Raw genomic sequence first — 56,959 nt, forward strand, 5'->3', positions numbered from 1 at the left:
CCCCACGGGCGGCAAGCGCCCGTGGGGTTTTTTTCTTGTCCTGGGAGGGAAAGCACGCACGGGCGTCAGTGCGAGTGCCCCCCATGGCCTTCGCGCTGCTTGAGGCTGTCGACGATGTTGACGGTCACGCCGTTGGGCAACACCATGTCCGAGGGCTTCATGCCCGGCCTGCAGTCTCCCAGGCGGCGCCCGCTGAACTGCGTCACGCCGGCGTTGCCGTGGGGAACGGGCTGAGAATAGGACACCTCGAACTGCCCTTGGTAGGACTCCTGGAAGTCGCCCGACAGCTGGATGCGCGCGGTGACCCGGTTGTCGTGCACGAAACACACCGTCTGGACGTCGAACCGGGTGCCGTTCTCTCCCTTCTTCACGCGTGTTTCATGGCAATGCTCCTGCCCCGGAACCACGGCAAGCAGGGTCACCGCGTCCACCTGGGGCGTCGTGCACTGCAGCACCTTCTGCTGGCGCATCACCGACTGGCCGGCAGCGGTGATGGAGACCTCCCACAGGCCCGGCTTGCGCGCCGGCAGGGTGTCGGCCTGGGCCAGCGGCAGGCCCAGCGAGAGGGACAAAGAGGCGGCTACAACGAGAGGTTTCATGGATTCAGGGGGTAACGGTGGAGCGCCAGGCTCCGCGGGGGGCCTGGCGCATCCGGGTTGCCGTATCTGTCTATCTGTCAGCGCATCAGCGGCCCAGCCGGCGGCGGTGCATCCACACCATGGCGGCGAGCAGGGCCGACAGGAGGACCATGCCCCACTCCGACAGCGTGGGAATGGCATTGGCGTCCACCGGGGCGGGTGCGAACCGGAACACGGCCGTGCAGTCCGCCGCCACGGACGGGATGGTGTAGGCGGTGAAGTTCGCGTTGAAGCTGCCGCCACCGCAGGTGCTGGAGGCATCCCATGCAGCGCGCATGCCCTTGGCAGGCGACAGCACGATCACCGCGTTCGTCCCCGGCATGACGGACTGCGTCGCAGGGCTGACGGTTCCGCCGCCGGAAAGGACGGAGGCCGCCACCACCGGGTTCGGCACGAAGGCAAATACCGCGGAGCAGTTGGCCGCCACGCCGGGGACGGTGTACACCGTGCTGTCGGCATTGAAGCTGCCGCCCGTGCAGGTGCTGGAGCCATGCAGCGTCGCATGCAAACCCGCGGCGGGAGACAGCGTGACCACCGCGCTGGCGCCGGGTGGCACGGACTGCGCACCGGGACTGACGGTACCGCTGCCAGAAAGCACGGAGGCCGTCACCACCGGGTTCGGAACGAAGGCGAACGACACGGAACAGGCTGCCGCCACGCCCGGGACGGTGAACACCGTGCTGTCGGCATTGAAGCTGCCGCCCGTGCAGGTGCTGCCTGCCGCCAGGGTGGCGCGCTGGCCGGCGCCTGGCGTGAGCGTGACGACGGCCGTGCCCCCCACTGCCACCGATTGCGACGCAGGCGTGACGCTGCCGCTTCCGGATGCCACGGAAGCCGTCACCGCCACGGGCGCCAGGAAACCGAAGTTCACCGTGCAGTCGGCAGGCACCGGGGCAATGGTGTAGGTGGTGCCGGACCAGGTGCCTGCGGGGCAGGAGCCCGTGGGCGGGGCGCTGGTGTAGCCGGTGGTCGGCGTCACCACGTAGGACACGGAGCCCCCGTTCAGCACCGTCTTCGGCGCATTCGGCGTGATGGCGCCGCCGGTGCCCACCGACGGCGTGACCGTGGCCACGCCGGAGTTCACGAAGCTGAAGTTGACCACGCAGTTTTGGGCAATCGCGTTGGTCGTGTAGGTGCTGCCCACCAGCGCGCCGCCAGTCTGTGCGCCGCCGGCGGCGCAGTTGTCGGTGATGACCGGTGCGTAGCCCGCATTCGGCATGACCATGAACGAGGTGGTGCCGCCCGGTGCGACAGGCTGCGTCACGGCAGGGGTCACGGAGCCGTTGGCGCCCACCACGGGCGTCACATCCAGGGGGATGGTGAAGCTCGCGGTCACGGTCTTGGAAGCATCCATGGACACGGTGCAGCTGGTGGCCGCGCCCGAGCAGCCGCCGCCGCTCCAGCCCGTGAAGATGGAGCCGGCCGGCGCCGTGGCGTAGAGGATGACCTCGGCGCCGCCAGGCTGGTCGGAGGCGCAGCTGGCTCCGCAGGAGATGCCCAAGGGCACCGAAGTGACCGTGCCCGTGCCGATCGTGTGAACCTGCAGGTTGAACAGCCCCGCCCCCACGGGATCGGAGTCGGTGGCCGTGTTGTTGGAGCTTTCACGGTCCCGCACGCCAGCCGGTGCCGTCACCGTGGCCGTGTGCCGGATCGTGCCTGCGCCGCTGGCGGACGGGTCGGCCTGGGCCGCGATGGTGTAGGTGAGCGTTCCACCGACCGGCACCGGGTCCGGCAGGGTCTGGCTCACGGGCCCCGTGCCCGAGGCCAGCGGGCACACGGCCCCGCCCGATGCCGCGCAGGTCCATGCGATGCCGGTCAGCGATGCCGGGGCCAGTTCCTGGACCATGGCGCCAGCCGGCACCGCGGTCGGGCCGAGGTTGGTCACCGTCATGGCGTAGGTGAGGGCCTGCCCCCAGATCACGGCGTTCTGTCCGTCGGACAGTGCCACGCTCAGGTCGACCAGGGGGTCCGTGGTGATCTGGCTCTGGACCAGCGGCCCGAGCAACGGCGATATCGCATCGCCCACGATGGAATAGTTGCCGTGGTTGATGGGGCCGGTGGTGAGCGCCGGCGCCACGAACGACAGCTGGAGCGTGCCGCTGCTGCCCGGGTTCAGGGTTCCCAGGGGGCAGGAGATGCTATCGATCTCGTTGCCCGCGGTGCCGGACACACTGGTCGTGCACGCGGCGGGCACGGAGCCCGGATCGATGCGCAGATTCCTGGGTGTTCCCGGCGTGTTGTCTTGCGGGGACACGATGGTCACCACGGTGCTCGTGAGGGGTACGTCACCCTGGTTCGAGTACGAATAGGTGTAGTCCACGCTGCCGTTGGCAGCCGCGTACTCCGGCGCATCGGCCTTGATGCCGGGGCCCGGCAGGTTGGTCAGGCCGGCCCCCGAATCCACGTAGATGTGGCCCGAGTGCCCGCTCTGGCTGCAGCCCGCCGCGATCACGGTGACCTTGACCTGATCGCCCACATCCAGCACGCCCTCTCCGGGCGCGATATCGATGGTCTGCCAGTTGGTGTACTGGAAGCCCCCCACGGTCTGCCAGGGCACGCCGGACTGGCCCGAAAAGTTGAACGTGTAGAACAGCTGCTTGTTCTTGGTGACGTTGTACACCTCGACAAAGAAGTAGGGCTGCTCGTGCCCGGAGTGTCCGGGGTTCTGCAGCACCGGGGCGATGGCGAAACGCACGTGCGCCTTGCCGTCCGCCGGGTCCACGTCGGCCAGCGTCATCACGGCCGTCTGGTCGATGGCGGCGGCGCGGTTCTGGGCGCCCAGGTAGTTGATGCGCGCGCTCTTGGCCCCATAGAGCGGGAAACGCACTTGCCCACTGACGTTGATGTCGGAGTCATTGCCCACGGCATCGGTCGGCGCGGGCGTGGAGGTGGTGTTGGGCGTCAGCCCCAGATCACTCTCCGAGCCGGGCGGGAAGTTGGCCAGCGCAATGCCGGCACCGGGCACACGCAGGTGCCGGATGTTCCAGCTGTCCAGGTCGCTCTCGAAGCCGCCATTCACGAACGCCGCGTGCGCGGAGCCTGCGGCGGCGAGCAGGGCGAGCCCCCCCAGCCACAGCAGCGCCAGGCGGCGCAGGAAGCGGGACATGCTGCCGCGCAGCCCGCCCAGGAAAATCTCAGTGGTCAATTTGCCGTCTCCTCTTGAATCAGATCTCTGTCGTCGAAACCTGCGGGCCGAGTTCGGCCCAGGCTGCGCCCTGCCGGGACGGCATGCGCAACCATGAAATGGGTGGGGTGGTGGTGGACCGAGGCTCGGGGCACCCGGTCAGCGGGCTTGCGCCAGGGTGGTCAGCTCATGGTGCGAACACGAGCCCTTTTCCAAAGACCGCCCTGACCGGCAGGGCCAGGCCAGTGTCGTCCAGCGTCTTGCGGCGCAGCCGGGTCAGTGCCGATTCGATGCGGTGAAAGTCATCGTCGAGATTGCGTCCGCCCACGGCCTGCGCGAGCGCCTGCTTGCTCACGACCACGCCGGGGTTCTCCAGCAGGCAGGACAGCAGCTCCAGCTCCCGCGTGGTCAGCGAGACGACCTGCTGGTTGGGGGCCCGCAGTGCGCCGCCCACGGTGTCCAGTTGCCACGGCACCGCCGCCAGCGCATCCCCGCCGCCCTGCAGCCGCTTGTTGCGCAGCTGCGAACGGATGCCGGCCACCAGCTCCTGCATGTCGACGGGCTTGACGAAATACTGCAGCGCGCCAGCCTCCAGCCCTTCGATCCGGCTGTCCAGGTCTGCGCGCGCCGTCATCAGCACGGTGGGCACCCCTTGCGCCGCCAGGCGGGTGAGCAGGCTCAGTCCATCCTCGCCAGGCAGGCCGATATCCACGACCACGAGATCGGCGCGCGCGCGCAGCAGGCGCACGTAGAAATCCTCCGCCGACTCGGCCCCCCAGGACTGCAGGCCCGAGCGCGCCAGATAGCTGCATACATTGCTGCGGATGTCCTCGTCGTCTTCGACGACTGCGATGGTGGGTTCAGCGGACATTGAGACGGTCAATTGGGGTGCGAAACAGTTTGATACGTACTATTGTGTCAGTGCCTTTTGCACCGAGCCATGCACGAATACTCACGAATACTCACAAGCCCCAGGCGCCGCACGGCGGTGCCGTGGCACGCCAGGGCGCTTGCCGCGTGCCTTCTCCTGTTTTTCTCCTGCGTGCTGGCGCGCGCGGGCGAGCTGCCGCCGGATTTCCGCTTCCAGCTGGGATGGGACATCCCCATGGACCGGATCGACGATCCGCTCGGCCGGATGGGGCCGGGCGATGCGGCCGCAGCACCCGTCGGCGAAGGGTCGCCGCGGCTGCACCATTCGTTGAATGCGGGCTACCTCGGCCATCCGGTGTGGCTGCGTTTCCAGGTGCCGTCCCTGCCCCCGGATGCCGAACCCGGGGCACTGTGGCTGCTGGCGCAGCCCACCTATCTCGACACGGTCACGCTCTACCAGCGCAGCGCCACGGGGGACTGGTCGGCGCAGGAGAGCGGCGACCATGTGCCGGCCCCCCGGAAAGCCGGCGTCCGCCAGCACCTGTTTCGCCTGGCACCCGGTGCCATGGCGCTCATCCGCATCCAGACCAGCAGCGCCATGCAGTTCCAGGGCAGCGTGCTCGGCGCGCAGGCGCTGGGCGCCAGCCTGGCGGATGCGGAACGCGGCATGGGCCTGCACTTTGGCGCCGTGGCGGCCTTGCTGCTGGGCATCTGGGCCGCGGCGGCCATCTTTCGCACCCGCGCGCTCTTTGCCCTCGCCGTTCTGGGCTCCGTCAGCGTGATCCACATCTTCAACGTGCGCGGCTACTCCAGCCTCTGGGTTCCTGCGCCATGGACGCTGTGGGCCAGCCATTCGGTCGGGATCGGTGCATTTGCCCTGGCGGCCACGCTGGCCTGGCAGATCAGGGAGCAGCTGGCGAACACCGGCCGCCACCGCCGCACCGGCAGGTGGCTGATGGCGCTCGCCGCCCTGAACCTGGCGGGCATGGCCAGCGTTCCGCTGGGCTTCTACGGGTCCGTGGCATGGGTCAACCTGCTGTCCCTGCTGGCCAGCGACGTGATCGCCATCGTCCTGTGCGTGCTCGCCCTGCGCACGCGCGAGCGGCGGGCCCTGCACGCGCTGCTGCTCTCGGCCTATGGCCTGCACGCGATGGCCGGAGTGCCCATCGCCATCATCATGACCGGCGCGCTGCACTGGAACATCGACGCGACGGCACTGTGGCAATGGGAGGTGATCCTCTTTACCGCGATGATCGCGTGCGCCGTCTTCGTGGGCATGGTCCTGCGCTACCGCGACATCCAGCGCACCAAGGACCTGGCCATCGAACGGCTGGCCCAGTCCGAGCAGTCGCTCGAAGAGCGCATCGGACAGCGCACGGCGGAGCTGTCGCAGGCGCAGGACGCCCTGGGCCAGGCCCTGGAAAACGAACGCGCCCTGCGGCTGGAGCAGCGGCAGTTCTTCCACATGATCAGCCACGAGTTCCGGACCCCGCTCGCGGTGGTGGACAGCGCTGCCGCGGAACAGCAGGCCTTCCCCTCCGCGGATATCAACGCGCAGAAGGACCGGGCAGCGCAGATACGGCGCGCCTGCCGGCGCCTCGCCTCGCTGGTGGACAGCTGCCTGATCAGCGAACGGATGGACACGGCGGGTTTCTCTCTCCAGGCGTCGCCGGTCAACACGGCCGACCTTCTGGAGCATGCGGCGCAGCTGGTCCACTGGTCTCCACGCCATCACCTTCGCCTCTTCACCGACCTCGCTCCGCCGGAGTGGGTCTGCGACGGGACACTGGTGCGCATCGCGCTGTCCAACCTCGTGGACAACGCGGTGAAGTACGCATCCGCAGGGGAAATCTTCATTGCGGCGCGCAAGGGCGAATCCGGGCTGCTGGAGATTTCCGTGGCGGACGAAGGCTCGGGCATGTCGCTGGAGGTCATGAACCGCATCTTCCAGCGCTTCGAACGCGGAGACCGCACCGACCAAAGCAAGGGTTTCGGCCTGGGCCTGTGGGTGACCCGCCGCATCGCACGGCTGCACGGGGGCGACATCACCGTGGAATCGCGGCTGGGCGAGGGGACCTGCTTCACGCTGACCCTGGCCACACAGCCCATGGCCTCCGGCAGCGCCCACCACCAGCGGCAGGTCCGGGCCCGGGGCGAATCATCCTGGGCAACCTGACCCCCGCAGGCGAGCCGCGCCCGGGCGGCCCCCGCAAAGACCTGGAGCTGGTTCTCAGGCCAGCAGGCGCGAGGACTTGGGCACGTGCGCCATCAGGAACTCCATCTGGTCGGCCAGGATCCGCCGGTTGCGCAGGATGAAGTCCTCCCACAGGCTGGGCACGTAGGGCGCGTACAGCAGTGGCATATGCGCCTGTTCGGGGGTGCGCGGCCCCTTGCGGTGGTTGCAGGGACGGCAGGCCGTGACCACGTTCATCCAGTGGTCCTGCCCGTTGCGCGCGAAGGGCACGATGTGCTCGCGCGTGAGGTTGTCTTCGTGGAAATGCCCGCCGCAGTAGGCGCACACATTGCGGTCGCGGATGAAGAGCTTGCTGTTGGTCAGGCCGGGCTTGAGGTCGAACGGGTTGATCGTGGGCACGCCCTTGGTGCCGATGATGCTGTTGACGGCAATCACCGACTGTTCACCCGTCACGGCGTTGTGCCCGCCGCGGAACCGGGCGATCTGGCCGCCGGATTCCCAGCGCACCTCACCGGCGGCGTAATGAATCACCGCCTGCTCGAGCGAAATCCACGATTGGGGCAGCCCTTGGGCCGACAGCTTCAAGACCTTCAAAACACGCCTCCTGGAACGGTAAGTACACAAGGATTCGGAACGCTGATGTCTCGCGGGCAGCCCCGTACCGGGCCGTCCGTGGGTCACAATATACTCCGTTTTCATGACAAATTGGCGTCTTGCGCTTGATGCACCTGCGCATGCTGCTATCAAAAAGATAACAAACCGATGAAGATCTTTCGCGGATTCCACCATCCTGGCATCGCCCGCTCGTGCGCGCTGACCATCGGTAATTTCGATGGCGTGCACCGGGGCCACCAGGCCATGCTCGCCCTGCTCAACAGCGAGGCCGCCCACCGGCAAGTGGACAGCTGCGTGCTGACCTTCGAGCCCCATCCGCGCGACTACTTTGCCGGGGCGCTGCACAAGCCCGAGCTGGCGCCCGCGCGCGTCGGCACGCTGCGCGACAAGCTCACGGAGCTGGCGCGCTGCGGCGTGCAGCAGACGGTGGTGCTGCCTTTCGACGCGGCGCTGGCCGCGCAGTCGCCCGAGGCCTTCATCGACCAGGTGCTGGTGCAGGGGCTGGGCGCCCGCTACGTGCTGGTGGGCGATGACTTCCGGTTCGGGCGCCAGCGCGCGGGCGACTACGCCATGCTGGACGCGGCCGGCCAGGCCCGAGGCTTTGACGTGGCGCGCATGAACAGCTACGAGGTGCACGGTTTGCGCGTCTCCAGCTCCGCCGTGCGGCAAGCGCTGGCCCAGGGCGACATGGACGCGGCCGCGCGCCTGCTGGGACGGCCCTACACCATCTCGGGCCACGTGGTGCACGGCCGCAAGCTCGGGCGCGAGCTGGGCGCCACGGACGAGGGCGCGGGCGACGGCTTTCGCACGCTGAACCTGCGCTTTGCCCACTGGAAGCCCGCCGCCAGCGGCATCTTCGCCGTGCTGGTGCACGGCCTGGGGCGCGAGGGCGATGCCCCGCTGCAGGGCGTGGCCAACCTGGGCGTGCGCCCTTCGCTCGACCCCGACGACGTCAACGGCGGGCGGGTGCTGCTGGAGACACATTGCCTGCAATGGCCCGCCGAGCTGGGGGCCGAAGGGGCGTACGGTAAAATCGTGCGCGTGGAACTGCTGCACAAACTGCACGACGAGCTCAAGTACGACGGTCTGGCTGCCCTGACGGCGGGCATCGCCAAGGACTGTGCGGATGCGCGCGCCTACTTCGCGTCGGCCCAGGCACCCAATCACACCGAGACCCGGCGCCAGACCACGCGCGACCGAATTTGAGGGGGCTGCCTGCGCAGCGCCTGCCCGGCAGGCCCGACACCTCTTCACGCCTCCTCTTTTCCCGTTTTCTCCGGGCCTGCCCCGGAATGCCCCGTTTTAAGGCTCCCTCATGTCCGACAACGCCAGTACCACCGAATCCACCGCCACGGACTACCGCAGCACCCTGAACCTGCCCGACACCCCCTTCCCCATGCGCGGCGACCTGCCCAAGCGCGAGCCGGGCTGGGTGAAGGAATGGGAAGACAAGGGCCTGTACAAGCGCCTGCGCGACGCACGCTGCGGTTCGCCCAAGTTCATCCTGCACGACGGCCCACCCTACGCCAACGGCCAGATCCACATGGGCCACGCGGTCAACAAGATCCTGAAGGACATGATCACCAAGGCGCGCCAGCTCGAAGGCTTCGACGCGCTGTACGTGCCCGGCTGGGACTGCCACGGCCTGCCGATCGAGAATGCCATCGAGAAGAAACACGGCCGCAACCTGAGCCGCGACGACATGCAGGCCAAGAGCCGTGCGTTTGCCACCGAGCAGATCGCGCAGCAGATGGTGGACTTCAAGCGCCTGGGTGTGCTGGGCGAATGGGACAACCCCTACAAGACCATGAATCCCGCCAACGAGGCGGGCGAAATCCGCGCGTTCAAGCGTGTGATGGAGCGTGGTTTCGTGTACCGGGGCCTCAAGCCCGTGTACTGGTGTTTTGACTGCGGTTCGTCGCTGGCCGAGTTCGAGATCGAATATCAGGACAAGAAGAGCACCACGCTGGACGTGGCGTTCAAGGCGCACGAGCCCGCCAGGCTGGCGGCTGCCTTCGGCCTGCCCGCGCTGGCGAAGGACGCCTTCGTGGTGATCTGGACCACCACCTCTTGGACCATCCCCGCCAACCAGGCGCTGAACCTGAACCCCGAGATCAGCTACGCGCTGGTGGACACCGGCGAACGCATCCTGCTGGTGGCCGAGCCGCTGGTGGCCTCGTGCCTGGAGCGCTATGGCCTCACAGGCAGCGTGCTGGCCACCACCCTGGGCAAGAATCTCGGCGGGCTGGAGTTCGAGCACCCGCTGTACGACGTGAAGAGCGAGGACGGCAGCCAAGGCTACCAGCGCCTGTCGCCCGTGTACCTGGCCGACTACGCCACGGCCGACGATGGCACCGGTATCGTGCACTCCTCGCCCGCCTACGGGCTGGAGGATTTCAACTCCTGCGTGTCCCACGGCCTGGCGCTGGACGACATCCTGAACCCCGTGCAGGGCAACGGTACCTATGCGCCGGACTTCCCGCTGTTCGGCGGCCAGCACATCTGGAAGGCCGTGCCCGTCATCATCGAAGCACTGCGCGATGCCGGCCGCCTGATGGCCACCAAGGAGATCACGCACAGCTACCCCCACTGCTGGCGCCACAAGACGCCGGTGATCTACCGCGCGGCCGCGCAATGGTTCATCCGCATGGACGAAGGCGAAGGCGTCTTCACCCAGCCCGGCATGAAGCCCGCCAAGACGCTGCGCCAGATCGCGCTGGACGCCATCGAACACACCAGCTTCTACCCCGAGAACGGCAAGACCCGCCTGCACGACATGATCGCCGGGCGGCCCGACTGGTGCATCTCGCGCCAGCGCAGCTGGGGTGTGCCCATCCCGTTCTTCCTGCACAAGGATTCGGGCGAACTGCACCCGCGCACCATGGAAATCATGGACCAGGCGGCCGACATCGTGGAAAAGGGCGGCATCGAGGCCTGGAGCCGCGTAACGCCCGAGGAAATCCTGGGCGCCGAGGACGCGGCCTGCTACACCAAGAGCACCGACATCCTGGAGGTGTGGTTCGACTCGGGCTCCACGTTCAGCCATGTGCTGCGCGGCACGCACCCCGACGTGCACCACGACACGGGCCCCGAGGCCGACCTGTACCTGGAAGGCCACGACCAACACCGCGGCTGGTTCCACAGCTCCCTGCTCTTGGCATCGGCGCTGGAAGGCCGCGCGCCCTACCGGGGCCTGCTGACCCACGGCTTCACCGTGGACAGCCAGGGCCGCAAGATGAGCAAGTCGCTGGGCAACGGCATCGATCCGCAGGAGATCAACAGGAAGCTGGGCGCCGAGATCATCCGCCTGTGGGTGGCCGCCAGCGACTATTCGGGCGACATCGCGGGGGACGAAAAGATCCTGGCCCGCGTGGTGGATGCCTACCGCCGCATCCGCAACACGCTGCGCTTCCTGCTGGCCAACGTGAGCGACTTCGACCCGGCCAAGGACGCCGTGCCGTTCGACCAGATGCTGGAGATTGACCGCTACGCGCTCACGCGTGCGTCCGAGTTCCAGGCCGAGGTGCTGGCGCACTACAAGGTGTACGAGTTCCACCCCGTGGTCGCCAAGCTGCAGCTGTACTGCTCGGAAGACCTGGGCGGGTTCTATCTGGACGTGCTCAAGGACCGCCTGTACACCACCGCGCCCAAGAGCCTGGCGCGCCGCAGCGCGCAGACCGCGCTCTACCAGATCACGCATGCCATGCTGCGCTGGATGGCGCCGTTCCTGTCCTTCACGGCCGAAGAGGCCTGGAAGTTGTTCGGCCAGTCCGACTCCATCTTCGTGGAAACCTATGGCTCCATCGCCGGGGCCGACGAGGGCCTGCTGGCCAAGTGGGGGCGCCTGCGCGAGATCCGCGATGCGGTGAACAAGGAGATCGAGGCGCTGCGCGCCGCCGGCCAGGTGGGCTCTTCGCTGCAGGCCGTGGTCACCCTCACGGCCGCGCCCGAAGACCATGCGCTGCTGGCCAGCCTGGGCGACGACCTGAAGTTCATCTTCATCACCTCTGCTATTGAATTGGTAGCTGGTAGCGCACTGCAGATCAGCGTCAAGCCCAGTTCCGATGCCAAATGCGAGCGCTGCTGGCACTACCGCCCCGACGTGGGGCAGGATGCCGCGCACCCCACCATCTGCGGCCGCTGCACCAGCAACCTCTACGGGGACGGCGAAAGCCGGGCGCACGCGTGATGGCGCGCGGCGCGGCACTGGCGGGGCGCTCCGGCGCGGGCATGTGGCCCTGGCTGGCCTGGGCCGTGGTGCTTCTGGTGGCCGACCAGATCACCAAGACCTGGATCCTCCAGAACTACCAGCTGGGCGATGCCACGTTCATCACCAGCTTCTTCAACATCGTGCGGGCGCACAACACCGGCGCGGCGTTCTCCTTCCTGCGCGATGCGGGCGGATGGCAGCGCTGGCTGTTCACCGGCATCGGCGTGGCCGCCACGATCTTCATCGTGTGGCAACTGCGCGCGCACCCGGGCCAGAAGCTGTTCAGCTTCGCGCTGTCCAGCATCCTGGGGGGCGCGGTGGGCAACGTGGTGGACCGGCTGATGCACGGCTACGTCGTGGACTTCCTGGATTTCCACTGGAATTTCCTCGCCCGGATCTTCCACGGCGGCCATTTCCCGGCCTTCAACCTGGCGGACACGGCCATCAGCGTGGGGGCCGCCTGCCTGATCCTGGACGAGCTGCTCAGAGCGCGGCGCGCGCGCTGAAGCAACACCCCCGCCCCCTGCATCCCAGGCCCGCCGCGCGCGGGCCTTTTGCCAGGCGAAAGGCGGGGAGCGGGTTCACCGGCAGGGGCCTGCCCCACCTGTGTAGTGCCCGTGCGGCAAGCGCCACACGCCGTGCCCCGCCCGGCAAAACCCGGACTGCTATCCATGCTATGGAATCGGGAGTATGCTTATATGTCAGTTTTGTGACAAATGACGGAGGGGTGCCTTGCCCGCGCCCGCCCCGCCCCGGAAGCCGCGCCGCCCGGCACCGCAGACCCGTCTGCCCTGGCCTCCGGGCACAAAAGTGAACACGCCACCCTGGCCAGGGGCGCATGATGTGCCCTGCGTCCGCCGTGGGCCAGGCGCCGCGTTTGCGCACGTCACAAGAAGAAGAAACAACGGTTTTCCATGAAGCATCTCTTGAATCTCCTGGCAGCGGTGTCGCTGCTGATCTGGGGCACCCACCTGGTGCGCACCGGCATCCTGCGCGTATTCGGCGCCAACCTGCGCCAGCTGATCGCGCACAGCGTCAGCAACCGGTTCACGGCCGTGCTGTCGGGCATCGGGGTGACCGCCGTGGTGCAGTCGAGCACCGCCACGGCGCTGATCGTGTCGTCCTTCGTGGGCCAGGGCCTGGTGGGCCTGCCCGCCGCGCTGGCCGTGATGCTGGGCGCCGACGTGGGCACCAGCGTGATGGCCGTGGTGTTCTCCATGGACCTGTCCTGGCTCTCGCCGCTGTTCATCTTCGCGGGGGTGGTGCTGTTCATTTCGCGCAAGGACACGGCGGCCGGCCGCGTGGGCCGGGTGCTGATCGGCCTGGGCCTGATGCTGCTGGCGCTGCGCCTGATCACCGAGTCCACCACCGTGCTGACCCAGTCGCCCACCGTGCGCACGCTACTCTCCGCGCTCACCAGCGACCTGCTGCTCGAGATTTTCACGGGCTCGGTGCTCGCCATCGTGGCCTATTCCAGCCTGGCCACGGTGCTGCTCACCGCGGCCCTGGCGGGCTCGGGCGGCATCCCGCCCGACGTGGCGCTGGGCCTGGTGCTGGGCGCCAACCTGGGCAGCGGCGTGCTGGCGGTGCTGACCACGCTCAAGGCCGACGTGCAGACGCGGCAGGTGCCGCTGGGCAACCTGATCTTCAAGATCATCGGCGTGATCATCATGACGCCGCTCACGGGGCTGTGGCTGCAGCACGTGCGGCCCTACGTGCCGGAAATCGCGACGCTGGTGGTGCTGTTCCATCTGGCGTTCAACATGGTGGTGGGCATCATCTGCATCGGCCTGACCGGCACGGTGGCCCGCGCGGTGCAACGCCTGCTGCCGCAGGAGAAGACCCAGGCCGCGGCGGGCACGCGCCCCCAGCACCTGGACCCTTCCGCCCTGGCCACGCCCTCGCTGGCCATCTCCTGCGCCGCGCGCGAGGCCCTGCACCAGGCCGACGTGGTCGAGTCCATGCTGCTGGGCCTGCACAAGGTGATCCGCACGGACGACCTCAAGCTCGCACAGGACCTGCGCAAGCTCGACGACGAGGTGGACGGCCTGTACTCGGCCATCAAGTACTACATGACCAAGATCTCGCGCGAGGCGCTGGATGAGCGCGAAGGCCGCCGCTGGGCCGACATCATCAGCTTCACGATCAACATGGAGCAGATCGGCGACATCATCGAGCGCGTGCTGATCGACATCGAGGACAAGAAGATCAAGAAGGGCCGCCAGTTCTCCGAGGCCGGCATGGAAGAGATCAACGAGCTGCACGCGCGCCTGATCGACAACCTGCGCCTGGCGATGAGCGTGTTCCTCAACGGCAGCGTGCGCGATGCGCAGAAGCTGCTGGAGGAGAAGGCCCGCTTCCGCGACCTGGAGCACGCGTATTCGGCCACCCACCTGGCGCGCCTGTCCGACAACACGGTGCAAAGCATCGAGACCAGCTCGCTGCACATCGACCTGATCAGCGAGCTCAAGCGCATCAACTCGCTGCTGTGCTCGGTGGCCTACCCGATCCTGGAGTCGGCGGGCGCGCTGGCGCCCAGCCGCCTGAGGGCCATGGTGGACCAGGCCTGAGGCGGCGGCTTGCGCCCACGGCGGCCCGCCGCCCTGGCGCAGGGGGCAGCGGCCGCAAGGGCCGCCGCGTCAGGCGCCCAGGAAGCCCGCGATCACCAGTCCGGCTTCCAGGGTGAACGCCCCTTGCGCCACCTGTTCGCGCAGGCTGTCGAGGGAAAGCAGATCGAACCGCTCGACCTCCCCGTCCTGGTTGCAGGGCTCCAGGCCGTCGGGCACCTGGGCGCGGAACCAGTCGATGCGCTCCACCATGAAGCCCACGCCCCCGCCCTCGCGGCTGGGCCGGCTGAACAGCACGTGGCCGCCGTGCGCCACGCCCGCCAGGGCTTCGATGCGCAGCCCGGCCTCCTCCCAGGTCTCGCGCGCCAGCGCCTGCGGCAGGGTGTCGGCGGCCGCCACCATGCCGCCCATCAGCGTATCCCACAGGCCCGGGTTGTTGGGCTTGGTCAGCGCCCGCTTTTGCACCCACATGCGGCCGTCCGGGGCCAGCCCCACCAGGTGCACGGCCCGCGTGGCGATGCCCAGCACGCGCACGGCGCCGCGCTCCACGGTGGCCACCACGTCGCCCTGCGGATTGCACACGGCCAGTTGCTCATTGCGCCAGGGGCCGCACCGGCCGGCGCCCCGCAGCACCGCCGCCAGGGCGTTGAGCGCCTCGGTGGCCCCTCCCGGGGGAGATTGCAGGTGCCAGGCGGGTGCCCCCTGATGCTCTGTTTTTGATAGCTCGAAGCGCTTGTCGATGGCACGCGAGGCACCAATCTGCTCCAAGAACCCTTCGGCCACCGAGCCCACCACCTGCCCGGCCGCCAGCAAGGCCTGGCGGGACTGGGCGGCGGGCTGCCGCGCGGCCTGCCGGGCGCCCGCCAGCCAGTGCCCGAACGGCGTGCTGCCGTGCGCCGCGCTCACAGCGTGAGGATGGTGGAGCCAGTGGTCTTGCGCGCCTCGAGGTCGCGGTGCGCCTGCTGCACCTGCGCGAGCGGGTAGCGCTGGTCGATGTGAATCACGACCTGCCCGCTGGCCACCACGCTGAACAGGTCGTCCGCCATGGCCTGCGTGCTCTCGCGCGTGGCGATGTGGGTGAACAGTGTCTGGCGCGTGACGTACAGCGAGCCCTTGGCGCCCAGCGCGCCCGGAGCGAACGGCGGCACGGGGCCCGATGCATTCCCAAAGCTGGCCATGAGGCCAAAGGGGCGCAGGCAGTCGAGGGACTTGTCCCACGTGTCCTTGCCCACCGAGTCGTACACCACCTTCACGCCCTGGCCGGCGGTGATCTCTTTCACGCGGGCCGCGAAGTCCTCGGTGTTGTAGTTGATTGCATGGGCCGCGCCATTGGCCAGCGCGAGCTGGCACTTGGCGTCCGAGCCCGCCGTGGCGATGAGGGAGAGCCCGAGCGCCCTGGCCCACTGCGTGGCGATCAGCCCCACCCCGCCGGCGGCGGCGTGGAACAGCACGTGGTCGCCGGCCTGCAGGCCTTGCACGGGCAGCGTCTTCTTGAGCAGGTACTGCGCGGTCAGGCCCTTGAGCATCATGGCCGCGCCGGTTTCGAAGCTGATCGCGTCGGGCAGCCGGCACACGCACCTGGCGGGCATCACGCGCTGCTCGCAGTAGCTGCCGGGCGGCTGGCTCGCGTAGGCCGCGCGGTCGCCCACCTTCAGGTGCGTGACACCTTCGCCCACGGCCTCGACCACACCGGCGGCCTCCATGCCGATGCCCGCGGGCATGCCGAGCGGGTACAGGCCCGTGCGGTGGTACACGTCGATGAAATTCAGGCCGATGGCGTGGTGGCGGATGCGGATCTCGCCGGGGCCGGGCTCGCCCACGGCGACGTCAACGATGTGGAGTTCTTCGGGACCACCGTGCTGGCGGATCTGGACGGCAAGGCTCATGGCTAACGCTCCTGTAACGGTGAGACAAACGGCGGCCATCCTGCCACGAATCCCGCGAACCTGCCGCAGGCCGGGCTACTTGCCGGCGGGCACCGCCACGCCGCGAGGAGACGGCCCTGGGCGATGGCGGGTGGGCGTGTGGACGGCCGCGCCGCCCTGGGGCCTTGTGGCCGCGCGCAGCGGGGCGGCACGCGCGCCGTTACAGTCCAGCCCCATGACACAAAAACTCACGCCCGGCACGGCGGCGTTGCTGGTGGTACCGCCGATGCTCTGGGCCGGCAATGCCGTGGTGGGGCGGCTGGTGCACGACCTGATCCCGCCCCTCACCCTCAATTTCATCCGCTGGGTGCTGGCCTTCGGCATCCTGCTGCCCCTCGCGCACGGTGTGCTGCGCAAGGACAGCCCGCTGTGGCCGCACTGGCGCCACTATGCGCTGCTGGGGCTGCTGGGCATCGGGCTGTACAACGCGTTCCAGTACATGGCCCTGCAGACCTCCACGCCCATCAACGTGACCCTGGTGGGCTCCAGCATGCCGGTGTGGATGCTGGGCGTGGGCGCGCTGTTCTTCGGCGCAGGCGTCACGCGGCGGCAGCTGCTGGGGGCGCTGCTGTCGATCTGCGGCGTGCTGCTGGTGCTCAGCCGTGGCGAATGGGCGCAGCTGATGGCCTTCCGGCTCGTGCCGGGCGACCTGTTCATGCTCCTTGCCACGATTTCATGGGCGTTCTACAGCTGGCTGCTGTCGCGCACCACCGAGCCCACCCGCATCCGCGGCGACTGGGCAGCGTTCCTGATGGCGCAGATGGTGTTCGGGCTCGCATGGTCGGGCAGTTTCGCCGGGGCGGAATGGGCCTCGGGCCGCTCGCACGTCGCATGGGGCTGGCCGCTGGCGGCCGCGCTGGCATTCATCGCCGTGGGGCCCGCGGTGCTGGCCTACCGCTTCTGGGGCGTGGGCGTGCAGCGCGCGGGGCCCGCCGTGGCGGGCTTCTTCGTGAACCTGACACCCCTGTTCGCCGGCATCCTGTCGGCCGCGTTCCTGGGGGAGACGCCCCAGCTCTTTCATGGCATCGCGTTCGCGCTGATCGTGGGCGGGATCGTGGTGTCCTCTCGCCGATAGCGCCGCTGCGGCGGCTCTACTCCTGCACCCGCAAGGTGCCGGCAGAGGACCCAAAACCCGGTTCTTGCGCCGGGAAGTCCGCCACGGTGGCGTTGTAGTTCACGCCCACCATGTGGCCGTTCAGGTCCGTGAGGTACATGAGGTTGCGGACGTCGGTATCGGCGGCCGGCGCGGTGCTGTCCATGCGCACCCAGGCACGCCCGCCAATGGTGACCAGCGAGGCGTCGCGCATCACCAGGCCCGGGGTGAGCCTGGGCAAGGTTGTTTCCATGGCGGACATGAACGCGGGCAAGGCATCGGGCGTGAGCGGTTTTTGCGCCATGCGCGACCAGGTCACGGCCACGGTGCTGCTGCGCCGGGCGTTGCCCCAGGCGGCCAGCGGCCTGCGCCCGTGCCGGCCGAACTTGGTCTGCAGCTCCTCGTCGGTGAGCGCGGTGTAGCCCGCCGGCGCCTGCAGCCGCAGCGTCCCGCTGGGGGTCTGGACGGCGACGGGCTCGGCGGCGGCCAGGGTGCAGGCAGCGGCTGCGGCACATGCCAGGATGGCCCATGCAGCCAGGCGCCCGCGCGCCGTGGCGCTGGCGGCGGGTCGGGTGTGCGGAGAAGGGTGCATATCGGACCTCGCCATCAGCACAATGGAAAGAGCGAACGGAAGGAACACCATGCGGCCGGCGACTGGCGGCTCAGTCCGCCGCGCCGCCGGCGGCCGGGGGCGAGGTGGCGGCCTGGGCGGCCTGGGTGGCCTCGGCGGCGTTCTGCAGCAGGACTTCCAGGTCGGCTACGGGCCCGGGCATCCCGAGCAGGTAGCCCTGGAAGAGCTGGCAGCCATAGTCCGCCAGCAAGGTCTTCTGCGCCGGGGTTTCCACGCCTTCGGCGATCACGTCGAGCTCCAGGTTGCGGGCCATGCCGATGATGGTCTGCACGATCACGTCGTCGGTGTGCCGCACGCCCAGGTTGTGCACGAAGGACTGGTCGATCTTGAGCTGGTCCAGAGGCAGGCGCGTGAGGTAGGCGAGCGACGAGTAGCCCGTGCCGAAATCGTCCACGGAGAAGCGCACGCCCTTGGTCTTGAGCAGGCCCATCTTGGCGACGGTGTCGTCCACGTTGTCCAGCACCAGCGACTCGGTGAGTTCCAGCTTGAGCAGGTGGGGCCGCGCGCCGGTTTCCCGCAGCACCTCGACGACACGGGCCACGAAATCGCGCTGGCGGAACTGGCGGGCACTCACGTTGACCGACAGCTGCACATGCCGGTAGCGGGCATCGTTCTGCCACGCCGCCAGCTGCTCGCAGGCGGTGCGCAGCACCCAGTGGCCCATCGGCACGATGAGTTCGCTTTCTTCCGCCACGCCAATGAAATCACCCGGGGCGATCAGCCCGCGGTCGGGATGGATCCAGCGGATGAGCGCCTCGGCGCCCACGATGCGGCCATCCAGGTGGAACTGGGGCTGGTAGTGCAGCACGAACTGCCGCGCCGTCAGCGCCGCCTGCAGGTCCCCTTCCAGCTGGGCGCGCACGCTGATGGCGATCTGCATCTGCGGATCGAAGAAGCACAGCGCGTTGCGCCCCTGCGACTTGACCTGGTACATGGCGATGTCGGCCTGCTTGAGCAGATCGACCGAGGGCTGCAGCGCCCCTCCCATCAGCGTGGCGCCGATGCTGGGCGTGCTGTGGTGGGTGTGCCCCCCCAGCGAGTACGGCGCGTTGAGCGTGCGCAGGATTTTTTCGCCCACGCGCCGGGCATGGGCAGCCGCCTCCTCGCTGTGCTGCGACAGCTCGTGCAGCATGACGACGAACTCGTCCCCGCCCAGGCGCGCCACGGTGTCCTCCCGCCGCACACAGGTCTTGAGCCGCTCGGCGACCTGGCGCAGCAGCAGGTCGCCCACTTCGTGGCCCAGGGTGTCGTTCAGGGTCTTGAAGTGGTCGAGGTCCAGGAACAGCAGCGCGCCGTACTGCCCGCTGCGCAGGCTGGCCGCGATGACCTGCTGCATGCGGTCCATGAGCAGCCGGCGGTTGGGCAGGTTGGTGAGCGGGTCGTAGAAGGCCAGGCTTTCGATCTCGGCACTGGCCCGGCGCAGGGCGGTCACATCGTGGTACGTGATGACCAGCCCCCCTTCGGGCGTGGGCCGTTCGGTGATCTGGATCGTGCGGCCATTGGGCAGCACCTGTTCATGGGGCTCCTGGTGCTGCTTTTGCTTGAGCAGGCGCAGCTCCACCCAGCGCATGCGCTCGTCCTCGCTGGCGCGCGGCAGGTGGTGGCGGGAGGTTTCCTCCATCACGCGCCGGAACGGCACCGTCGGCGCGATCACGCTGCGCAGCCACGGAAATATCTCCTCGAACCGGCTGTTCCACTGCACCACGCGGTACTCGCCGTCGAGCAGCAGGAAGCCGCTCACCATCGACTCCAGCGCCTGGTCCAGCGTGGCCTTGGACTGCGCGATCGCGATGCGCGCCTGGGAGATGCGGTCCAGGTAGCGCAGCGCCAGGTTGCCGGCCGCGGCGATCATGGCCACGAACAGCAGCCCCGTGAGCGCGATGGCGTTGCGCTGCTCGCGCCAGCCCGCCAGCGCATCGCGCAGCGGGATGCTCGCGGAAATGCGCAGGTCCTGGTACAGGATGGGCCGGTAGACCACCAGCGCGGGCTCCCCGCTGAGGCGGGCCGGCGCTTTCCATTCCTGGCCCTTTTCCGCGAGTTCGTGGAGCGGCGGACTGAGCGTGGGCGTGATGGATTCCTCCCGGTTGGGCACGCTCAGCAGCAGCAGCCCTCCCGCGCGCTCCAGCGTGACCTGCAGGCCGCTGATGTCCACCCCCTGCACCAGCACCGAACTGAGCGCGCCGACGGGCACCTCCGCCACCGCGACCACGCGGGCGCTGTCGGCCATGCGCAGGTGGCGAGCGAAGTACAGCACGCGCTCGGACGTGGCGAAGCTCACCACCGGCGGGCTGATCATGAGGGTGGAGACGGGCTGCTCCAGCACCGTCGCCAGGAAACCGGGCGGCAACTGCACGGGCAGCGCGCTGCCGGCGGCGTCGGAGGACGCCATCGACTTGCCGTTGGCGTCCAGCAGGGCCACGTAGCGCACCATCAGGTTCTGCCGCGCCGAGCTGCGCAGCCGCTGGCTGGCCAGCTCGGGATCGATCCAGTCGCGCATGGCGCCGGACAGCCCGAGCAGTTCATCCATGCTGGCCAGCAGCACATCCACCGCCAGCAGGGACCGGTTGAGCGCCGCCTCGGCGCCCGCCACGAAGCGCGTGGCCTGGGCTTCGTTGTCGTCCAGCGCCACCTTGCGGGCGTTCCATGCCAGCGCGGCGGAGACCAGCACCACCGCCGCCATGAACACCGCCGCCCCGGCCCATACGAAGGCCTTGATCCGCAGCGGGGTGTTGGACTCACTCATTTCGCGGGGGCCGCCGCCAGGCCGCGGACGGGGCCGATCGTCTGGTTCCACACCTGGGCGCAGCGCACCCCGCAGCGCTGCACCCAGCGCGGCAGCACGGTGGAGGCGAGGATCTCGTGCCGGTTGCGCTCGTCCTGCGACGACACCGGCACCACCACCATGCTGCCCTTGCGCCCCCCCACGCAGGCAGGGGCCCCACGGTTGCAGGCCATGCCATCGGAGGTCTCGCGCTCGGACTCTTCCCAGATGGCAGCCTCCAGCCTGGGCAGCTCGCGCCGCAGCAGCGCACGCAGGTCGGGCGGCAGCGCCTCCCAGGCGGCCTGGTTGGCGCCGAAGATGGCCAGCCCCCAGGTCACGGGCAGCGCATGCATGTGCGAGGTGATCGCGGGCAGGCCCAGGGTGTTGCCCGACATGGTGCCGGTGATCGCGCATTCCGTGTTGCCCGCGGTGAGGCTGGGCACGATCTGCGCGAAACCGGTGAGCACCGGCACGCCGCCCAGCGCCCCGACGAAATCGGCCTGCGTGGAGGAGGACACCCGGGTGCGGCGCCCCGCCAGGTCGGCCAGCGCGCGCAGCGGCTTCTTGCAGAACACCACCTGGGCGGGGTACACGTACACCGCCAGGGCCTCCACGCCATGCTGGTCGCGCAGGACCTTCTCCAGGTAGGGCCGGAATGCCGCCAGCGTGGACTTGAGCGTGGCGATGTCGGGATTGAGGCCGGCCAGGTCGGGCGCGGTGTACTCGGGGTACTGGGCCGTGAATGAGCTCATGAGCGTCGTGCCGAAAGGCACCACGCCCAGCTGCAGCAGGCGCAGCATCTCGGCGCCGGGCACGCCGGCCCGGTCAAAGGGCACGATCTCGGCGTCGAACCGTCCGCCGCTCATGCGCAGCAGCTCCTTCGTCCAGAACGGCTCCTCCTGGCGGGTGTACTGGTTGATGCCCGCCAGGCCGCCCACGATGCGCAACTTGTAGGGCGCTGCGGCGGCCGTCGCCGGGGGCGCGGCCGTCTGGCCCATGGCCTGGGGCAGGCCGCCCAGCGCCGCGCATGCCGCGCACAGCAGCACCGCGGCGCGGCGGCGAAGGCGAAACCTCAGAGCGGGCATGGGCTGCATGGGGGGTTCTGGTACTGCAGCCCGCACGCGGACCGAGGCCATGAACGGAGCGCCTTCGCGCCCTGGGCGCGGCGAAACCCACAGCGGTATCGGCGGATACCGCATGGATTCGCAACGCTGCCCGGGAGGGGAGTGCGCAGTGTCATGTTCCGGTGCTTTCGGGTTGGAGGACTGGGGGCCCCATTCTTCACCAAGTTTTTCCACCCGGAGGAAAAGCTGTCGGCAAAATGCCACGAGGCACCACCGCAGAACCTGCCGCGCGCACAAGAACCCACCGCCCGCGGGTGGCCGGAAAGCACCCGCGCGCCCCCTCCAGCACGCAGCCCGGGCGCGCCAGCAGCGTTTTCGACGCGCAGGCTCAGGCAGGCGCCTGCGCCGCCGCCCGGATCAGAAGGTCAGAAAGTGCCCGGGTAGGCGCCGCCGTCCGCCAGCACGTTCTGCCCCGTCATGTAGCCCGCCTGCTGGCTGCACAAGAACGCGCAGATGGCTCCGAACTCCTGGGCCGTGCCGTAGCGCCCGGCCGGAATCTGCGCCTGCTGGGCGCTGCGCACGTCGTCCACGCTCTTGCCGGCCTTGCTGGCGGCCGCGTTCACGGTGGCGGCGAGCCGGTCGGTGTCGAACTTGCCGGGCAGCAGGTTGTTGATGGTCACGCCGCGCGCGGCGATCTTGCTGCGCGAGACGCCGGCCACGAAGCCGGTGAGCCCGCTGCGCGCGCCGTTGGACAGGCCCAGGATGTCGATGGGCGCCTTCACGGCGCTGGAAGTGATGTTGACGACGCGGCCAAAGCCCCGTGCGGCCATGCCGTCCACCGTGGCCTTGATCAGTTCGATGGGGGTGAGCATGTTGGCGTCCACGGCCTTGATCCATGCGTCCCGGTCCCAGTCGCGGAAGTCGCCCGTGGGGGGGCCGCCGGCATTGGTCACCACGATGTCGAAGTCACGCCCTGGCCCGCCGGCCACGGAGAACACGGCCTCCCGTCCGGCGGCGGTGGTGATGTCGGCGGCCACGGCCAGCACCCGTGGCTTTGGCTGATTCTGCCCGCCAGCGCTAGAACACTGTGCGGCTTCAGCTATCAATTGAGTAGCAGCCTGATCGAGGGCGTCCGCATTGCGGGCGTTGATGACCACATTGACGCCCTCGCGCACCAGGGCCAGTGCACAGCCATAGCCCAGGCCCTTGCTCGCGCCGCACACCAGCGCCCATTTGCCTGCGATACCCAAATCCATAACAATCTCCGGTTCTGACGGCTGCACCCTGCGGCCTTTGAAAACCATCATACGTGGAGAGTTGCAAGATGAACTGGCTGCACCGCGGAGCCCTTGCCGCCTGGCTGGCATTGGCCGCATTGGCGCCCCTGGGCGTGCAAGCGCAGGAGTCCGCCGTGGTCAAGCGCGCCACGCAACTGCGCGACACCCCCGCCGACACTGGCGCGAGCGTGGCGCCCCTGGAGGCCAACACCGTGGTCACCCGCAGCAACGAGCGCAAGGGCCCCTGGACCCGGGTGAGCACGCCGCAGGGCGCGACGGGCTGGGTGCACATGTTCGACCTGGGTCCGCAGTCGGGCTCGGCCGCACCTTCCAGCAACGCGGCCACGAGCGGCCTGCGGGGCCTGGGCGGTCTGTTCGGCGGCAACAGCGGCCCCACGACCACGGCCACATCCACCGTGGGCATCCGCGGCCTGGGCGCCGAAGACATCGCCAACGCGCAGCCCAACCCGGCCGCCGTCGGCCAGGCGGAGGGCCTGCGGGTGAATGCGGACCAGGCACGCCAGTTCGCGACCACCGCCTCCCTGCAGCCACGCGCCGTGCCGCCACTGGCGGCGCCCCAGCGTCCGTCGTCCAGCGGCAGCCCGGGAGCCACGGGCTCCTCGGCCAATCCTTCCGACCCCAACTTCAGCCCCAACTGAGGAAAGCCGCCATGCGACTGCCCTTTTCCCCTGCCTGCACGCGGCCGCTGGCCGCTGCGTGCGCCGCCCTGGCGCTCACCCTGGTGCCGGTCTGCGGCCATGCCCAGAACGTGATGAACCTGCTCAACTCGCTGGGTGGAGGCACCAGCAGCAGCGGTGGCGGCCTGCTGGGCGCCGTCACCGGCGGCGGCGGCAATGCCGCCCGGGGCGACGACCTCATCAGCCTGCTCACGCGCTCGGTGGAGAGCATCGACGAGCCGAAAGAGATTGAAATCGGCCGCCAGCTCGCCGCCGTGCTGCTGGGCAGCAAACCGCTGCACCCGGACATGGCCCTGCAGCGCTATGTGAACAACCTCGGGCGCTGGATCAGCCTGCAGTCCGAGCGCCCCCATCTTCCCTGGACCTTCGTCGTGCTGGACGATCCCGGGTACAACGCATTCGCCGCGCCGGGGGGCTACGTGTTCGTGACCAAGGGCCTGATCGACCGCTGCGCGGACGAGGCCGAACTGGCGGGCATCCTCGCCCACGAAATCACGCACGTCACCGCCAGGCACCACCTGCACGCCATGCGCAAGACCGCGCAGTCCGGCATGTTCACGCAGCTGGTGGCGTCGCAGATCAAGACCAACGCCGTGGGGAACCTGGTGGCCTCGCAGTTCCTCGCGCTGGGCCGCAACCTGTATGCGCGCGGCCTGGACCAGGCCGACGAGTACGACGCGGACCGCACCGGCGTGGCCCTGGCCACGCGCGCGGGCTTCGATCCGTATGGGCTGGTGGCGGTGCTGCAGCAGCTGCGCACGGCCGCGCCCGACAACCCCATGTTCACGCTGGCCCTGGCCACCCATCCGCCCGCCCAGGCACGGCTGGAGCAGCTGGAGCTGGCCATGGGCAAGAACCTGGATGGCTTCATGGGCGTGGCGCCCGTCACGGTGGCGCAGCGCCTCAACCCCCAGCCTTCGGCGGCCTCTGGCCCCGCCGCCGCGGTGCCAGGCGCGGTGAATCCGGCGGCGGCGCCCGCCCGCAAGCCCGCGCCGCCCGCGCGGAAAAAGACCTCGTAGCGGAGCGGTGCCCGGGGCCCCCAAAAGGCGTGCCCGCGCGGCGGGACAACAAGAAAAAAGGGCAGCGCGCGCTGCCCTTTTTCATGCCCGACAGCGCCCCTCCCCCCGGCCGTATGGCGTGGCATTCGGAGCACCACGGCAAGGGCCTTCATCAGGCCTGCTGGCGGCGCGCGAGCTGCGTGAACACGAAAATGCCGGCGATGACCAGCGCCGTGCCCGCGGCCACCCACACCGTGAAGGGTTCGCCCAGGATCCAGACACCCATGAGGATGGTGGACAGCGGCCCCACCATGCCGGTCTGCGCGGTCATGCCGGCGCCCACGCGCTCGATCGCCATCATCACCATGAGCACGGGCGCGGCCGTGCACAGCGTGGCGTTGAGCACCGACAGCCAGATCACCTCGGGCGCCACCACGGCCGCGCTGAAGGGCCGCAGCACCACGAACTGCAGCAGGCAGCACAGGCACGCCACCGTGGTGGCCAGCCCCACCAGCCGCAACGACCCCAGGCGCCGCACCAGCTCGCCGCTGTAGACCAGGTAGATGGCATAGCTCACCGCGCTCAGGAACACCAGCAGGGTGCCCCAGGCCGCATCGGCGCCCTGCAGGTTGGCCTCGTGGCCGAACACCAGCACCACGCCGCAGTAGCTGATCAGCATGCCCACGGCCTGGCCCCAGTGGATGCCGCGCCGGTACAGCACCCAGCCGAGCATCACCACCAGCGTGGGGTTCAGGTACAGGATGAGGCGCTCCAGGCTGGCGCTGATGTAGGCCAGCCCCGCGAAGTCCAGAAAGCTCGCCAGGTAGTAGCCCGTGAGCCCCAGGCCCAGCACGCCCAGCCAGTCCTTGCGCGACAGGGGCGGCTTGCCCCGGCTGGCCCACCAGGCCATCACGGCGAAGATGGGCAGCGCAAACAGCATGCGGTACATGATGAGCGTGACCGCGTCCACTCCGTGGCGGTACGCGAGCTTGACGATGATGGCCTTGCCGCTGAAGGCGATGGAGCCCAGCAGGGCGAGCAACAGGCCGGTTGCTACATTTTTTCTAGCTGCTAGCGCTTGTACTGATTGGGCTGGAGGCACTTTTTTCTCAAATCTCATCAATAGCCGGCCACCTGGCCATCGCGGCGCGGATCGCTGGCGGCCAGGTAGCCCTGCACCTTGGGGTCGCCCATGCGCCAGATGAACTGGCCGGCACCGAAGTCCTGGTAGGAGTCCTGCAGCACCTCCATCTGGTGCCCCAGGCCGAGCAGCCCCTGCACCGTGGCGGCGGGCATGGCAGCCTCGACGTTGATCGACAGCCCTTCGTTGAAGCGCCAGCGCGGCGCATCACAGGCCGCCTGCGGGTTCTGGCCATAGTCCAGCATGCGCACCAGGGTCTGCAGGTGGCCCTGGGGCTGCATGTTGGCCCCCATCACGCCGTAGCTCATCACGGGCTGGCCGTTCTGTGTCAGGAAGGCGGGGATGATGGTATGAAACGGCCGCTTGCCCGGCGCCACCAGATTGGCGGAATTGGGGCCATCGGGGTCGGTGCTGAACGCCTGGCCCCGGTTCTGCAGACTGATGCCGAACGTGGGCTCCACGCAACCCGAGCCAAAGCCCATGTAGTTGCTCTGGATGAAGCTCACCATCATGCCGTTCTCGTCGGCCGCGGTCAGGTAGATCGTGCCGCCCTTGGCCGGATTGCCCGCCCCGAAATCCTGCGCCTGGTTCATGTCGATCAGTTTGGCACGGGATGCCAGGTACGCGTCATCGAGCATTTGGGCGGGTGTCACCTCCATGGACGATGGCTCGGCCACGTAGCGGTACACATCGGCGAACGCGAGTTTCATCGCCTCGATCTGCAGGTGCTGGGACGCAGTGCCATCCACGGGCAGGCCCGCCAGATCGAACTGGTCGAGGATGCCCAGCGCGATGAGGGCGGCGATGCCCTGCCCGTTGGGCGGAATCTCGTGCAGCGTGTGGCCCCGGTAGTTGCGGGCCATGGGGGTGACCCATTCGGGCCGGTGCACCGCCAGATCCGCCAGCGCCAGGCTGCCGCCCTGGGCCTGCGAGAAGGCCACCAGCGCCTGGGCGATTTCGCCCGTGTAGAACGCCTGCCCCCGCGTGGCGCCGATGGCGCGCAAGGCACGCGCAGCCGCCGCGAACTGGAACAGCTCACCCACCCGCGGCGCGCGCCCCCAGGGCATGAAGCTCCGCGCAAACCCTGGCTGCGACTGCAGCTCGGGCACGGCGGCGGCCCATTTCTGCTGCACCACCACCGGCACCAGGTAGCCGCGCTCGGCGATCTCGGCGGCGGGCTCCATCAGGTCGGCAAAAGGCAGCTTGCCAAAGCGCTCGGACAGGGCCACCCAGGCGCTGACGGCGCCCGGCACGGTGACGGCATCCATGCCGCGCCGGGGCGGCGTCGCCTGCCCCCTGCCGTAGCGGCTGTGAAAGTACCCGGGCGTCCAGGCGGCGGGCGCGCGGCCCGAGGCGTTGAGCCCCTGCAAGGCCTGCCCGTCCCAGAGGATGCAGAACGCATCGCTGCCCAGGCCATTGCTCACGGGCTCGCAGATCGTCATGGCAGCGGCCGCCGCCACGGCCGCATCGACGGCATTGCCGCCCTGCTGCAGCATGCGCAAGCCCGCCTGGGCAGCCAGCGGGTGGGACGTGGAAACGACATTGCGCGCAAACACCGGCAGGCGGGTGCTGGCATAGGAAGAGGTGTAGCTGAACGGCATCGGGCCATTATCTGCCGCTGCCGGCGGCTGCGCCCCGCCCCCTGCGCGGCTTCAATGGCGCTTGCGGAACACCTTGTGGTGCAGCCTTCGCAGAGACCACCAGACGCCCACGGCCACCACCGGAATCGCAATGGCGGCCGTCGTCTCGGGGGAAAGCGGCCAGCCCAGCTTCTGCGCTCCCTTGGCCAGGTAGCTCACCAGGCCAACGATGTAGTACGTGATCGCCGCCACCGAGAGGCCTTCCACCGTGGACTGCATCTGGAGCTGCAGGTCCTGGCGGTGGTTCATGGTGGTCAGCAGCGCCTGGCTGCTTTGCTGCTGCTCGATCTCCACCCGGGTGCGCAGAAGGTTGCTCATGCGCGAGACGCGCTGCGACAGCGCATCCTGCCGGCGGGTCGCCCACTCGCAGGTGCTGCGCGCGGGCGTGAGGCGCCGGTCCATGAACTCCCGGATGGTCTGCATGCCCGCCAGGCGCGATTCGGCGATGTCCTCGATGCGGCGGTCCAGCAGCTCGAAGTAGGCGCTGCTGGCCGAGAAACGCGAGTGCGTGGCGGCGTACTGGCTTTCCACCTGCCCGGCCAGCCGGGTCAGGCGGTCCAGCAGCACGGGCTCGGCATCGCGGTTGGCGGTGCGGATGGCGTCGGCCAGCTCGGCCAGCTCACGCTCGGCGAACGCCAGCACGCTGGCCGCCTCGCGCGCCGCGGGCAGGCCCAGCAGGGCCGCCATGCGGTAGGTCTCGATTTCGAGCAGGCGCTGCACCAGCCGCCCCAGGCGGCGCTGCGTCATGCCCCCCGCAAGCAGCACCATGCGCGAGAAACCGTCGGCATGGATGGCGAAGTCGGTGTAGACCTCGCCATGCCCGTCGGCCACGGTGGAGGCCACCAGCGTGTCCTCGTGCAGCACGTGCTTGACCAGCGAGCCCGAGCCAAAGGTGTGCGTGGGCAGCACCCAGAGATTCAGGCTGCACAGGCATTGCCCGGGCAGGGCCGCCAGCCACTCGCGGGGCACGGCATCCACCGCGCTGGCGGGCTCCCGCTCGCCGAAGGCATCCGCCGTCGCGGGCACCATGAAAGTCCAGGAGACGAACTCGGTGTGCAGCTCCCACCGCATGCGGTAGGCGCCCAGGTCCATGCGCAGGTGGGTGGTGTGCGCATCGGGCAGGGCCATGTGGTGGTCGCGCAGGAGGGCGGCGACATGGGCCCGGCTCGCTTCGCGCCCGGCCGCATCGGCCAGCATCACGATGTGCGCGATGGCCAGGGGGGCCGTCATGGCCTCGGGCGGGCGGGCGTGGATTTCGTTGTGCAGCATCGCCCGGTGGGGATGCTGCGGCAGATGGAATGGAGTGGACATGCGGACCTCTGCCCGCGATTGTCCACTGGCGCCGAGGGTGCGCAGGCCCCCGGGCTCTCCAAAAAACAACGGCACCCGAAGGTGCCGCTGTTCTGGAGTCGGATGGAAAAAGAGGTGCGATCAGTCTTCCACGAACGCTTCCTCGCGCTTGTTCTTCACCGAAGGCAGCAGCACGATGACGAGCAGCAGCGCAGCGGCAGCGAGCAGGCCGGCCGACAGCGGACGCGTGACGAACACGCTCCAGTCGCCACGCGACAGCAGCAGCGCACGGCGCAGGTTCTCTTCCATCATCGGGCCCAGGATGAACCCGAGCAGCAAGGGTGCGGGTTCCGTGCCCAGCTTGTGGAAGATGTAGCCGATCAGGCCGAATGCACCCACCATCCAGATGTCGAAGGTGTTGTTGTTGGTGGAGTACACGCCCACCGCGCAGAACAGCACGATGGAGGGGTACAGCCAGCGGTACGGCACGGTCAGCAGCTTGATCCAGATGCCGATCAGGGGCAGGTTCAGGATCACCAGCATGGCGTTGCCGATCCACATCGAAGCGATCAGGCCCCAGAACAGTTCGGGGTTGCTGGTCATCACCTGGGGACCAGGCTGGATGTTGTGGATGGTCATCGCGCCCACCATCAGCGCCATCACGGCGTTGGGAGGGATACCGAGCGTCAGCAGCGGGATGAAGGAGGTCTGCGAACCGGCGTTGTTGGCCGACTCGGGAGCCGCCACGCCACGGATGTTGCCTTGGCCGAAGGGGACTTCACCGGGCTTGAGCTTGGTCTTCTTCTCGACCGTGTAGGCCGCAAACGCCGCCAGCAGCGCACCGCCACCGGGCAGAATGCCCAGCGCCGCGCCCAGTGCCGTGCCGCGCAGCACGGCAGGAATCATGCGCTTGAAGTCTTCCTTGGTGGGGAACAGGCCCTCGACCTTGGCAGTGAACACTTCGCGCTCGTCATCGGGGCGCGAGAGGTTGGCAATGATTTCGCCGTAGCCGAACACGCCCATGGCGATGGTCACGAAGCCGATGCCGTCGGTCAGTTCAGGGATGTCGAAGCTGAAGCGGGCCACGCCCGAGTTCACGTCGGTACCCACCAGGCCCATCAGCAGGCCCAGCACGATCATGGCCACGGCCTTGAGCAGCGAACCCGAGGCCAGCACCACGGCACCGATCAGGCCAAGCACCATCAGCGAGAAGTATTCGGCGGGGCCGAACTTGAAGGCCACTTCGGTCAGCGGGGGCGCGAAGGCCGCCAGGATCAGCGTGCCCACGCAGCCGGCGAAGAACGAGCCCAGCCCGGCCGCCGCAAGCGCCGGCCCCGCTCGGCCCTTGCGCGCCATCTGGTAGCCATCGATCACGGTCACCACCGAGGACGATTCACCCGGCAGGTTCACCAGGATGGCGGTGGTGGAGCCGCCGTACTGGGCGCCGTAGTAGATGCCGGCCAGCATGATCAGCGCAGCCACGGGAGGCAGTGCATAGGTGGCGGGCAGCAGCATGGCAATGGTGGCCACGGGGCCGATGCCGGGCAGCACGCCGATCAGCGTGCCCAGCAGGCAGCCGATGAAACAGTAGATCAGGTTCTGGAACGTGAAGGCCACGCCAAAACCGAGCGAGAGGTTGTTAATCAAATCCATGGTCGGTGCTCCTGCTCAACCCGTGATGAAACTCGGCCACACAGGGAACTGCAGCTTGAGCGCCCAGACGAATGCCACGTAACTGCCGACAGCCAAGACCGTGGCCAGCACGAACACCGCCTTGGCGTTGAACTCATTGCCAGCCAGGCTGGAGATGAAGGTCAGCGCGTAGATGCCCACGATGAGGCCCATGGCCGGAATGCCCAGGCTCGGCAGGCCGCCCAGCAGGATGCCGAACGCGAAGTTGGCGGCCAGGATGAAGAACAGCGGCTTCCAGGCCCACTTTCCGATCTTGTCGCCATCCTGGGTTTCCACCGTGGTGGCCTTGAAGGTGATCGCGCTGCCGATGATGGCCAGCAGGATCCCCAGCAGCAGCGGGAAGTAGCCCGGGCCCATGCGGGCACCGTTACCGACGTTGTACGTGGTTGCACCCCACGCGAACGCCACACCGACACCCATGAACATGAGGCCGGCAAAGAAGTCTTTTTGACTTTTGATTTTCACGAATTGTCTCCTTGGCGGAAATCTCGACTGCGCGATTGTGGGGGCAACCAGAGCGCGCGCGGATGTGGATTCCACCTACATCCGGTAACGACTGGCCGCCCAGACCCCGCCCGCGCGGCGGACTTCACTCCAGGGGTGGCGTCGCGGTGATCACCTCGTCCAGCGTGGTCAGGCCTTCAGCCACCCGCAAGGCGCCCGCCAGGCGCAACGGCCGCATGCCGTCCTGCACGGCCTGGCGGCGCAGCATGTCGATGGAGGGCGCCTGGTTGATCTTTTCCTTGAGCGCCTCGCTCACCGTGAGCAGCTCATACAGGCCCATGCGGCCGCGAAAGCCGCTCATGCGGCAGTCCACGCAGCCCACGGGCTTGTACGGCTGGTAGCCGCCGCTGAGCTTCCAGGGCTTGACCACCGCCATCAGGGTCTCGCGGTCCGCCGCATCGTCCTTCTGCTTGCACTGCCTGCACAGGGTGCGCACCAGGCGCTGCGCCAGCACCCCGAGCAGGGTGGCGTTCAGGAGGTAGGGCGGCACGCCCAGCTCCATCATCCGGGTGATGGCGGACGGGGCATCGTTGGTGTGCAGGGTCGAGAACACCAGGTGGCCCGTGAGCGCCGCCTGGATGGCCATCTCGGCCGTCTCCAGGTCGCGGATTTCACCCACCATGATGATGTCCGGGTCCTGGCGCATCAGGGCGCGCAGGCCTTCGGCGAAGTTGAAGTCGAGCTGCGGCTGCACCTGCGTCTGGTTGAAGCTGGGCTCGATCATTTCGATGGGGTCTTCCACCGTGCTGACGTTGACCTCCTCGGTCGCCACCCGCTTGAGCGTGGAATACAGCGTGGTGGTCTTGCCCGAGCCGGTGGGCCCGGTCACCAGGATGATGCCGTGCGGGCGCTTGACCAGCCCTTCCCAGCGGGCGGCGTCGTGCTGGGCAAAACCCAGGGCATCGAGGTCCTTGACGGCGTTGTCCGGGTCGAAGATCCGCATGACCATCTTCTCGCCGAACGCCGTGGGCAGGGTGGACAGCCGCATTTCCACCTCGTCGCCGCGCTGGTTGCGCGTCTTGATGCGGCCGTCCTGCGGGCGGCGCTTTTCCACCACGTCGATGCGCCCGAGCAGCTTGATGCGCGAGACCATGGCGTTGTGCACCCCCATGGGCATCTGGTAGACGGGGTGCAGCACGCCGTCGATGCGAAACCGGATCACCCCCTGGTCGCGCCGCGGCTCCAGGTGGATGTCGCTGGCGCGCTGGTCGAACGCGTACTGCCAGAGCCAGTCCACGACCTTGACCACGCCCTGGTCATTGGCGTCGAGCTGCTTGTTGCTCTTGCCCAGCTCGACCAGCTGCTCGAAGCTGCTGCCCCCGGAATTGCCCCCCGCCTTCTGGGCGGCGCGCACCGACTTGGCCAGCGCGAAGAACTCCGCCGTGAACCGATGGATGTCCAGCGGGCTGGCCACCACGCGGCGCACGGTCCGCCGCGACTGCCGCTCCACCTCCGCGACCCAGTCGTCAATGAAGGGCTCCGAGGTGGCCACCACCACTTCCTTGGGGGTCACCTGCACGGGCAGCACCTTGTGGCGCTCGGCATAGGTGGCGCTCATGGTGTCGGCCACGCGCCCCACGTCTACCTTGAGCGGATCGATGCGCAGGTAGGGCAGTCCTGCCCGCTTGGCCAGGTACTCGGACAGGGTCTCGATGTCCAGCGGCTTGCCGTCGCTGGCGCGCTCCATGGCCACGTTGGCCAGGCGCACCAGCGCATGCTGCGAGCTTTCGGCCTGCGAGCAGCGCGCGATGGTGCGCTGCGCCTCTTCCGGGGAGATCACCTGGTCATCGCTGAGCCACTGCACCACCCGGCGCCAGTCCACCGGCCCCGCATAGGGCCGGACCGCCACGCCATCCGGAGAAACAAGGGATGTTTTCATCGAGAACCTTTCCAGAATGAAGCCATGGGCCGGCGGTGGTCAGGCCACCACCGGCTTGAAGGCCCGCAGCCACTTGGCGGTGGGCAGATCCCAGCGGGCCTGGATGGCCTCGGCCCGCGCGGCCAGTTCGGTGCGCTTGGGGCGGGTGGGCGTGCGCTGCGCGAGCACCACGGTGTTGCCCTCGCGCGTGGGCTTGAACGACCAGAGCGCCTCTTCGCCGAAAGCGGCCGCCATGCTCTGCAGGCTGCGGCCGTAGCTCGAGGCCCGGCCAAACAGGTTGACGGTCATGCTGCCGGTATCGGTCAGCAGCGCGCGGCAGTCCGCGTAGAAATCCGGGCTGTCGAGCACGGGCGCGGCCGCCTCGTGGTCATACAGGTCCACGGCCAGCGCATCCACCGTGCCCAGCCACATGGGGTTCCTGATCTCCTGCGCGGCATCGGCCAGCACCACGCGCAGCTTGGGCCCGTCGGGCGGCAGCTTGAACCACTGCCGGCACACCGCCAGCACCTGGGGGTTGAGCTCGATGGCCGTGGTGCAGATGCGCAGCTTCTTGTGACAGAACTTGGTGATGGCGCCCGCCCCCAGCCCCAGCTGCATGGCATGCCCCTTGGACACCTGGGAGGGCTCGGCGAACAGCAGCCAGGCCATCATGCGCTGCACGTATTCCAGCTCCAGCTCGAAGGGCTCGGCCACGCGCATGGAGCCCTGGATCCAGGGCGTGCCCAGGTGCAGGTGCCGCACCTCGCCATCGTCGGAGACGCTGACTTCGGGCAGTTCGCGGGGGGTGGTGTTCTTTTTTCGTGTCATTCCAGGCAGTCAAAGCAGTCCGTGGGCGGCCATCAGCTCCGTCCAGGCGGCCAATTTACGTTCAAAGCTCCAGGAGGCGTTGGCCGGGCTGGTGGAGGGCAGGCGCACGGCATCGACCGGCGGCAGGCGCATCGGCCCCAGGCTTCGCAGCACCGCCGGGGCATGCCGGTAGCTTTCGGCACCGTTGTGGGCCACGGCCGCCAGCCGGGGGCAGCGCCCGTGCAGGCGCGCAAAGTCGTTGACCTTCGCGTTGCGGATGCTGGTGTCCAGGCTGCCTTCCCGCTCGCAGCTTTCATAGACATCCCACAGCCCCAATCCCCGCGCCAGCAGCCATTCGCAGCGCTGCGCGTAGGGATCGCCGCTCCCTGCGGGCGGCAGGGGGTGCCCTGGCCAGAGGGCCTGCAGAATCTTCCAGAAATGGTTCTGCGGATGGGCATAGTACTGGCGCGCCCGCAGCGAGGCCGCGCCCGGAAAGCTGCCCAGGATCAGCACCACCGTCCCTTCGCCAGCGACGGGCGGCAGCCCCTGCCACCGGGTGGTGGCGGGCACGGGCATGGAACCAGGTGCATGGACGTCAGGCATGCGCCGATTCTGGACTGAAACCGCGCCAGCCCCTGTGCGCGTTCACAAAAAAAGATAGCTGCAAACCGTGCACCACACAGCCGAAACCTCCAAAATTACTCCTCATTTGGAGCTTCCAGCGGCACCAGCGCCGCGATCCGGGGCAGCGCCGCGCGGGCATTCGCGGTGGTGGCCCGCGCGAGCATCCGCGCGGACTGGCCCCGCAGCTGCGCCAGCGCCTGGGCGATGCGCGGCAGCTCTGCCGGCGCGTTGCGGCCCTGGGGCCGGCCTTCGGCGCGCTGCGCCGCCGTGGTGTACAGCCAGTGGGGCGGGATGTCGGGCGCATCGGTCTCCAGCACCAGTGCATCCCCGGGCAGCTCGGCCGCCAGGCGGCGCAGCTGCAGCGCCCGGTCGTAGGTCATCGCGCCGCCGAAACCCAGCTTGAACCCCAGCCCGATGAAGGCCTGCGCCTGCTGCAGGCTGCCGTTGAAGGCATGGGCGATGCCGCCCTGCACGGGCAGCTCCCGCAAGCCCTTGAGCAGCCTGTCGGCGGAACGCCGCACATGCAGGATCACGGGCAGATCGAACCGGCGCGCCAGCTGGAGCTGCGCGCGGTAGAACCGCTCCTGCCGGACGGGGTCCAGGCCGCCCACGAAATAGTCCAGACCGATCTCGCCGATGGCGGCAAGGCGCGGGTCCGCGTGGTGCTGCTCCAGCTCCTGCGCCAGGAGATCCAGGTCCCCGTCGTCGGCGCGCCCCGTGCACAGGGGGTGGATGCCAAGCGCATAGCTGTCCCCATGCCGGTGCGCCAGTTCCCGCACGGTGCCCCAGTTGCCGCGCTCGACGGCCGGGATCACGCAATGCGCGACGCCGCGTGCACGCGCCTCCTGGCGGACCGCGTCGCGGTCGGGGTCGAACTCCGGGGCATCCAGGTGGCAGTGCGTATCGATCCAGGCGGTCATCCGGCCATGATGCCTGACGAAACCTTGGATGTGCATCCGGCCGCGATACGTGCTAACGTGAAAACCATGCGCTTTTCCCCGGCGCAGTAGAAAAGGTGACTAGGATGCCCCGGCCCGCCCTCTACAGCAGCTCCCGCCCTGCCCGCCGCCCCCCGGCGCAAGCGGCGGCCACGCTCCCCGCACCCACGGCCGATGCCGATGGAGCCGCCCCCCTTGCGCCTCCGTCTCCTGCGCCTGCCGCCACCACGGGCGGCACGATGCTGTCCCGGCGCCACGTGCGCGGCCTGTGGACCATGATCGCGCTGCTTGGCGCCCTGCTCATCGCCAGCCTGTGGCTGCACCAGGGCCCCGCCCCCCGCAGGATCACCCAGGAAGACATCGATGCCGCCGTGCTGCGCACGCTGGAGACCACCACCCCGCCCTCCGCCGCTGCGCGCGCGGCGGAAGCGATTTCGCCCTCAGTGGTGCGTGTCGTGGGCTACGGCCGCGGCAAGAATGGCAAGGAGGAAGTCGAGCGTGGCGTGGGCACCGGCGTGGTCATCGTCGACAAGGGCATCATCCTGACCAACCTGCACGTGGTGGCGGGCTCCGACCGCATCGCCATCACCTTCCATGACGGCCTGGAGACCACGGCCAGCATCACCGGCGCACAGCCCGAAAACGATCTGGCCGTGTTGCAGGCTCACAAGGTGCCCGACGACCTGTTCGCCGCCCCGCTGCGCTCCACCCAGGACCTGCGCCCCGGCGACCATGTGGTGGCCGTGGGGTTTCCCTTCGGCATCGGCCCCTCCGCCTCGGCCGGCGTGGTGTCGGGCCTCAAACGCGAATTCACCTCGCCCGAGGGCAAGCGCCAGCTCAGCAACCTGATCCAGTTCGACGCCGCCGCCAACCCGGGCAACTCCGGCGGGCCGCTGGTCACGCTCGACGGCGAGGTCGTGGGCATCGTCACCGCCATCCTCAACCCCACCCCGGCGCGCACCTTCATCGGCATCGGCTTCGCGGTGCCCATCGAGAACGCGGCCTCGGCCGTGGGCATGCCGCCGTTCTAGCATGCAGTACCCCCTGAGTCGCTTCGCGCCTTCCCCCTCTCCTTCGGGAGGGGAACGCACCCTGTGGCCTGGCCAAGCCAGTTCCACGGGTGCGCCAACCGGGGCCGCGCCTGTGGCGTGGGCCGCGTACGGCTCACAGCATCGTTGAACCCTGACAAGGAAGGAAAGCCATGGAAGCCACAACGAACACCGCCACCCTGATGGAACAGGTGCTCTACGAAGTCAAGCGCGTGGTGGTGGGCCAGGACCGCTTTCTCGAACGCGTGATGGTGGCCATGCTCGCCCAGGGCCATCTGCTGGTCGAAGGCGTGCCGGGACTGGCCAAGACGCTCACCGTGAAGACGCTGGCCAGCACCATCCAGGGCAGCTTCAAGCGCATCCAGTTCACGCCCGACCTGGTGCCCGCCGACCTGGTGGGCACGCGCATGTACAACCAGAAGACCGGCGAATTCAGCACCGCGCTGGGCCCCGTGTTCACCCACCTGCTGCTGGCCGACGAGATCAACCGCGCGCCCGCCAAGGTGCAGAGCGCGCTGCTGGAGGTGATGCAGGAACGCCAGGTCACGATCGCGGGCGAGACCCACAAGGTGCCCGAGCCCTTCCTGGTGATGGCCACGCAGAACCCCATCGAGACCGAGGGCACCTACGCGCTGCCCGAGGCCCAGGTGGACCGCTTCATGATGAAGGTGTTGCTGGGCTACCCCACCGAGGAAGAAGAGTTCGTGATCGCCCAGCGCGCGCTGGACCTGCCCGTGCAGGTGCTGCCCGTGGCCACCACCGCGCAGCTGGCGGCGCTGCAGGCCGAATGCCGCACGGTGTATGTAGACCCGTCGATGCTGCAATATGCCGTGAAGCTGGTGGCCGCCACCCGCGAGCCCGCGCGGCATGGCCTCAAGGACCTGGCCGGCTACATCAGCTGCGGCGCAAGCCCGCGCGCCACCATTGCCCTGGCCGAGGGCGCCCAGGCCCTGGCCATGCTGCGCGGGCGCAACTACGTGCTGCCCGAGGACATGACCGCCCTGGCGGCCGACGTGCTGTGCCACCGCGTCGCCCTGTCGTACGAGGCGCTCTCCGAAGGCCTGGACGCCGACGCGCTCATCCAGCGCATCATGGCCAAGATACCGGCGCCCGCGCGCCCGCTGCACCATGAGCAAAAAGCCGCCTGACCCCCCCGGCGCCACGGTCCACGTCCTGCCCACCCTGCCGGGGCAGGCCGACCGCCTGCTGCGCGAGCTGGAGTGGAAGGTCATCCGCCGGCTCGACGGCCTGCTGCAGGGCGACTACCGCACCCTGATGCGCGGCACCGGGCTGGACCTGGCCGACCTGCGCGAGTACCAGCCGCACGACGACGTGCGCCACATCGACTGGAACGTGACCGCGCGGCTGAACACGCCGCACGTGCGCGTGTTCACCGAAGACCGCGAAATGACCGCCTGGTTCCTGCTGGACCTGAGCCCCTCCATCAGCTTCGGCCCCGAAGGCCATGCCAAGCGAGACATCCTCACGGGTTTCGTGGCCGTGCTCTCGCGCCTGCTCACCCGCCACGGCAACCGCGTGGGCGCCATGCTGTACGGCGGCGCCAGCGGCCAGGCCGAACGCGCGGTGGACGCCGTGCTGCCGCCGCGCAGCAGCCGCGCCCATGTGCTGCACCTGGTGCACCGCCTGCTGGCCCCTGAAAAGGTGGCCACGCCCACACGCGCGAAGGGCGGCGGCGCCGCCACCGAACTGCACCGGCTGCTGCAGGCGGGGCTTGCCAACCTGCGCCGCCGCGCCACCGTGTTCGTGGTGTCGGACTTCATCAGCGCGCCCGGCTGGGAGAAACCCCTGGCCCAGCTGGCGCAGCGGCACGACGTGGTGGCCGTGCGCCTGCTGGACCCGCTGGAGCTCGCGCTGCCGGACCTCGGCCTCATCACGCTGCGCGACGCCGAAAGCGGCGAGCAGCTGCAGGTGGACACGCACGACGCGGCCTTTCGCCGCCGCTTCGCCCGCCTGGCCGCCGAGCGCGAGGCCGCGCTGCGCGAGGGCCTGGCCCGCGCCGGCGCCGACACGCTGGAACTGTGCACCGACGACGACCTGGTCGATGCGCTGCTGCGCTTCATGGACCTGCGCCAGCGCCGCGTGCGGGCGCCGCGCGCCCCCTCCGCCCCCGCGCCCTCGGAAGCGGCCCTGCCCACCGCCGCCTGAACCACCACGCCACCAAGGACCGCACCATGGTTTTTCTCTGGCCCACCCTGCTCTGGCTGCTGCTGGTCGCGCCCTTGCTGGTGCTGCTGTACTGGTGGCTGCTGCACCGGCGCAAGAAGACGGCGCTCAGCTACTCCAGCCTGTCGCTGGTGCGCGAGGCCATGGGCCCCGGCCAGCGCCTGCGGCGCCACATCCCGCCCGCCCTCTTCCTGCTGGCGCTGATCGCCCTGCTGCTGGCGGCCGCGCGCCCGCTGGCCGTGATCACCCTGCCCTCGCAGGACCAGACCATCATGCTGGCCATGGACGTGTCGGGCAGCATGCGCGCCGCCGACGTGGAGCCCGACCGGATCACCGCCGCCCAGAATGCCGCCAAGGCCTTCATCGCCGAGCTGCCGCGCCACGTGCGCGTGGGCATCGTGGCGTTCGCGGGCAGCGCGCAGCTGGCCCAGTTGCCCACGCAAAGCCGTGAAGACCTGGTCAAGGCCATCGACAGCTTCCAGCTGCAGCGCGGCACGGCCACGGGCAACGGCATCATGCTGTCGCTGGCCACCATTTTTCCGGATGCGGGCATCGACATCGCGGCGCTGGGGGGCCGCCAGGCGATGCGTCCCAAGCCCATCGACGAGATCGGCAACAAGCAGGACCCCGCCAAGCCCTTCACCCCGGTGGCGCCGGGCTCCTACACCTCGGCGGCCATCATCATGCTGACCGACGGGCAGCGCACCACGGGCGTGGACCCGCTTGAAGCCGCCAAGTGGGCAGCGGACCGCGGCGTGCGCGTGTACACCGTGGGCGTGGGCACCGTGCAGGGCGAGACGATAGGGTTCGAAGGGTGGTCGATGCGCGTGCGGCTCGACGAAGAAACCCTGAAGGCCGTGGCCACGCGCACGAACGCCGAGTACTTCCACGCGGCCACGGCGGCCGACCTCAAGAAGGTCTACGAAACGCTCAGCTCGCGATTGACGGTGGAGAAGAAGGAAACCGAGATCTCTGCCCTGCTGGCACTGGCGGGCGCCGTGCTGGCACTGCTGGCAGCAGCACTTTCGGTCTGGTGGTACGGGAGGGTGATGTAGGCCCCCGGCGCCACGCGAGCCCGCAGGCAGGCAGCCACGCCAGCGGGCATGCACGGATAGCGGCCCATGGCCGCCCGTGCCGGGGATCATGGCTCGAGCCTGAGGAGACATTTCATGCGCTTCCTGACCCAGATCGCAGCCGTGGCGCTGCTCGCCATGGCCGCCGGCTCCGCGCTGGCCCACAACTGCCCCAACGAGATGAAGGCCATCGACGCCAAGCTGGCCACCCATCCGGCGCTGACGGCCGACAACGCCGCCAAGGTCAAACAGCTGCGCGCGGAGGGCGAGGCCCAGCACAAGGCCGGCAAACATGACGACTCGATGAAATCCCTGGCGCAAGCCAAGAAGATCCTCGGCATCTAGACCCGCACCGCCATCCTCGCACCCTGCGCAGGCCGCCGGCCGCCGGCTGGCGAGGCGAGGAACGCCGGACCCGGGCCAGATATCAGGTCAGGTGGCCGAGCACCAGCCGCACCACGCGGCTGCAGCGCACGGCCAGGGATTCGTCGTGCGTGACCATCACGAACGCCGTGCCCTGGTCCCGCGCCAGCTGCATCATCAGTTCAAACACGCCGTCGGCCGTGGTGCGGTCGAGATTGCCCGTGGGCTCGTCGGCCAGCACGCAGGCCGGACGGGTGACCAGCGCCCGGGCGATGGCCACGCGCTGGCGCTCCCCCCCCGACAGCTCGGCCGGACGGTGGTGCAGGCGCTCCTTCAGCCCGACGGCGGCCAGCACCTTCGCGGCCTCGTGCTGGCACTGCTCGTACGGCATGCGGCGGATGCGCAGCGGCATGGCCACATTGTCCAGCGCGCTGAACTCGGGCAGCAGGTGGTGGAACTGGTAGATGAAGCCCAGGTGCTGGTTGCGCAGCTGGCCCTGCCGTTCGGCGGAGAGGGACGACATGGCCTCCCCCTTCAGGCGCACGGTGCCCGAGGTGGGCGCATCCAGCCCGCCCAGCAGGTGCAGCAAGGTGCTCTTGCCCGAGCCCGAGGCGCCGACGATGGCCAGCGTCTCGCCCGCGTGCACCCGCAGGTCCACGCCCTGCAGCACGGTCACGTCCAGGCGCCCTTCGGTGAAGCGCTTGGTCAGGCCGTGCGCCTCCAGCACCACCGGGCCATTCAAGCCCGCGTGGGCGGCGGGCGCCGCCTCGAAGGGCCGCGGGGACACGCCGGTGCCGAGCGTGGGGGTCGTATTACTCATAGCGCAGGGCCTCGGCAGGATTCACACGGCTGGCACGCCAGCTGGGGTAGAGCGTGGCCACGAAGGCCAGCACGAGCGAGATGATGCCGATGGGCAGGATGTCGCTGCTCTGCGGCTCGCTGGGCATCTTGCTGATCAGGTAAATGTCCTTGGGCAGGAAACTCGCGTTCAGCGCCCTCTCGATGGCCGGCACGATCACGTCGATGTTGAAGGCGATGGAGAGCCCCAGCAGCAGACCCACGGCCGTGCCGATCACGCCCACCATGGCGCCCTGCACCACGAAGATGCCCATGATGCTTTTCGGGCTGGCGCCCAGCGTGCGCAGGATGGCGATGTCGGCGCGCTTGTCGGTCACCGTCATCACCAGGGTGGACACCAGGTTGAACGCCGCCACGGCCACGATGAGCGTGAGGATGATGAACATCATGCGCTTTTCAAGCTGCACGGCCGCGAACCAGGTGCGGTTCTGCTGCGTCCAGTCGCGGATGAGCAGCTGGCCGCTTAAGGACCCCGCCAGCTGCTGGGCCACGTCGCGCGCCTGGTGCAGGTCCTTGAGCTTCAGGCGCACGCCCGTGGGGCCTTCCAGGCGGAAGATGCGCTGGGCGTCCTCATGGTGCAGCAGCACCAGCGCCGAGTCGTATTCGTAGTGGCCGGAATCAAACGTGCCCGCCACCGTCATCTGCTTGAGGCGTGGCACCACGCCCGCCGGGGTCACCTGGCCCGCGGGGGCGATCAGGGTGACCACATCGCCGGCGCGCACGCCCAAAGCGCGGGCCAGCTCGCCGCCCAGCACCACGCGGAATTCGCCGGGCACCAGCAGGTTGAGCGTTTTTTCGTTGGTGGCGGCCAGGTCCGTCACCGCGCCTTCCAGCGCCGGGTCGATGCCGCGGACCAGCGCGCCCTTCATGTCCTCGCCACGCGCCAGCAGCGCCTGCGCCGCCACGAACGGCGCAGCGCCCACCACGTTGGGGTTCTGCCTGGCCTCGGCCAGCGTGCGCGCCGGGTCGGGCAGCGCCGCGCCCTGGGGCGCAAAAATCTCGATGTGCGAGACCACGCTGAGCATGCGGTCGCGCACTTCCTTCTGAAAGCCGTTCATCACCGACAGCACGATGATGAGCGCCGCCACCCCAAGCGCGATGCCCAGCATGGACACGCCCGAGATGAACGAGATGAAGCCATTGCGCCGCGTGGCGCGGCCCGCGCGCGTGTAGCGCCAGCCCAGGGCCAGTTCGTAGGGGATTTGCATGAATAAGGAAAGAAGGCACTGCAGGGTGCGGAATGCACGCCACAGGCCGGCCAGATTGTGGCATCCCGGACAATAGGCCCATGTCGGACACCACCCATTTGCTCATTCCCTACGCCGCCAGCGCCTCCCCGGGATGCCAGCAAGCCCTGCAGGGCCTGGCCCTGCCCCACCTGGACCGGCTTCTGGCCCGGCTCAGCCCCCATCCCGCCCAGAGTGACAGCGGCGAGGAAACAACCTTCTCCGCCCCCCACGAACGCGCCCTGGCGCGCGCCCTGGGCCTGCCTGCGCAGGACGGCCGCATCCCCTGGGCCGCGTGGCACCGCCACCAGCAGGGCCAGCCCACCGATGGAGCGGCCTGGGCCTTTGTCACGCCCTGCCAGTGGCAGGTCAGCACCGACCACGTCACGCTGCGCGACCCTGAACTCCTGGGACTGGACGAGGCCGCGTCGCGCGCGCTGCTGGCCATCGTGTCCCCCTGGTTCGCCGAAGACGGCATCACCCTGCACTACGACCAGCCCACGCGCTGGCTGGCCCGCAGCCCGCTGTTTGCCCTGCTTGCCACCGCCTCGCTGGAACGCGTGCTGCTGCGCGACGTGCGCGCCTGGATGCCGGATGCGCGCGAGGCCCGCACGCTGCACCGCCTGCACAGCGAGATGCAGATGCTGCTCTACACCCACGCCTTCAACGACGAGCGCACGGCGCGCGGGCTGCCGGTGATCAACTCGTTCTGGGTGCATGGCACCGGCCCCCTGCCTGTGCCCGCCCCCACCTCCGCCACTGCGCCGACGGTGCCCACCACCCTGCGCGGCGCGGCGCTGAATGAAGACTGGCGCGCCTGGGCCGCCGCCTGGACCGCGCTGGACGCAGGCCCCGTGGCCGGCCTTCTGCGCAAGGCCGAAGACGGCGTGCCGGTGCAACTGACACTGTGTGGGGAGCGCAATGCGCTGGCCTTCCACAGCGCGCCCCGCACGCTGGCCCAGCGTTTTCAAAGCCTTTTCAGGCCCCAGCGCTTTGCAGAACTGCGCGAGAAGCTATGAAAATAGTAGCAAGAGACATCCCCCCCCGCGCCGCCTGGGCGCTGGAGCAAGCCGGCGTGCACCCGCTGCTGGCCCGCCTGTATGCCGCGCGCGGCGTGCGTGCCAAGGACGAGCTGGACGACGGCCTGGGCCGCCTGCTCCCTCCCTCGGGTTTGAAAGGCATTGACACCGCCGCCCGCCTGCTGGCCGACGCCATGGCGCAGAACAAGCGCCTCGTCATCGTGGCCGACTACGACTGCGACGGCGCCACCGCCTGCGCCGTGGGCGTGCGCGGACTGCGGTTGCTGGGCGCGCAGCACGTGGACTACCTCGTGCCCGACCGCGTGACGGACGGCTACGGCCTCACGCCCCCCATCGCCCGGCGCGTGGCCGAGCGCGGCGCCGACGTGCTCATCACCGTGGACAACGGCATCGCCAGCGTGGACGGCGTGGCCGAGGCCAAGGCGCTGGGCCTGCAGGTGCTCGTGACCGACCACCACCTTCCCGGGCCCGAACTGCCGGCGGCCGACGCCATCGTCAACCCCAACCAGCCCGGCTGCACGTTCGAGAGCAAGTCCATGGCCGGTGTGGGCGTGATGTTCTACGTGCTGCTGGCGCTGCGGGCCGAGCTGCGGGCGCGCGGAATCTTTGATGCGCCGAGCGCCGCCGGGCCGCCCCAAGGCGCGAGCGCCCCCCTGGGGGGCAGCGAACCACACGTAGTGAGGAGCGTGGGGGCGCACCAGCCCTTGCAACCCAAGCTCGACCCGCTGCTCACACTCGTGGCGCTGGGCACCGTGGCCGATGTGGTGAAGCTCGACGCCAACAACCGCCGCCTGGTCGCCCAGGGCCTGAAGCGCATCCGCGCGGGCCAGATGCCCACAGGCATCGCCGCGCTGTTCCATGCCGCAGGCCGCAAGGCCCCGGTGGCCACCACGTTCGACTTTGGCTTTGCGCTGGGCCCGCGCATCAATGCCGCGGGTCGCCTGGCCGACATGACGCTGGGCATCGAATGCCTGCTGACCGACGACGCAGGCCGCGCCGCCGAGCTGGCGGGCCTGCTCGACGGCATCAACCGCGAGCGCCGCGAGATCGAGGGCGGGATGCGCGACCAGGCCATGCTGATGGCCGAGAGCCTGTTCCAGGAAGACGAGGAGCCGCCCCCGGCCATCAGCGTGTTCGACCCCGACTTCCACGAAGGCGTGGTGGGCATCGTGGCCAGCCGCATCAAGGACAAGCTGCACCGTCCCACCTTCGTGTTCGCGGCCAGCAGCGCGCCGGGCAAGGAGCACGAGCTCAAGGGCTCGGGCCGCTCCATCCCCGGCTTTCACCTGCGCGATGCGCTCGACCTGGTGGCCAAGCGCCACCCGGGCGTGCTGCTGAAGTTCGGCGGCCATGCCATGGCGGCGGGCTGCACCGTGGCCGAAGAAGTGTTCGATGTGTTCGAGCGCGCCCTGGCCCAGGTGGCGCAGGAGTGGCTCGATGCCTCCACCCTCACCCGCCGCATCGAAACCGACGGCCCCCTGGCCCCCGAATACTGCCGCGCCGACATGGTGGACACCCTGCACCACGAAGTCTGGGGCCAGGGCTTTGCGCCGCCCACGTTCAGCGAAGAAGTGCAGATCGTGAGCCAGCGCCTGGTGGGCGAGTCCAAGAACCACCTGTCGATCAAGCTCATGCACCAGGGCAACCCGGTGGATGCCATCTGGTTCGGCCACACCGAGCAACTGCCCGCGCGCGTGCTGCTGGCCTTCCGCCTCGATGTGAACGAGTGGAAGGGCGAGCGCAAGGTGCAGTTCCTGGTCGAGGGCGCGCAGCTCTGAGGACTGCGCGCGCGGGTCACTGGCGGCGCTGGCGGATCGCCGTCACCGGCTCCCCGCCCTGGCCCCAGTTTTCGGGGTCCACTTCGTCAATGATGACCGTCACGGTCTCGGGCCGCTTGTCCAGCACCTGCTGCATCAGCTGGGTGACGCCGGCGATGAGCGCCGCCTTCTGCGCGGCCGTGGTGGGCAGGTCGCGCCGGGCGAGGCGGATGTTGACGAGGGGCATGGGCAAGTCCTTTTCGGGGGTGCGCGGAAACGAACGGCGCACAAGGCGCCACAGGAACCAAGGCAGCGAGGGCCGCCTTCATGGAGAAGGCGGTAGACGGCGCGATGAAATGGGCCGCCCGCGCACGGCTGGCAAGCGCTGGTAGCTATCTATTTAGTAGCAACCAGCCCAACCCAGTGGCGGCCGTCAGAAGCTCTCCCAGTCGTCATCGCCGCCACGGGAAGCCGCCGCCGGCGGTGGCGCGGGCCGGGCCGCCGGGGCCGCGGGCGGCGCAAGCCGGGCCGGGGCCGGTGCTGGAGGCCGTGCAACGGCGGGTTTGGCCCCCGCCACGCGCGGGTGGTGGGTGGCGGCCACCTTGGCCGCGGCCGGCCGGGGCGCGGCAGCGGGCGCCGGGCGGGGTGCTGCTGGCGCGCGCACCGCGACCGCGCCCACGTTGAACACCGACACCACCTCGGCCAGCCTCTGCGCCTGGTCGCGCATCGAGGCCGCCGCCGCCGTCGACTCCTCCACCAGCGCCGCGTTCTGCTGTGTCATCTGGTCGAGGTGCGTCACCGCCTGGTTCACCTGGGCGATACCGTCGCGCTGCTCTGTCGAGGATGCCGTGATCTCTCCAATGAGGTCGCTCACCCGCTGCACGCTCGCCACGATTTCCTCCATGCTCTGGCCCGCCTGCGCCACCTGGGCCGACCCCGATTCCACGTTCTGCACCGAGGCGCTGATCAGGGTCTTGATTTCCTTGGCCGCCTCGGCGCTGCGCCCGGCCAGGCTGCGCACTTCGCTGGCCACCACCGCGAAGCCCCGGCCCTGCTCGCCCGCCCGGGCCGCCTCCACCGCAGCATTCAGCGCCAGGATGTTGGTCTGGAAGGCAATGCCGTCGATGACGCCGATGATGTCGTTGATCTTGCGCGAGCTGTCGGTGATCTGCTGCATGCTGGTGACCACCTGGCCCACCACTTCGCCACCGCGTGCCGCCGCCTGCGCGGCCGTTCCGGCCAGCTGGTTGGCCTGGCGCGCGGTGTCCGCCGACTGGCTCACCGTGGCCGTCAGCTCTTCCATGCTCGCCGCCGTCTCTTCCAGGTTGGAGGCCGTCTGCTCCGTGCGCGCCGACAGGTCGTGGTTGCCGTTGGCGATCTGGATCGACGCCGACGACACCGAGTCCACCCCCGAGCGCACCTCGCTCACCACGCCGCGAAGGCGTGCCGACATGGCCGACAGCGAGCGCAGCATGTGGCCGAACTCGTCCTTGCGGACGGATTGCAGCTCCTGGGTGAGGTCGCCCGCCGCGATGGCGTCGATGGTGTTCACCGCCTCATCCAGCGGAAGGGTGATGGAGCGCACCAGCTTCCAGGCCAGGAACAGCCCCACGGCCATCAGCACCAGCGAGGTGATGATTCCCCAGATCGCGTATTCCACGCGGCGCGCCGAGGCGTCGGCGCGGATGGCGTCGCGGCGCGTCTCGAGCGTGGCGACGAAGTCGTCCTGCGCCTTGAGGTATTTGGTGACCAGGGGGGCGAATTCGTTGTCGGCGAACCGCTGGGTCGCCACGGCGTCGCCGGCGCCCTTGAGCTCCCAGGTCTTGGCGGTGGCCGCCAGCACGGCCTTGCGGGCCTCCAGCACCTTGTCCAGCGCAGCCTTTTCCTCGGGGGCGGTGGCCGAGGCCACGATGCCTTCCTGCACCTTGTTGATGTTGCCGATGATCTCCTTGACCTTGGCGCCATACTGCTCGGCCAGCACGGCATCCGTGGTCACGGCGCCGCCCATGACCATGGTGACGGCCGTCTCGGTGGCGCCGCGCCAGCGCACGGCGGCGGAGATGCGCCCCTCGATGTCCACGACGGCGTCGATCGCCGAGGACATGGAGCTGTTGGCCCGGTTCTGGGCAAAGCCCGAGAGCAGCAGCATGCCGATCATCAGGCCCAGAAATGCGCCCCACAGCTTGCGGGAAACGCGGATATTGTCGAGTTGCATGGGTTGTTCTTCCTCGTGGATCTGTAGTGTTTTCATGCAAGGCGAGGTTCGCCAGGGAAACATCCGATTACATCAGCAAACAACCCATAGCCTACGCCAGCCCGGCGCGCCGCCACGCCAGCACCTCACCGGGAGAAACCCGCATTCCCCACCGGCGGCCACGCGGGCGCACGCCGGGCACGGACCGCGAGCGGCGCAAACGGGGCACAGAGGTGGAACGGGGGAGGCAAGAGTCAGGGCGCCAGCGCCCCCTGGCGCCTGTTCTTGCAAAAAACGGCCTCCAGCGCTTGATGGTCAAGCGCCTTCAGCTATTATTTCGAGAGCAATCAGTTCGGCAGCGGCCAGGGCCTCCACCCCGGATCAGAAGCTTTCCCACTCATCGTCGTTGCCTCCCGAGGTGGCGCGTGGCGCCGGTGAGTGAGATGGTGCCGGGGCAGCCGCCTTGGGGGCGGCGGCCGGCGCGGGGGAAGACAGCCGCGCGGCCGCTGGCGCCTTGGCGCTGCCCGCGGGCTTGCCGCTGGCACTGGTACCCACGCGGGCCTTGGCGGCGGGCGCGGGCCTCGGCGCCATGGCGGGTGGCGCGGAACGGGCGGGCGCGGTGGGAGCCCGGCTGGCCACGGCCCCCACGTTGAACATGGCCACCACCTCGGCCAGCCTCTGCGCCTGGTCGCGCATCGAGGCTGCAGCGGCGGTGGACTCTTCCACCAGCGCCGCGTTCTGCTGTGTCATCTGGTCGAGGTGCGTCACCGCCTGGTTCACCTGGGCGATACCGTCGCGCTGCTCTGTCGAGGATGCCGTGATCTCTCCAATGAGGTCGCTCACCCGCTGCACGCTCGCCACGATTTCCTCCATGCTCTGGCCCGCCTGCGCCACCTGGGCCGACCCCGATTCCACGTTCTGCACCGAGGCGCTGATCAGGGTCTTGATTTCCTTGGCCGCCTCGGCGCTGCGCCCGGCCAGGCTGCGCACTTCGCTGGCCACCACCGCGAAGCCCCGGCCCTGCTCGCCCGCCCGGGCCGCCTCCACCGCAGCATTCAGCGCCAGGATGTTGGTCTGGAAGGCAATGCCGTCGATGACGCCGATGATGTCGTTGATCTTGCGCGAGCTGTCGGTGATCTGCTGCATGCTGGTGACCACCTGGCCCACCACTTCACCACCGCGTGCCGCCGCCTGCGCGGCCGTTCCGGCCAGCTGGTTGGCCTGGCGCGCGGTGTCCGCCGACTGGCTCACCGTGGCCGTCAGCTCTTCCATGCTCGCCGCCGTCTCTTCCAGGTTGGAGGCCGTCTGCTCCGTGCGCGCCGACAGGTCATGGTTGCCGTTGGCGATCTGGATCGACGCCGACGACACCGAGTCCACCCCCGAGCGCACCTCGCTCACCACGCCGCGAAGGCGGTCTGACATGGCCGACAGGGCCCGCGTGAGCATGCCCAGCTCGTCCTTGCGGTCGTCGTGGATGTTCTGCGTGAGGTCGCCCGCCGAGATGGCCTCGGCCAGGGCCACCGCGCGGTCCAGCGGCGCCGTGATGGAACGCACCAGCATCGCGGCCAGCAGCATGCCCAGCAGCACCACGGCGACGGCTGCCACGGCACCGATCAGCACCAGGTTACCGCGCGTGTCGTGCGCCGCACGGACGGCTTCATCGCGCTGGCTTTGCTGCGCGGCCACGAACTTGTCGATGGCCTCCAGGTAGGCCACGGCCTTGGGGCGGTAGACGTTCGCCAGGTACGCCTGCTTGGCCGCCGCATCGCCCGCATCCGTCAGCTCCTTGAGCTTGTCGGTCTGGCCCCGGATATCCGCACGCGTGGCCGCCACCTGCGCGAGCGCCGCCTTGTCCTCGGGCGAGACGGAGGTCTTGTTGATCTTTTCCTGCACCGGCGTGATGCGCGCGGTGAGCGCGGCCACCCGGGTGTCGAAGTCGGCCTTGAGCGCCTGGTCGGTAGTGACGAAACTCGCCATCGACATCGTCACGGCCACCTCGGCCAGGCCGCGCCAGGTCACGGCGGTGGTGATGGCGGCTTCGTATTTTTCCACGGCCTCTTCGGTGGACGCCGTCACCTGCCGGCCGTACCACTGGGTCCAGATGGCCGAGACCAGCATGAGCGCCAGAAGGCCCAGGATGACGCTCCACATCTTGTGGGACACGCGCAGGTCGTTGAATTTCATGGTTGCTCCTTGGAACGCCTACGATGGTCTGAAAGGACTGCCCGGCACATGGCCCCGGCCGAGGTTGCCGGGCCGCCGGACGCAATGCCCCTGACTGCAGTGTTGCTGGGTTCGGCAAGGCACGTTATCGGTACAAGCCCTAAAATGGCCTCGTGACAACCATACTCAACGCCGACCTGCACTGCCATTCCGTGGTATCCGACGGAACCATGACCCCCGAGGACTTGGCCGCGCGGGCCAGGGCAAACGGTGTCGAGCTGTGGGCGTTGACCGACCATGACGAAATCGGCGGCCAGCACCGCGCCCGCGCAGCCGCCCACGCACAGGGCATGGCCTATCTCACGGGTACCGAGATTTCCGTCACCTTCGCCGACACCACCGTCCACATCGTCGGCCTGGGGTTCGACCCCGACGACGCGCAGCTGGCCCAGGGCCTGGCCGCGACCCGGGGCGGGCGCGGCGAACGCGCCAAGGACATGGCGCAGCAGCTGGCCCAGGTGGGCATCCAGGGCGCGTATGAAGGCGCCCTGCAGTTCGTGGGCAACCCGGCGCTGATCTCGCGCACGCATTTCGCTCGCTTCCTGGTGGAAACCGGGGTCTGCAAGGACACCTCCGAGGTATTCCGCAAGTTCCTCACCGAAGGCAAGCCCGGCTACGTGCCGCACCGCTGGGCGTCGCTGGGCGACGCCGTGCGCTGGATCACGGACGCGGGCGGCATGGCGATCATTGCCCATCCGGCGCGCTACAAGTTCAGCGCCAATGAGGAATTCGCGCTGTTTTCCGAGTTCAAGACCCACGGCGGGCGCGGGGTGGAGGTCGTCACCGGCAGCCACAGCGCTGCCGAATACGTCACCTACGCCGGCATGGCGCAGGAATTCGGCCTGGCCGCGTCGCGCGGCAGCGACTTCCACAGCCCCGATGAATCGCACACCGACCTGGGCACCCTGCCGCTGTTGCCCGGCGCGCTGACACCCGTGTGGGAGCTGCTGTCCGACCGCATCCTCCATCCGGCCAACGCCTGAGGCGCACCCGTTCATGGCCCAGTATTTCGAAGTCCATCCCGACAACCCGCAGCCCCGCCTGCTCAAGCAGGCGGCGGCGCTGCTGCAAAAGGGCGGCATCGTGGCCGTGCCCACCGACTCCAGCTATGCCCTCGTCTGCCACCTGGACGACAAGGACGCCGTGGACCGCCTGCGCCGCATCCGCCAGGTGGACGACAGGCACCACCTCACGCTGCTGTGCCGCGACCTGTCGGAGCTGGCCAACTATGCGCGCGTGGACAACCGGCAGTACCGCCTGCTGAAGCTGGGCACGCCCGGCCCCTACACCTTCATCCTCGAAGCCACCAAGGAAGTGCCGCGCCGCGTGAGCCACCCCTCGCGCAAGACCATCGGCCTGCGCGTGCCCGACCGCAAGGGCCTGCAGCTGCTGCTGGAACTGCACGGCGCCCCCTTGCTGGCCACCACGCTGATACCCGCTGGCGAGACGGAACCGCTGAACGACCCGCAGGAAATCCGCGAGCGCTATGAAAAGCTGGTGGATGCCGTGGTGGATGCGGGCGCCTGCCCGCTGGAGCCCACCACGGTGGTGGACCTGACCCCCATGGGCACCGGCGGCGAACCCGAAGTGATGCGCGAAGGCCGGGGCAGCTTGAAGGCTCTGGGGCTGTAAAAACTGCAGGCCCGGGGGCCCGCCCGGCGCCCGCGCAGAGCGGTCTTGAGGATCGGCAAAAGCGCCTTTCAGGCTACCGCGCCCAAAAACCGGCGCTGCCAAAACCAGCGCCACCGTGGAACTGGCTCCGCCAGGCCACCGGTGGCGTCCCCCTGAGGGGGAAGCGGCGCAGCCGCTCAGGGGCTACAGCTTGAACGCACCCACGGCCTGCTCCAGGTCCCGGGCCTGCGCGGTGAGCGAGGTCGCGGTGGACACGGCGCTCTGAACCAGCGCGGCCGTTTCCTGCGTGGAGCCATCCATGTGCGACACCGCCACATTCACGTGGCTGATGGCCTCGCTCTGCTCGCGCAGGGCGATGGAGATTTCCCCCAGCAGCGCGCTCACCTGGCCCACGGCGGTCACGATTTCGGCCATGGTCTTGCCAGCCTTGCCCACCTGGCCGGCGCCGCTCTCCACCTGCTCCACCGACGCGCTGATGAGCGCCTTGATCTCGCGCGCGGCGACCGCGCTGCGCTGGGCCAGGTTGCGCACCTCGCTGGCCACCACCGCGAAGCCCCGGCCCTGCTCGCCCGCGCGGGCGGCCTCCACGGCGGCGTTCAGCGCCAGGATGTTGGTCTGGAAGGCAATGCCTTCGATGACCTGGATGATGTCCACGATCTTGCGCGAGCTGCCGCTGATGGCCTGCATGGTCTGCACCACCTCGCCCACCACGGTGCCGCCGTGCTCGGCGATGGCCGAGGCCTTGACGGCCAGGCCGCTGGCGGAATGGGCGCGCTCGGCGTTCTGGCGCACGGTGGCGGTCAGTTGCTCCATGCTGGCCGCCGTTTCGGTCAGGGAGGACACCTGGTCCTCCGCACGGCGGGACAGGTCGGTGTTCCCGTGGTCGATGTTCACCGCGGAGGCGCTGATGGCATCCGCATCCTGCTTGATGCGCGACACCAGGTCGGTCAGCGTGTCTTCCATGGTGCCCAGCGCCCCCAGCAGCCGGCCGAAGTCCCCTTCCAGGTCCGAACTGAATTCCTGGCTCAGGTCCCCCGAGGCCACGGTTTCGGCGATCAGGATGGCCTGGTTGAGCGGGCTGACAATGCCGCTGCGCAGCGTGAGAAAAGCCACCAGCGAGAGCGCGAACACCGCCAGCCCGCCGCCCACGATCCAGCCGCGCGCGCCTTGTAGGTGCTCCTGCGCCTGCGTGGCCTTGGCCGTGCGTTCACCGTCCGCGGCGGCGTTGCTGGCCGTGGACACCGCGCCGCGGTAGGCGTCTTCGGCCCGGCCGATCCTGGACATCGCCATGCCCATGGTCAGCGCCACCAGCAGGGCGATGCCCCCGAACGCAAGAATGAGGCGGGTTCCGATTTTGAGGTGATCCAAGGGCACGGGAATGTCTCCGAAAGGGGTCTGCGTAGTATGAGTGTGGGCCAGAGCGCAAGAAAAGGGCTGGACGCGAGCCCAACAGATGCAATTCGTTACGCCATGCCACATGCTATCAACGATTTGTCCGCCACTCCCGATCTTGTCGTACCACTGGCCGCCACGCTGCCCGGCAGGCCCCTCCTCCCGCGCGGCCCGGGACCCATGCCACGCGTCTGAGACAATCGACAGGTGGACATCTCCAATCTCATCCAAACCGTTCTGATCTACGCCCTGCCGGTGCTGTTCGCCATCACCGTGCACGAGGCAGCCCATGGCTACGCCGCGCGCCACTTTGGCGACAACACCGCGTACATGATGGGCCGGATCACCCTCAACCCGCTCAAGCACATCGACCCGGTCGGCACCATCCTGATGCCGCTGCTGCTGTACTTCGCGACCTCGGGGGCCTTCCTGTTCGGCTATGCCAAGCCCGTGCCGGTCAACTTCGGCAACCTGCGCAACCCCAAGAAGCACATGGTGTGGGTGGCGCTGGCGGGGCCCGCCTCCAACTTCATCCAGGCCATCGTCTGGGCCGTGCTGCTGGTGTCCCTGGTGGGCTTTGGCGTGGACGAGCGCTTCTTCATCGAAATGGCCCGCGCCGGGGTGCTGGTCAACCTGGTGATGTGGGCGTTCAACCTGTTTCCGCTGCCTCCGCTCGACGGCGGGCGCATCCTGGTGGGCCTGCTGCCCTGGAAACAGGCCCACATGGTCTCGCGCATCGAGCCCTGGGGCTTCTTCATCGTGATGGGCCTCGTGATCGCGGGCGTGGTGGGCACGCTGTGGCTGCGCCCGCTGATGTCGCTGGGCTACGGCGCCATCAACCTGCTGCTCACGCCGCTCACCGCCTTGCTGCGCTGATCGCCTTTTCTCCCCCTTTTTGCTGACACCGTCTCCATGAGCACCACGCGCTTTCTCACCGGCATCACCACCACGGGCACGCCCCACCTGGGCAACTTCGTGGGTTCCATCCGCCCGTCCGTGGCCGCCAGCCTCACGCCCGGCGTGCAGAGCTTCTACTTCCTGGCCGACTACCACGCGCTCATCAAGTGCGAAGACCCGGCGCGCATCCAGCGCTCCACGCTGGAGATCGCGGCGAGCTGGCTGGCCGCAGGGCTGAACCCCGAGAAGGTCACGTTCTACCGCCAGTCCGACATCCCCGAGATCCCTGAACTCACCTGGCTCTTGACCTGCGTGACCGGCAAGGGCGTGCTCAACCGCGCCCACGCCTACAAGGCCAGCGTGGACAAGAACACCGCCGCCGGGCGCGAACAGGACGACGGCGTGACGGCCGGGCTGTTCATGTACCCCGTGCTCATGGGCGCCGACATCCTGATGTTCAAGGCCCACAAGGTGCCCGTGGGCCGCGACCAGATCCAGCACATCGAGATGGCGCGCGACATGGCTGCGAGCTTCAACCACCTCTACGGCGAGCACTTCGTGCTGCCCGAAGCCGCCATCGACGACCACGTGGCCACCCTGCCGGGGCTGGACGGCCGCAAGATGAGCAAGAGCTACGACAACACCATCCCGCTGTTCAGCTCGCGCGAGCAGCTCAAGAAGCTCATCGGCGGCATCCTGACCGATTCGCGCGCGCCCGGCGAGCCCAAGGAGGTCGAAGGCTCCGCGCTGTTCCAGATCTACCAGGCCTTCGCCACGCCCGCGGAGACCGAGGCCCTGCGCAAGGCCTACGCCGACGGCATCGCCTGGGGTGATGCCAAGAACACCCTGTTCGAGCGCGTGGACCAGGTGATCGCCCCCATGCGCGCGCAGTACGAGGAACTCATCCACAACCCCGCGCGCATCGAGCAAACGCTGCTGGCCGGTGCCGAACGCGCCCGCGCGCTGGCCACGCCGTTCATCCGCGAGCTGCGCGCCGCTGTGGGCCTGCGCAGTCTGGCCCAGGCCACTGCGGCGCCCAAGCCCGCCAAGGCCGCGAAAGCCGCGCTGCCTTCGTTCAAGCAGTACCGCGAAGCCGACGGCAAGTTCTACTTCAAGCTCGTGGATGCAGACGGCCGCCTGCTGCTGCAAAGCATCGGTTTTGACGCGCCCAAGGAAGCTGGCCAGGCCATTGCCCAGCTACAAAAGGACAGCACGGCGCTGCAAACCCTGGCCCCGCGCCTGGCACCAGTGGACGGCGTGCAGGCCGCCGAGGTGGCTGCCGCCCTGCAGGCCCTGGCCGAGGCAGCCTCTGCGGCGTAAGCCGGGCACTCTGGCCGCGCCTGGGCATTGCACGGAAATGCTCTTTTTTATAGCACTCAAGGCACATGGTGACTGCGCCTGGGGCCTGAATAGGTAAAAAATGGCGCCGCGCGCCGTGTCTTGACGGCTACGAGCATGCCTGGCGTGCGGGCATGTGCGTAAACTGCGTTCCCTGATCTGCTCGGGAGACTTCCATGAAACTGCTGTGTGCCTCGGTGTCAGTGCTGGCCTTGCTCGCCGGCTGCAATGCGACCAACCCCCATGGCCCCTCGGGCCCCATGGCCTCGGGCCGCGACCGCACTTTCAGTGTGCCGGTCTATGGCCCAGACACCTCCCAGGCCTACGCCGCGGCCAGCCGCGAATGCCAGCGCATGGCCCTGCACGCCAAACTGCTGCGCAACGACGGCTCGCGCCTGGTGTTCGAATGCGTGAGTGAGTTGCAGGACAAGCCTTGAGGCCACGCGCCCGCGCCGCCCCATTGCCGCCGGCATTGCCTGCATTGCCGGCAGTTCGCCGTGGGGCGCTGATAGTGGTGTTGACTGCGCTGCTGGCCGGCTGCCAGCACCCACCGGCAGCGCAGGACGCGCGCCCCGCCACGGCCCCCTGGATCAACAGCCTGGGCATGGCCTTTGTCCGGGTGCCGGCGGGCAGCTTCTGGATGGGTGGCGTCCCGCCGCTCGAGACCCTGGAAAAAGCCTTCCCGCTGCTGGAGCGCCAGCGCTTGACCGACCTGGCAGACGAGTCCCCGGCCCACGAGGTGCACGTCACCCGCGCCTTCTACCTGGGCCAGCACGAGGTCACGGTGGGGCAGTTCCGGCGCTTTGTCCAAGCATCCGGGTACCAGCCCGAGTCCGAGGCGGACGGCACCGGCGGCTATGGCTACAACCCTGCCTACGACCCGGCCACCACGCGGCGCGGCGATGCGTTTGAGGGCCGCGACCCGCGCTATTCGTGGCGCAACCCCGGCTTTGCGCAAGGCCCGGACCACCCGGTCGTCAACGTGACCTGGAACGACGCCCAGGCCCTGGCCCGGTGGCTGAGCCGCACCGAAGGCCACCGCTACCGCCTGCCGACCGAGGCCGAATGGGAGTACGCCTGCCGCGCGGGCACCCGCACCCGCTACCCCCACGGCGATGACCCGCAGGGGCTGCTGCGCACCGCCAATACCTTCGACCAGGAGGCCGCCCCCCTGTGGCCCCGCTGGCGGCAGCACGCGCTGGAGGGCAGCGACGGCCACGCCTTCACCGCGCCCGTGGGCAGCTATGCGCCCAATGCCTTCGGGCTGCACGACATGCTGGGCAATGCCTGGGAATGGGTATCGGACTGGCACGGGGACACGTACTACGCACAGTCTCCGCACGACGACCCGCAGGGGCCCGACGAAGGCTCGGTGCGCGTGCGCAGGGGAGGCTCGTGGCACACATGGTCGTTCTACGCGCGCTGCGGCTACCGCAACTGGAACAGCCCGCAGACCCGCTACACCCTGGTCGGCATGCGGCTGGTGCGCGAGATTGCCCCAGAGTCCCGCCCCTTGGCCCCCGACCGCTGAACGGCGCCCGCCCTTCCCCGTCCCCGGCGCGCCACAAACCGTCAACAAATGTCAACTTGCTGACGGCACCGCGTGCCCGCCCCCTCGGAGGCGGTGGTTCTCGCAAATAATCCGCAATTGCATTCTCGACGGGGGAAACCATGCGCATAGCCGCGTTGGACGACGATGCGCTCCAGCTGGATCTGATCAAACAGGCCACGGAGGCAATGGGCCATGTCTGCCACACCCATCTCAATGGCGCGGACCTGCTGCGTGAAATGCGCCGCGAAACCTTTGACCTGCTGATCGTGGACTGGCACCTGCCAGACACCACCGGGCCGGAAGTGGTGCGCTGGGTGCGCAAGAACGTGGGCACCCAGTTGCCCATCCTGTTCGTAACGCACCGCCAGGAAGAGCGCGACATCGTCGAAGGCCTGGGCAGCGGCGCGGACGACTTCATGGTCAAGCCCGTGCGCATCGGCGAGCTCAATGCCCGCGTCTCGGCCTTGCTGCGCCGCGCCTATCCGGACAATGCGGGCGGCGTGGTGGAGTTCGGGCGCTACCGCTTCCTGTGCGAGACCCGCTCCATCGAAATCGACGGCGTGCCGGTGGAGCTGAAAAACCGCGAGTACGATCTCGCCCTGTTCCTGTTTCAGAACATGGGCCGGCTGCTGTCGCGCGACCACCTCAAGGACATCATCTGGGGCCAGGTCGCGGATGTGATGTCGCGCTCGCTGGACACCCACATCTCGCGCCTGCGCACCCTGCTGGACCTGCGGCCTTCCAACGGTTTCATCGTCTCGGCAGTCTACGGCGTGGGCTACCGTTTTGAAGCCGTGGAGGCCCAGCGAAGGGCCTGACCCGAACCACCTTCCACGGCCCCCAGAGGGCGCCGTGGCCTGCCCAGCCGCCCGAGGCGGCACAAAGGAGATCTGACTTGGCAACGATGAAAGGGCGCGTCCGCTGGACCCTGGGCGCCACCGCGGCACTCACCCTCGGCTTCCTGGCGAGCCTGGTGCCCCCCCGCGCCGAGGCCCGCTCCGCCACGCCCCAGGGTGACGAGA

The 56,959-nt window shown here is 68.9% G+C and carries 48 protein-coding genes (1 of these 48 cut by a window edge); 23 read left to right on the forward strand and 25 right to left on the reverse strand.

Features of this window, described 5'->3' with window-relative positions:
- Positions 1 to 65: 65 nt before the first annotated feature.
- The 3 genes from AC1RVY_RS25350 to AC1RVY_RS25360 form a co-directional block, all read right to left on the reverse strand.
- Positions 66 to 599: a DUF3617 domain-containing protein gene (locus tag AC1RVY_RS25350; RefSeq protein ID WP_492253709.1), complete on the reverse strand. Its 534-nt coding sequence runs from the start codon at positions 597 to 599 to the stop codon at positions 66 to 68.
- An 85-nt stretch (positions 600 to 684) separates the two neighbouring features.
- Positions 685 to 3,783: an IPTL-CTERM sorting domain-containing protein gene (locus AC1RVY_RS25355; protein WP_492808860.1), complete on the reverse strand. Its 3,099-nt coding sequence runs from the start codon at positions 3,781 to 3,783 to the stop codon at positions 685 to 687.
- 166 nt (positions 3,784 to 3,949) lie between these two features.
- Positions 3,950 to 4,633 carry a response regulator transcription factor gene (locus AC1RVY_RS25360; RefSeq protein ID WP_369643097.1) on the reverse strand — a complete coding sequence of 228 codons (684 nt, stop codon included), beginning with the start codon at positions 4,631 to 4,633 and terminating at the stop codon, positions 3,950 to 3,952.
- Positions 4,634 to 4,804: 171 nt separating this feature from the next.
- Between AC1RVY_RS25360 and AC1RVY_RS25365 the strand changes: the two genes are divergently transcribed.
- Positions 4,805 to 6,808: a sensor histidine kinase gene (locus tag AC1RVY_RS25365; RefSeq protein WP_218295746.1), complete on the forward strand. Its 2,004-nt coding sequence runs from the start codon at positions 4,805 to 4,807 to the stop codon at positions 6,806 to 6,808.
- Positions 6,809 to 6,862: 54 nt separating this feature from the next.
- Here the strand turns inward: AC1RVY_RS25365 and AC1RVY_RS25370 are convergent, their stop codons facing one another.
- Complete coding sequence (locus AC1RVY_RS25370) at positions 6,863 to 7,420, reverse strand: HNH endonuclease (protein ID WP_218295747.1); 558 nt, start codon at positions 7,418 to 7,420, stop codon at positions 6,863 to 6,865.
- Between the two features lie 168 nt (positions 7,421 to 7,588).
- Here AC1RVY_RS25370 and AC1RVY_RS25375 point away from each other — a divergent pair, with 168 nt between their 5' ends.
- The 4 genes from AC1RVY_RS25375 to AC1RVY_RS25390 all read left to right on the forward strand — a co-directional run bounded on the left by AC1RVY_RS25375 (position 7,589) and on the right by AC1RVY_RS25390 (position 14,221).
- Complete coding sequence (locus AC1RVY_RS25375) at positions 7,589 to 8,647, forward strand: bifunctional riboflavin kinase/FAD synthetase (RefSeq protein WP_492808864.1); 1,059 nt, start codon at positions 7,589 to 7,591, stop codon at positions 8,645 to 8,647.
- A 109-nt stretch (positions 8,648 to 8,756) separates the two neighbouring features.
- Positions 8,757 to 11,630 (forward strand): isoleucine--tRNA ligase, encoded by a 2,874-nt coding sequence (gene ileS / locus AC1RVY_RS25380; protein WP_492808866.1) that lies wholly within the window; start codon positions 8,757 to 8,759, stop codon positions 11,628 to 11,630.
- A complete protein-coding gene (lspA, locus tag AC1RVY_RS25385; RefSeq protein ID WP_369643781.1) occupies positions 11,630 to 12,157 on the forward strand; it encodes a signal peptidase II in 528 nt (175 codons plus the stop codon). Before ileS ends, lspA begins: the two co-directional genes overlap by 1 nt.
- 408 nt (positions 12,158 to 12,565) lie before the next feature.
- Entirely contained in the window at positions 12,566 to 14,221 is a 1,656-nt protein-coding gene (locus tag AC1RVY_RS25390) for a Na/Pi cotransporter family protein (RefSeq protein ID WP_492808868.1), read from the forward strand.
- A gap of 69 nt (positions 14,222 to 14,290) precedes the next feature.
- On the opposite strand, the gene AC1RVY_RS25395 is transcribed toward AC1RVY_RS25390, so the two are convergent.
- Positions 14,291 to 15,124 carry an NUDIX hydrolase gene (locus tag AC1RVY_RS25395; protein ID WP_218295751.1) on the reverse strand — a complete coding sequence of 278 codons (834 nt, stop codon included), beginning with the start codon at positions 15,122 to 15,124 and terminating at the stop codon, positions 14,291 to 14,293.
- Positions 15,121 to 16,104 carry a quinone oxidoreductase family protein gene (locus tag AC1RVY_RS25400; protein WP_218295752.1) on the reverse strand — a complete coding sequence of 328 codons (984 nt, stop codon included), beginning with the start codon at positions 16,102 to 16,104 and terminating at the stop codon, positions 15,121 to 15,123. The genes AC1RVY_RS25395 and AC1RVY_RS25400 overlap by 4 nt, the downstream gene beginning before the upstream one ends.
- A 214-nt stretch (positions 16,105 to 16,318) precedes the next feature.
- On the opposite strand from AC1RVY_RS25400, the gene AC1RVY_RS25405 reads away from it, so the two are divergent.
- A complete protein-coding gene (locus tag AC1RVY_RS25405) occupies positions 16,319 to 17,218 on the forward strand; it encodes a DMT family transporter (protein WP_492808871.1) in 900 nt (299 codons plus the stop codon).
- Positions 17,219 to 17,234: 16 nt separating this feature from the next.
- Here AC1RVY_RS25405 and AC1RVY_RS25410 read toward each other — a convergent pair whose 3' ends face one another.
- The 4 genes from AC1RVY_RS25410 to AC1RVY_RS25425 form a co-directional block, all read right to left on the reverse strand.
- Entirely contained in the window at positions 17,235 to 17,828 is a 594-nt protein-coding gene (locus AC1RVY_RS25410) for a hypothetical protein (RefSeq protein ID WP_492808873.1), read from the reverse strand.
- Between the two features lie 70 nt (positions 17,829 to 17,898).
- Positions 17,899 to 20,610: a bifunctional diguanylate cyclase/phosphodiesterase gene (locus tag AC1RVY_RS25415; protein ID WP_255591084.1), complete on the reverse strand. Its 2,712-nt coding sequence runs from the start codon at positions 20,608 to 20,610 to the stop codon at positions 17,899 to 17,901.
- Complete coding sequence (locus tag AC1RVY_RS25420) at positions 20,607 to 21,722, reverse strand: TRAP transporter substrate-binding protein (RefSeq protein WP_370628498.1); 1,116 nt, start codon at positions 21,720 to 21,722, stop codon at positions 20,607 to 20,609. The genes AC1RVY_RS25415 and AC1RVY_RS25420 overlap by 4 nt, the downstream gene beginning before the upstream one ends.
- Positions 21,723 to 22,117: 395 nt before the next feature.
- Positions 22,118 to 22,948: an SDR family oxidoreductase gene (locus tag AC1RVY_RS25425; RefSeq protein ID WP_492808876.1), complete on the reverse strand. Its 831-nt coding sequence runs from the start codon at positions 22,946 to 22,948 to the stop codon at positions 22,118 to 22,120.
- Positions 22,949 to 23,016: 68 nt separating this feature from the next.
- Here AC1RVY_RS25425 and AC1RVY_RS25430 point away from each other — a divergent pair, with 68 nt between their 5' ends.
- Both AC1RVY_RS25430 and AC1RVY_RS25435 read left to right on the forward strand, forming a co-directional pair.
- Positions 23,017 to 23,628 (forward strand): SH3 domain-containing protein, encoded by a 612-nt coding sequence (locus AC1RVY_RS25430; RefSeq protein WP_492808878.1) that lies wholly within the window; start codon positions 23,017 to 23,019, stop codon positions 23,626 to 23,628.
- An 11-nt stretch (positions 23,629 to 23,639) separates the two neighbouring features.
- Entirely contained in the window at positions 23,640 to 24,686 is a 1,047-nt protein-coding gene (locus AC1RVY_RS25435; RefSeq protein ID WP_492245903.1) for a M48 family metalloprotease, read from the forward strand.
- Positions 24,687 to 24,837: 151 nt separating this feature from the next.
- Here the strand turns inward: AC1RVY_RS25435 and AC1RVY_RS25440 are convergent, their stop codons facing one another.
- From AC1RVY_RS25440 to AC1RVY_RS25480, 9 genes are all read right to left on the reverse strand, one after another.
- A complete protein-coding gene (locus AC1RVY_RS25440; protein ID WP_492808880.1) occupies positions 24,838 to 25,785 on the reverse strand; it encodes a DMT family transporter in 948 nt (315 codons plus the stop codon).
- Positions 25,785 to 27,407, reverse strand: a complete 1,623-nt coding sequence (locus AC1RVY_RS25445) for a gamma-glutamyltransferase family protein (protein WP_492808882.1) — start codon at positions 27,405 to 27,407, stop codon at positions 25,785 to 25,787. The genes AC1RVY_RS25440 and AC1RVY_RS25445 overlap by 1 nt, the downstream gene beginning before the upstream one ends.
- 51 nt (positions 27,408 to 27,458) lie before the next feature.
- Positions 27,459 to 28,757, reverse strand: a complete 1,299-nt coding sequence (locus tag AC1RVY_RS25450; protein WP_218295760.1) for a DUF3422 family protein — start codon at positions 28,755 to 28,757, stop codon at positions 27,459 to 27,461.
- A gap of 120 nt (positions 28,758 to 28,877) precedes the next feature.
- On the reverse strand, positions 28,878 to 30,389 hold the full coding sequence (locus AC1RVY_RS25455) for a tripartite tricarboxylate transporter permease (RefSeq protein WP_218339994.1): 1,512 nt from the start codon (positions 30,387 to 30,389) through the stop codon (positions 28,878 to 28,880).
- A 15-nt stretch (positions 30,390 to 30,404) separates the two neighbouring features.
- Entirely contained in the window at positions 30,405 to 30,893 is a 489-nt protein-coding gene (locus AC1RVY_RS25460; RefSeq protein ID WP_218339992.1) for a tripartite tricarboxylate transporter TctB family protein, read from the reverse strand.
- A 124-nt stretch (positions 30,894 to 31,017) separates the two neighbouring features.
- Complete coding sequence (tfpB, locus tag AC1RVY_RS25465; RefSeq protein WP_218295763.1) at positions 31,018 to 32,811, reverse strand: type IV pilus assembly ATPase TfpB; 1,794 nt, start codon at positions 32,809 to 32,811, stop codon at positions 31,018 to 31,020.
- Between the two features lie 39 nt (positions 32,812 to 32,850).
- Entirely contained in the window at positions 32,851 to 33,618 is a 768-nt protein-coding gene (locus AC1RVY_RS25470; RefSeq protein WP_218339990.1) for a class I SAM-dependent methyltransferase, read from the reverse strand.
- A 9-nt stretch (positions 33,619 to 33,627) separates the two neighbouring features.
- Positions 33,628 to 34,200: a DNA-deoxyinosine glycosylase gene (locus AC1RVY_RS25475; protein WP_492808886.1), complete on the reverse strand. Its 573-nt coding sequence runs from the start codon at positions 34,198 to 34,200 to the stop codon at positions 33,628 to 33,630.
- Positions 34,201 to 34,295: 95 nt separating this feature from the next.
- Positions 34,296 to 35,141, reverse strand: coding sequence for a TatD family hydrolase (locus AC1RVY_RS25480; protein ID WP_492253721.1), 846 nt, complete (start codon positions 35,139 to 35,141; stop codon positions 34,296 to 34,298).
- Between the two features lie 104 nt (positions 35,142 to 35,245).
- Between AC1RVY_RS25480 and AC1RVY_RS25485 the strand changes: the two genes are divergently transcribed.
- The 5 genes from AC1RVY_RS25485 to AC1RVY_RS25505 all read left to right on the forward strand — a co-directional run bounded on the left by AC1RVY_RS25485 (position 35,246) and on the right by AC1RVY_RS25505 (position 39,810).
- Positions 35,246 to 36,190 (forward strand): S1C family serine protease, encoded by a 945-nt coding sequence (locus AC1RVY_RS25485; protein ID WP_492253722.1) that lies wholly within the window; start codon positions 35,246 to 35,248, stop codon positions 36,188 to 36,190.
- A gap of 170 nt (positions 36,191 to 36,360) precedes the next feature.
- Positions 36,361 to 37,356 (forward strand): AAA family ATPase, encoded by a 996-nt coding sequence (locus AC1RVY_RS25490; RefSeq protein WP_492808888.1) that lies wholly within the window; start codon positions 36,361 to 36,363, stop codon positions 37,354 to 37,356.
- Entirely contained in the window at positions 37,337 to 38,374 is a 1,038-nt protein-coding gene (locus AC1RVY_RS25495; protein WP_492808890.1) for a DUF58 domain-containing protein, read from the forward strand. Before AC1RVY_RS25490 ends, AC1RVY_RS25495 begins: the two co-directional genes overlap by 20 nt.
- A gap of 26 nt (positions 38,375 to 38,400) precedes the next feature.
- Complete coding sequence (locus AC1RVY_RS25500; protein ID WP_218295769.1) at positions 38,401 to 39,447, forward strand: VWA domain-containing protein; 1,047 nt, start codon at positions 38,401 to 38,403, stop codon at positions 39,445 to 39,447.
- Positions 39,448 to 39,561: 114 nt separating this feature from the next.
- Positions 39,562 to 39,810, forward strand: coding sequence for a PA2433 domain-containing protein (locus AC1RVY_RS25505; protein ID WP_218339983.1), 249 nt, complete (start codon positions 39,562 to 39,564; stop codon positions 39,808 to 39,810).
- Positions 39,811 to 39,892: 82 nt separating this feature from the next.
- Here the strand turns inward: AC1RVY_RS25505 and lolD are convergent, their stop codons facing one another.
- Both lolD and AC1RVY_RS25515 read right to left on the reverse strand, forming a co-directional pair.
- Positions 39,893 to 40,648: a lipoprotein-releasing ABC transporter ATP-binding protein LolD gene (gene lolD, locus AC1RVY_RS25510; RefSeq protein ID WP_492245911.1), complete on the reverse strand. Its 756-nt coding sequence runs from the start codon at positions 40,646 to 40,648 to the stop codon at positions 39,893 to 39,895.
- Complete coding sequence (locus AC1RVY_RS25515) at positions 40,641 to 41,894, reverse strand: lipoprotein-releasing ABC transporter permease subunit (protein ID WP_492808893.1); 1,254 nt, start codon at positions 41,892 to 41,894, stop codon at positions 40,641 to 40,643. Before AC1RVY_RS25515 ends, lolD begins: the two co-directional genes overlap by 8 nt.
- A gap of 80 nt (positions 41,895 to 41,974) precedes the next feature.
- Here AC1RVY_RS25515 and AC1RVY_RS25520 point away from each other — a divergent pair, with 80 nt between their 5' ends.
- Together AC1RVY_RS25520 and recJ are read left to right on the forward strand one after the other, a co-directional pair.
- Positions 41,975 to 42,931 carry a phosphoglycerate mutase gene (locus AC1RVY_RS25520; RefSeq protein ID WP_492245913.1) on the forward strand — a complete coding sequence of 319 codons (957 nt, stop codon included), beginning with the start codon at positions 41,975 to 41,977 and terminating at the stop codon, positions 42,929 to 42,931.
- Positions 42,928 to 44,730: a single-stranded-DNA-specific exonuclease RecJ gene (recJ, locus tag AC1RVY_RS25525; RefSeq protein WP_492808895.1), complete on the forward strand. Its 1,803-nt coding sequence runs from the start codon at positions 42,928 to 42,930 to the stop codon at positions 44,728 to 44,730. The genes AC1RVY_RS25520 and recJ overlap by 4 nt, the downstream gene beginning before the upstream one ends.
- 16 nt (positions 44,731 to 44,746) lie before the next feature.
- Here recJ and AC1RVY_RS25530 read toward each other — a convergent pair whose 3' ends face one another.
- The 3 genes from AC1RVY_RS25530 to AC1RVY_RS25540 form a co-directional block, all read right to left on the reverse strand.
- Positions 44,747 to 44,956 carry a tautomerase family protein gene (locus AC1RVY_RS25530; protein WP_218339977.1) on the reverse strand — a complete coding sequence of 70 codons (210 nt, stop codon included), beginning with the start codon at positions 44,954 to 44,956 and terminating at the stop codon, positions 44,747 to 44,749.
- A gap of 186 nt (positions 44,957 to 45,142) precedes the next feature.
- Positions 45,143 to 46,924: a methyl-accepting chemotaxis protein gene (locus tag AC1RVY_RS25535; protein WP_218339975.1), complete on the reverse strand. Its 1,782-nt coding sequence runs from the start codon at positions 46,922 to 46,924 to the stop codon at positions 45,143 to 45,145.
- A 360-nt stretch (positions 46,925 to 47,284) separates the two neighbouring features.
- On the reverse strand, positions 47,285 to 49,087 hold the full coding sequence (locus AC1RVY_RS25540) for a methyl-accepting chemotaxis protein (protein WP_492808898.1): 1,803 nt from the start codon (positions 49,085 to 49,087) through the stop codon (positions 47,285 to 47,287).
- A 152-nt stretch (positions 49,088 to 49,239) separates the two neighbouring features.
- On the opposite strand from AC1RVY_RS25540, the gene AC1RVY_RS25545 reads away from it, so the two are divergent.
- Complete coding sequence (locus tag AC1RVY_RS25545; protein ID WP_218295777.1) at positions 49,240 to 50,109, forward strand: 3',5'-nucleoside bisphosphate phosphatase; 870 nt, start codon at positions 49,240 to 49,242, stop codon at positions 50,107 to 50,109.
- A gap of 13 nt (positions 50,110 to 50,122) precedes the next feature.
- Complete coding sequence (locus AC1RVY_RS25550; protein WP_218295778.1) at positions 50,123 to 50,758, forward strand: L-threonylcarbamoyladenylate synthase; 636 nt, start codon at positions 50,123 to 50,125, stop codon at positions 50,756 to 50,758.
- 183 nt (positions 50,759 to 50,941) lie between these two features.
- On the opposite strand, the gene AC1RVY_RS25555 is transcribed toward AC1RVY_RS25550, so the two are convergent.
- Positions 50,942 to 52,132, reverse strand: coding sequence for a methyl-accepting chemotaxis protein (locus tag AC1RVY_RS25555; protein WP_369643118.1), 1,191 nt, complete (start codon positions 52,130 to 52,132; stop codon positions 50,942 to 50,944).
- A 225-nt stretch (positions 52,133 to 52,357) separates the two neighbouring features.
- On the opposite strand from AC1RVY_RS25555, the gene AC1RVY_RS25560 reads away from it, so the two are divergent.
- From AC1RVY_RS25560 to AC1RVY_RS25585, 6 genes are all read left to right on the forward strand, one after another.
- Positions 52,358 to 53,026 (forward strand): site-2 protease family protein, encoded by a 669-nt coding sequence (locus tag AC1RVY_RS25560; protein WP_218295780.1) that lies wholly within the window; start codon positions 52,358 to 52,360, stop codon positions 53,024 to 53,026.
- Positions 53,027 to 53,062: 36 nt separating this feature from the next.
- The gene (locus AC1RVY_RS25565; RefSeq protein WP_492808901.1) at positions 53,063 to 54,367 is read left to right on the forward strand and encodes a tryptophan--tRNA ligase; all 1,305 of its coding nucleotides are present in this window, start codon (positions 53,063 to 53,065) and stop codon (positions 54,365 to 54,367) included.
- A gap of 194 nt (positions 54,368 to 54,561) precedes the next feature.
- Positions 54,562 to 54,822 (forward strand): hypothetical protein, encoded by a 261-nt coding sequence (locus tag AC1RVY_RS25570; protein WP_218295782.1) that lies wholly within the window; start codon positions 54,562 to 54,564, stop codon positions 54,820 to 54,822.
- Between the two features lie 74 nt (positions 54,823 to 54,896).
- The gene (locus tag AC1RVY_RS25575; RefSeq protein ID WP_492808904.1) at positions 54,897 to 55,916 is read left to right on the forward strand and encodes a formylglycine-generating enzyme family protein; all 1,020 of its coding nucleotides are present in this window, start codon (positions 54,897 to 54,899) and stop codon (positions 55,914 to 55,916) included.
- 140 nt (positions 55,917 to 56,056) lie between these two features.
- Positions 56,057 to 56,755, forward strand: coding sequence for a response regulator transcription factor (locus AC1RVY_RS25580; protein ID WP_218295783.1), 699 nt, complete (start codon positions 56,057 to 56,059; stop codon positions 56,753 to 56,755).
- Positions 56,756 to 56,841: 86 nt separating this feature from the next.
- Positions 56,842 to 56,959, forward strand: the start of a protein-coding gene (locus AC1RVY_RS25585) for a FecR family protein (RefSeq protein WP_492246546.1). 1,610 nt of this gene lie beyond the right edge of the window; only the first 118 of its 1,728 coding nucleotides appear in the window; it begins with the start codon at positions 56,842 to 56,844; its stop codon lies off the right edge, out of view.

The sequence above is a fragment of the Acidovorax sp. GW821-FHT11A03 genome, from assembly GCF_058809075.1.

Excerpts from the sequence above, each read along its gene's own strand:
- AC1RVY_RS25520 (WP_492245913.1), top strand. The coding sequence starts at position 41,975 with ATGTCGGACACCACCCATTTGCTCATTCCCTACGCCGCCAGCGCCTCC.
- AC1RVY_RS25425 (WP_492808876.1), bottom strand. The coding sequence starts at position 22,948 with ATGGATTTGGGTATCGCAGGCAAATGGGCGCTGGTGTGCGGCGCGAGC.
- ileS (WP_492808866.1), top strand. The coding sequence starts at position 8,757 with ATGTCCGACAACGCCAGTACCACCGAATCCACCGCCACGGACTACCGC.
- AC1RVY_RS25350 (WP_492253709.1), bottom strand. The coding sequence starts at position 599 with ATGAAACCTCTCGTTGTAGCCGCCTCTTTGTCCCTCTCGCTGGGCCTG.
- AC1RVY_RS25450 (WP_218295760.1), bottom strand. The coding sequence starts at position 28,757 with ATGTCCACTCCATTCCATCTGCCGCAGCATCCCCACCGGGCGATGCTG.
- AC1RVY_RS25550 (WP_218295778.1), top strand. The coding sequence starts at position 50,123 with ATGGCCCAGTATTTCGAAGTCCATCCCGACAACCCGCAGCCCCGCCTG.
- AC1RVY_RS25420 (WP_370628498.1), bottom strand. The coding sequence starts at position 21,722 with ATGCAGCCCATGCCCGCTCTGAGGTTTCGCCTTCGCCGCCGCGCCGCG.
- AC1RVY_RS25390 (WP_492808868.1), top strand. The coding sequence starts at position 12,566 with ATGAAGCATCTCTTGAATCTCCTGGCAGCGGTGTCGCTGCTGATCTGG.
- AC1RVY_RS25410 (WP_492808873.1), bottom strand. The coding sequence starts at position 17,828 with ATGCACCCTTCTCCGCACACCCGACCCGCCGCCAGCGCCACGGCGCGC.
- AC1RVY_RS25495 (WP_492808890.1), top strand. The coding sequence starts at position 37,337 with ATGAGCAAAAAGCCGCCTGACCCCCCCGGCGCCACGGTCCACGTCCTG.
- AC1RVY_RS25455 (WP_218339994.1), bottom strand. The coding sequence starts at position 30,389 with ATGGATTTGATTAACAACCTCTCGCTCGGTTTTGGCGTGGCCTTCACG.
- AC1RVY_RS25485 (WP_492253722.1), top strand. The coding sequence starts at position 35,246 with ATGCCCCGGCCCGCCCTCTACAGCAGCTCCCGCCCTGCCCGCCGCCCC.
- recJ (WP_492808895.1), top strand. The coding sequence starts at position 42,928 with ATGAAAATAGTAGCAAGAGACATCCCCCCCCGCGCCGCCTGGGCGCTG.
- AC1RVY_RS25405 (WP_492808871.1), top strand. The coding sequence starts at position 16,319 with ATGACACAAAAACTCACGCCCGGCACGGCGGCGTTGCTGGTGGTACCG.
- AC1RVY_RS25470 (WP_218339990.1), bottom strand. The coding sequence starts at position 33,618 with ATGACACGAAAAAAGAACACCACCCCCCGCGAACTGCCCGAAGTCAGC.
- AC1RVY_RS25505 (WP_218339983.1), top strand. The coding sequence starts at position 39,562 with ATGCGCTTCCTGACCCAGATCGCAGCCGTGGCGCTGCTCGCCATGGCC.
- AC1RVY_RS25515 (WP_492808893.1), bottom strand. The coding sequence starts at position 41,894 with ATGCAAATCCCCTACGAACTGGCCCTGGGCTGGCGCTACACGCGCGCG.
- AC1RVY_RS25480 (WP_492253721.1), bottom strand. The coding sequence starts at position 35,141 with ATGACCGCCTGGATCGATACGCACTGCCACCTGGATGCCCCGGAGTTC.
- AC1RVY_RS25375 (WP_492808864.1), top strand. The coding sequence starts at position 7,589 with ATGAAGATCTTTCGCGGATTCCACCATCCTGGCATCGCCCGCTCGTGC.
- AC1RVY_RS25580 (WP_218295783.1), top strand. The coding sequence starts at position 56,057 with ATGCGCATAGCCGCGTTGGACGACGATGCGCTCCAGCTGGATCTGATC.
- AC1RVY_RS25445 (WP_492808882.1), bottom strand. The coding sequence starts at position 27,407 with ATGCCGTTCAGCTACACCTCTTCCTATGCCAGCACCCGCCTGCCGGTG.
- AC1RVY_RS25530 (WP_218339977.1), bottom strand. The coding sequence starts at position 44,956 with ATGCCCCTCGTCAACATCCGCCTCGCCCGGCGCGACCTGCCCACCACG.
- AC1RVY_RS25535 (WP_218339975.1), bottom strand. The coding sequence starts at position 46,924 with ATGCAACTCGACAATATCCGCGTTTCCCGCAAGCTGTGGGGCGCATTT.
- tfpB (WP_218295763.1), bottom strand. The coding sequence starts at position 32,811 with ATGAAAACATCCCTTGTTTCTCCGGATGGCGTGGCGGTCCGGCCCTAT.
- AC1RVY_RS25400 (WP_218295752.1), bottom strand. The coding sequence starts at position 16,104 with ATGAGCCTTGCCGTCCAGATCCGCCAGCACGGTGGTCCCGAAGAACTC.
- AC1RVY_RS25490 (WP_492808888.1), top strand. The coding sequence starts at position 36,361 with ATGGAAGCCACAACGAACACCGCCACCCTGATGGAACAGGTGCTCTAC.
- AC1RVY_RS25500 (WP_218295769.1), top strand. The coding sequence starts at position 38,401 with ATGGTTTTTCTCTGGCCCACCCTGCTCTGGCTGCTGCTGGTCGCGCCC.
- AC1RVY_RS25430 (WP_492808878.1), top strand. The coding sequence starts at position 23,017 with ATGAACTGGCTGCACCGCGGAGCCCTTGCCGCCTGGCTGGCATTGGCC.
- AC1RVY_RS25440 (WP_492808880.1), bottom strand. The coding sequence starts at position 25,785 with ATGAGATTTGAGAAAAAAGTGCCTCCAGCCCAATCAGTACAAGCGCTA.
- lspA (WP_369643781.1), top strand. The coding sequence starts at position 11,630 with ATGGCGCGCGGCGCGGCACTGGCGGGGCGCTCCGGCGCGGGCATGTGG.
- AC1RVY_RS25565 (WP_492808901.1), top strand. The coding sequence starts at position 53,063 with ATGAGCACCACGCGCTTTCTCACCGGCATCACCACCACGGGCACGCCC.
- lolD (WP_492245911.1), bottom strand. The coding sequence starts at position 40,648 with ATGAGTAATACGACCCCCACGCTCGGCACCGGCGTGTCCCCGCGGCCC.
- AC1RVY_RS25540 (WP_492808898.1), bottom strand. The coding sequence starts at position 49,087 with ATGAAATTCAACGACCTGCGCGTGTCCCACAAGATGTGGAGCGTCATC.
- AC1RVY_RS25570 (WP_218295782.1), top strand. The coding sequence starts at position 54,562 with ATGAAACTGCTGTGTGCCTCGGTGTCAGTGCTGGCCTTGCTCGCCGGC.
- AC1RVY_RS25360 (WP_369643097.1), bottom strand. The coding sequence starts at position 4,633 with ATGTCCGCTGAACCCACCATCGCAGTCGTCGAAGACGACGAGGACATC.
- AC1RVY_RS25475 (WP_492808886.1), bottom strand. The coding sequence starts at position 34,200 with ATGCCTGACGTCCATGCACCTGGTTCCATGCCCGTGCCCGCCACCACC.
- AC1RVY_RS25415 (WP_255591084.1), bottom strand. The coding sequence starts at position 20,610 with ATGAGTGAGTCCAACACCCCGCTGCGGATCAAGGCCTTCGTATGGGCC.
- AC1RVY_RS25435 (WP_492245903.1), top strand. The coding sequence starts at position 23,640 with ATGCGACTGCCCTTTTCCCCTGCCTGCACGCGGCCGCTGGCCGCTGCG.